Annotated in this window: 55 protein-coding genes (2 of these 55 only partly in view); 7 read left to right on the plus strand and 48 right to left on the minus strand. The window is 47.9% G+C overall.

The features are described 5' to 3' along the window. On the minus strand, positions 1–238 hold the start of the coding sequence (locus AC3WQ3_RS07595; RefSeq protein WP_492471902.1) for a polysaccharide deacetylase family protein. It extends 1193 nt beyond the left edge of the window; only the first 238 of its 1431 coding nucleotides appear in the window; it begins with the start codon at positions 236–238; the stop codon falls past the left edge of the window. Between the two features lie 171 nt (positions 239–409). Here AC3WQ3_RS07595 and AC3WQ3_RS07600 point away from each other — a divergent pair, with 171 nt between their 5' ends. After that, on the plus strand, positions 410–1606 hold the full coding sequence (locus tag AC3WQ3_RS07600; RefSeq protein ID WP_492471927.1) for an AI-2E family transporter: 1197 nt from the start codon (positions 410–412) through the stop codon (positions 1604–1606). Here AC3WQ3_RS07600 and AC3WQ3_RS07605 read toward each other — a convergent pair. The 17 genes from AC3WQ3_RS07605 to AC3WQ3_RS07685 all read right to left on the minus strand — a co-directional run bounded on the left by AC3WQ3_RS07605 (position 1585) and on the right by AC3WQ3_RS07685 (position 18122). After that, entirely contained in the window at positions 1585–3393 is a 1809-nt protein-coding gene (locus AC3WQ3_RS07605) for a peptidoglycan D,D-transpeptidase FtsI family protein (protein ID WP_492471903.1), read from the minus strand. The genes AC3WQ3_RS07600 and AC3WQ3_RS07605 overlap by 22 nt on opposite strands. Positions 3394–3524: 131 nt before the next feature. Continuing rightward, the gene (locus AC3WQ3_RS07610; RefSeq protein ID WP_492471904.1) at positions 3525–5498 is read right to left on the minus strand and encodes a methyl-accepting chemotaxis protein; all 1974 of its coding nucleotides are present in this window, start codon (positions 5496–5498) and stop codon (positions 3525–3527) included. A gap of 121 nt (positions 5499–5619) precedes the next feature. Next, positions 5620–5769, minus strand: coding sequence for a hypothetical protein (locus AC3WQ3_RS07615; protein WP_492471905.1), 150 nt, complete (start codon positions 5767–5769; stop codon positions 5620–5622). Positions 5770–5994: 225 nt separating this feature from the next. Then, positions 5995–7323 carry a peptidase U32 family protein gene (locus AC3WQ3_RS07620; RefSeq protein ID WP_095289526.1) on the minus strand — a complete coding sequence of 443 codons (1329 nt, stop codon included), beginning with the start codon at positions 7321–7323 and terminating at the stop codon, positions 5995–5997. 17 nt (positions 7324–7340) lie between these two features. Beyond that, positions 7341–8270, minus strand: a complete 930-nt coding sequence (locus AC3WQ3_RS07625) for a U32 family peptidase (protein ID WP_154896072.1) — start codon at positions 8268–8270, stop codon at positions 7341–7343. A gap of 15 nt (positions 8271–8285) precedes the next feature. Next, positions 8286–9326: an endolytic transglycosylase MltG gene (gene mltG, locus AC3WQ3_RS07630; RefSeq protein WP_336780279.1), complete on the minus strand. Its 1041-nt coding sequence runs from the start codon at positions 9324–9326 to the stop codon at positions 8286–8288. A gap of 75 nt (positions 9327–9401) precedes the next feature. Further along, complete coding sequence (locus AC3WQ3_RS07635) at positions 9402–9716, minus strand: DUF1292 domain-containing protein (protein ID WP_127538642.1); 315 nt, start codon at positions 9714–9716, stop codon at positions 9402–9404. After that, positions 9717–10016: a DUF1292 domain-containing protein gene (locus AC3WQ3_RS07640; RefSeq protein WP_127538641.1), complete on the minus strand. Its 300-nt coding sequence runs from the start codon at positions 10014–10016 to the stop codon at positions 9717–9719. 12 nt (positions 10017–10028) lie between these two features. Further along, positions 10029–10445: a Holliday junction resolvase RuvX gene (gene ruvX / locus AC3WQ3_RS07645; RefSeq protein ID WP_095289522.1), complete on the minus strand. Its 417-nt coding sequence runs from the start codon at positions 10443–10445 to the stop codon at positions 10029–10031. A gap of 126 nt (positions 10446–10571) precedes the next feature. After that, entirely contained in the window at positions 10572–10832 is a 261-nt protein-coding gene (locus AC3WQ3_RS07650) for an IreB family regulatory phosphoprotein (protein WP_024633073.1), read from the minus strand. 129 nt (positions 10833–10961) lie between these two features. Then, on the minus strand, positions 10962–13583 hold the full coding sequence (gene alaS / locus AC3WQ3_RS07655) for an alanine--tRNA ligase (RefSeq protein ID WP_492471906.1): 2622 nt from the start codon (positions 13581–13583) through the stop codon (positions 10962–10964). Between the two features lie 431 nt (positions 13584–14014). Next, a complete protein-coding gene (locus AC3WQ3_RS07660; protein WP_095289520.1) occupies positions 14015–15082 on the minus strand; it encodes an AI-2E family transporter in 1068 nt (355 codons plus the stop codon). Positions 15083–15357: 275 nt separating this feature from the next. Beyond that, entirely contained in the window at positions 15358–15567 is a 210-nt protein-coding gene (locus tag AC3WQ3_RS07665) for a YrzR-like zinc ribbon domain (RefSeq protein WP_095289519.1), read from the minus strand. 10 nt (positions 15568–15577) lie between these two features. Continuing rightward, positions 15578–16099, minus strand: a complete 522-nt coding sequence (locus AC3WQ3_RS07670) for a PRC-barrel domain-containing protein (protein ID WP_095289518.1) — start codon at positions 16097–16099, stop codon at positions 15578–15580. Positions 16100–16264: 165 nt separating this feature from the next. Further along, positions 16265–17416, minus strand: coding sequence for a cysteine desulfurase family protein (locus tag AC3WQ3_RS07675; protein WP_336780275.1), 1152 nt, complete (start codon positions 17414–17416; stop codon positions 16265–16267). A gap of 124 nt (positions 17417–17540) precedes the next feature. Next, positions 17541–17960 (minus strand): cysteine metabolism transcriptional regulator CymR, encoded by a 420-nt coding sequence (gene cymR, locus AC3WQ3_RS07680; RefSeq protein ID WP_127538637.1) that lies wholly within the window; start codon positions 17958–17960, stop codon positions 17541–17543. Positions 17961–17993: 33 nt separating this feature from the next. Beyond that, positions 17994–18122, minus strand: coding sequence for a hypothetical protein (locus tag AC3WQ3_RS07685; RefSeq protein WP_492471907.1), 129 nt, complete (start codon positions 18120–18122; stop codon positions 17994–17996). Between the two features lie 154 nt (positions 18123–18276). Here AC3WQ3_RS07685 and mnmA point away from each other — a divergent pair, with 154 nt between their 5' ends. Continuing rightward, entirely contained in the window at positions 18277–19401 is a 1125-nt protein-coding gene (gene mnmA / locus AC3WQ3_RS07690) for a tRNA 2-thiouridine(34) synthase MnmA (RefSeq protein WP_141236692.1), read from the plus strand. A gap of 134 nt (positions 19402–19535) precedes the next feature. Here mnmA and crcB (AC3WQ3_RS07695) read toward each other — a convergent pair whose 3' ends face one another. Genes crcB (AC3WQ3_RS07695) through AC3WQ3_RS07710 form a run of 4 tightly spaced genes read right to left on the minus strand, consistent with a single transcriptional unit; the run spans position 19536 to position 22556 of the window. Further along, complete coding sequence (gene crcB, locus AC3WQ3_RS07695) at positions 19536–19895, minus strand: fluoride efflux transporter CrcB (protein WP_492471908.1); 360 nt, start codon at positions 19893–19895, stop codon at positions 19536–19538. Continuing rightward, positions 19892–20290 (minus strand): fluoride efflux transporter CrcB, encoded by a 399-nt coding sequence (crcB, locus tag AC3WQ3_RS07700; protein WP_492471909.1) that lies wholly within the window; start codon positions 20288–20290, stop codon positions 19892–19894. Before crcB (AC3WQ3_RS07700) ends, crcB (AC3WQ3_RS07695) begins: the two co-directional genes overlap by 4 nt. Before the next feature lie 28 nt (positions 20291–20318). Continuing rightward, entirely contained in the window at positions 20319–21626 is a 1308-nt protein-coding gene (locus AC3WQ3_RS07705; protein WP_492471910.1) for a replication-associated recombination protein A, read from the minus strand. Between the two features lie 51 nt (positions 21627–21677). Then, on the minus strand, positions 21678–22556 hold the full coding sequence (locus AC3WQ3_RS07710; protein WP_492471928.1) for a LysR family transcriptional regulator: 879 nt from the start codon (positions 22554–22556) through the stop codon (positions 21678–21680). Positions 22557–22695: 139 nt separating this feature from the next. On the opposite strand from AC3WQ3_RS07710, the gene AC3WQ3_RS07715 reads away from it, so the two are divergent. Next, positions 22696–23439, plus strand: a complete 744-nt coding sequence (locus AC3WQ3_RS07715; protein ID WP_492471911.1) for an SDR family NAD(P)-dependent oxidoreductase — start codon at positions 22696–22698, stop codon at positions 23437–23439. A gap of 38 nt (positions 23440–23477) precedes the next feature. Continuing rightward, positions 23478–24374 (plus strand): DMT family transporter, encoded by an 897-nt coding sequence (locus AC3WQ3_RS07720; RefSeq protein ID WP_492471929.1) that lies wholly within the window; start codon positions 23478–23480, stop codon positions 24372–24374. Between the two features lie 98 nt (positions 24375–24472). Here AC3WQ3_RS07720 and AC3WQ3_RS07725 read toward each other — a convergent pair whose 3' ends face one another. The 12 genes from AC3WQ3_RS07725 to AC3WQ3_RS07780 form a co-directional block, all read right to left on the minus strand. Beyond that, positions 24473–26659: a HelD family protein gene (locus AC3WQ3_RS07725; RefSeq protein ID WP_492471912.1), complete on the minus strand. Its 2187-nt coding sequence runs from the start codon at positions 26657–26659 to the stop codon at positions 24473–24475. A gap of 174 nt (positions 26660–26833) precedes the next feature. After that, complete coding sequence (locus AC3WQ3_RS07730; RefSeq protein ID WP_336780267.1) at positions 26834–28642, minus strand: ABC transporter ATP-binding protein; 1809 nt, start codon at positions 28640–28642, stop codon at positions 26834–26836. 55 nt (positions 28643–28697) lie between these two features. Continuing rightward, a complete protein-coding gene (locus AC3WQ3_RS07735) occupies positions 28698–29996 on the minus strand; it encodes an NCS2 family permease (protein ID WP_127538628.1) in 1299 nt (432 codons plus the stop codon). Positions 29997–30163: 167 nt separating this feature from the next. Further along, positions 30164–30922: a tRNA threonylcarbamoyladenosine dehydratase gene (locus AC3WQ3_RS07740; protein ID WP_095289508.1), complete on the minus strand. Its 759-nt coding sequence runs from the start codon at positions 30920–30922 to the stop codon at positions 30164–30166. A gap of 18 nt (positions 30923–30940) precedes the next feature. Continuing rightward, the gene (gene aspS / locus AC3WQ3_RS07745) at positions 30941–32719 is read right to left on the minus strand and encodes an aspartate--tRNA ligase (protein ID WP_095289507.1); all 1779 of its coding nucleotides are present in this window, start codon (positions 32717–32719) and stop codon (positions 30941–30943) included. Positions 32720–32777: 58 nt separating this feature from the next. After that, entirely contained in the window at positions 32778–32903 is a 126-nt protein-coding gene (locus AC3WQ3_RS07750) for a hypothetical protein (protein ID WP_492471913.1), read from the minus strand. A gap of 34 nt (positions 32904–32937) precedes the next feature. Further along, positions 32938–34191 carry a histidine--tRNA ligase gene (gene hisS / locus AC3WQ3_RS07755; RefSeq protein ID WP_492471914.1) on the minus strand — a complete coding sequence of 418 codons (1254 nt, stop codon included), beginning with the start codon at positions 34189–34191 and terminating at the stop codon, positions 32938–32940. A 723-nt stretch (positions 34192–34914) separates the two neighbouring features. Next, complete coding sequence (locus AC3WQ3_RS07760) at positions 34915–35367, minus strand: hypothetical protein (protein ID WP_193724626.1); 453 nt, start codon at positions 35365–35367, stop codon at positions 34915–34917. Positions 35368–35453: 86 nt separating this feature from the next. After that, positions 35454–35960 carry a type 1 glutamine amidotransferase domain-containing protein gene (locus AC3WQ3_RS07765; protein ID WP_127538624.1) on the minus strand — a complete coding sequence of 169 codons (507 nt, stop codon included), beginning with the start codon at positions 35958–35960 and terminating at the stop codon, positions 35454–35456. Positions 35961–36284: 324 nt separating this feature from the next. Continuing rightward, positions 36285–36452, minus strand: a complete 168-nt coding sequence (locus tag AC3WQ3_RS07770; RefSeq protein ID WP_153979744.1) for a hypothetical protein — start codon at positions 36450–36452, stop codon at positions 36285–36287. A gap of 74 nt (positions 36453–36526) precedes the next feature. Next, positions 36527–36988, minus strand: a complete 462-nt coding sequence (gene dtd / locus AC3WQ3_RS07775) for a D-aminoacyl-tRNA deacylase (protein ID WP_492471915.1) — start codon at positions 36986–36988, stop codon at positions 36527–36529. Between the two features lie 12 nt (positions 36989–37000). Then, a complete protein-coding gene (locus AC3WQ3_RS07780) occupies positions 37001–39178 on the minus strand; it encodes a RelA/SpoT family protein (RefSeq protein WP_127538623.1) in 2178 nt (725 codons plus the stop codon). 373 nt (positions 39179–39551) lie between these two features. On the opposite strand from AC3WQ3_RS07780, the gene uraA reads away from it, so the two are divergent. Next, positions 39552–40868 (plus strand): uracil permease, encoded by a 1317-nt coding sequence (gene uraA, locus AC3WQ3_RS07785; protein ID WP_154896059.1) that lies wholly within the window; start codon positions 39552–39554, stop codon positions 40866–40868. A gap of 186 nt (positions 40869–41054) precedes the next feature. Here the strand turns inward: uraA and AC3WQ3_RS07790 are convergent, their stop codons facing one another. The 6 genes from AC3WQ3_RS07790 to AC3WQ3_RS07815 all read right to left on the minus strand — a co-directional run bounded on the left by AC3WQ3_RS07790 (position 41055) and on the right by AC3WQ3_RS07815 (position 47571). Beyond that, complete coding sequence (locus AC3WQ3_RS07790; RefSeq protein WP_095289483.1) at positions 41055–41567, minus strand: adenine phosphoribosyltransferase; 513 nt, start codon at positions 41565–41567, stop codon at positions 41055–41057. A 36-nt stretch (positions 41568–41603) separates the two neighbouring features. After that, complete coding sequence (gene recJ / locus AC3WQ3_RS07795) at positions 41604–44012, minus strand: single-stranded-DNA-specific exonuclease RecJ (RefSeq protein ID WP_492471916.1); 2409 nt, start codon at positions 44010–44012, stop codon at positions 41604–41606. A gap of 40 nt (positions 44013–44052) precedes the next feature. Continuing rightward, positions 44053–45018, minus strand: coding sequence for a cation diffusion facilitator family transporter (locus tag AC3WQ3_RS07800; protein ID WP_095289481.1), 966 nt, complete (start codon positions 45016–45018; stop codon positions 44053–44055). Between the two features lie 73 nt (positions 45019–45091). Further along, complete coding sequence (gene secF, locus AC3WQ3_RS07805; protein WP_492471917.1) at positions 45092–46000, minus strand: protein translocase subunit SecF; 909 nt, start codon at positions 45998–46000, stop codon at positions 45092–45094. After that, positions 45990–47240 carry a protein translocase subunit SecD gene (gene secD / locus AC3WQ3_RS07810; protein ID WP_154896057.1) on the minus strand — a complete coding sequence of 417 codons (1251 nt, stop codon included), beginning with the start codon at positions 47238–47240 and terminating at the stop codon, positions 45990–45992. Before secD ends, secF begins: the two co-directional genes overlap by 11 nt. A 91-nt stretch (positions 47241–47331) precedes the next feature. Continuing rightward, positions 47332–47571, minus strand: a complete 240-nt coding sequence (locus AC3WQ3_RS07815; protein WP_095289489.1) for a post-transcriptional regulator — start codon at positions 47569–47571, stop codon at positions 47332–47334. 227 nt (positions 47572–47798) lie between these two features. On the opposite strand from AC3WQ3_RS07815, the gene spoVB reads away from it, so the two are divergent. Next, positions 47799–49409, plus strand: a complete 1611-nt coding sequence (spoVB, locus tag AC3WQ3_RS07820; RefSeq protein ID WP_492471918.1) for a stage V sporulation protein B — start codon at positions 47799–47801, stop codon at positions 49407–49409. Between the two features lie 11 nt (positions 49410–49420). Here the strand turns inward: spoVB and AC3WQ3_RS07825 are convergent, their stop codons facing one another. Next, positions 49421–50161 (minus strand): YetF domain-containing protein, encoded by a 741-nt coding sequence (locus tag AC3WQ3_RS07825; RefSeq protein ID WP_336780261.1) that lies wholly within the window; start codon positions 50159–50161, stop codon positions 49421–49423. A 183-nt stretch (positions 50162–50344) separates the two neighbouring features. On the opposite strand from AC3WQ3_RS07825, the gene AC3WQ3_RS07830 reads away from it, so the two are divergent. Next, a complete protein-coding gene (locus AC3WQ3_RS07830; protein WP_095359806.1) occupies positions 50345–50737 on the plus strand; it encodes a TIGR04086 family membrane protein in 393 nt (130 codons plus the stop codon). A gap of 90 nt (positions 50738–50827) precedes the next feature. Here AC3WQ3_RS07830 and yajC read toward each other — a convergent pair whose 3' ends face one another. The 7 genes from yajC to ruvC all read right to left on the minus strand — a co-directional run. Next, entirely contained in the window at positions 50828–51142 is a 315-nt protein-coding gene (gene yajC / locus AC3WQ3_RS07835; protein WP_095289475.1) for a preprotein translocase subunit YajC, read from the minus strand. Between the two features lie 66 nt (positions 51143–51208). Then, complete coding sequence (gene tgt / locus AC3WQ3_RS07840) at positions 51209–52345, minus strand: tRNA guanosine(34) transglycosylase Tgt (RefSeq protein ID WP_095289474.1); 1137 nt, start codon at positions 52343–52345, stop codon at positions 51209–51211. Between the two features lie 53 nt (positions 52346–52398). Beyond that, the gene (queA, locus tag AC3WQ3_RS07845; protein WP_336780259.1) at positions 52399–53427 is read right to left on the minus strand and encodes a tRNA preQ1(34) S-adenosylmethionine ribosyltransferase-isomerase QueA; all 1029 of its coding nucleotides are present in this window, start codon (positions 53425–53427) and stop codon (positions 52399–52401) included. A 7-nt stretch (positions 53428–53434) separates the two neighbouring features. After that, a complete protein-coding gene (locus AC3WQ3_RS07850; protein WP_492471919.1) occupies positions 53435–55519 on the minus strand; it encodes a SpoIID/LytB domain-containing protein in 2085 nt (694 codons plus the stop codon). 93 nt (positions 55520–55612) lie between these two features. After that, positions 55613–56623, minus strand: a complete 1011-nt coding sequence (gene ruvB / locus AC3WQ3_RS07855) for a Holliday junction branch migration DNA helicase RuvB (RefSeq protein ID WP_095289471.1) — start codon at positions 56621–56623, stop codon at positions 55613–55615. A 54-nt stretch (positions 56624–56677) separates the two neighbouring features. Next, entirely contained in the window at positions 56678–57292 is a 615-nt protein-coding gene (gene ruvA / locus AC3WQ3_RS07860) for a Holliday junction branch migration protein RuvA (protein WP_095289470.1), read from the minus strand. After that, on the minus strand, positions 57289–57671 hold the 3' portion of the coding sequence (gene ruvC / locus AC3WQ3_RS07865) for a crossover junction endodeoxyribonuclease RuvC (RefSeq protein WP_056701196.1). It continues 121 nt past the right edge of the window; 383 of the gene's 504 nt are visible here — the last part of the coding sequence; the start codon falls outside the window, past its right edge — the gene reads right to left on this strand; its stop codon occupies positions 57289–57291. Before ruvC ends, ruvA begins: the two co-directional genes overlap by 4 nt.

The raw sequence follows: 57671 nt of genomic DNA on the forward strand, positions 1-57671 counted from the left end.
CATGCTCCCCAACCACAAAAAAAGTCGCCTTGGCATCGTATTGCTTCAGCAATCGGAGCAACCTTGGCGTATATATTGGATCGGGACCATCATCGAAAGTTAACGCAAACTGTGTATCGCTTTTCCCACGCCTGAACACGCGCAACCCAAAGAGTCTGCTGATCAAACTAGGAATAAAGGCGTAAAAAGATGAAATGTACAATGCCCATAAAAATAGGCTCTGAAGTAAATTTGTCATGCTCTGATTCCCCACTTCTCTTGCTGAATGACTGCTCCCATCCAAGTACTATGGAAAATAAATCGCCTTTAATTTTATCATAATTTAAACTTTTCTTGAATCCTGTTTTCCAAAAAACAAGTCAATCGTGTACAATAAATGGAATGAATGACGGATGAAGGAGCCCTGCCCATGTTACCCCTCTATAGAAAATATGGACGTACTGTTTTTGACATCGCTTTACTTGTGTTAACTGTATATTTGGTCATGTATGGCTTTAGCCGATTGTATCAAATAGCTGCACCTGTGTTTCTTTCATTTATCGTATACTGGATGATTGAACCACTGGCCCGTTTTTTGCATCGCCGAGGACTGCCCAAAACACTGGGAGCGGCGATATCCGTTTTGCTATTTCTTGCACTGATTGTTGCTGCCTTTTTTGGCGTGGGTCTGATTATCATTTCTCAAATATCCAATCTGCAGGATAATTTCCCTCGATACGTGGAGCTGCTGCAGAGCGAGTTCACCAATCTCGCCTACTTTCTTCAGGACAAGTGGAACGCACTTCCTCCGGGTATTATTGAGAAAATAAATGATTATTTTGCAACACTTACCGGTTTCCTATCCAGCTGGGTGACCAGTGGCGCACAATTCATTATTGGATTTCTCAGTTCATTCTCATCATTTATCACAAACTTTGGGATTGCAATTATTCTTGCCTTCTTTCTCAGTATCGAGATTGAATCCTGGCGCAAGTTTGCCCGTGCCAAGACACCGAAAACATTGAAGCTCGCTATGGCATTTATGCGCAACCATGTCTTCAAAACCATTCGTTCGTACTTGAAGGCACAGATGATCATGATGCTGATTACCTTTGTATTGATCTATGTCGGACTGCTCATTCTTGGAACCAATAATGCCTTTACGATCGCTGCAGTCTGTGCGGTATTTGATCTCGTGCCTCTTCTGGGGGTTCCGGTTATATTTATCCCATGGATTGTCTATCTGATTATCATAGGGAACAGCAGCTTGGCCATTGGTCTAGTCGTCGTTCTCGTGATTACAATGCTGACACGCCAGCTGCTTGAACCGAAAATATCCGGCAATTCGATCGGAGTGTCTTCCGCATACCTGATGCTTTCATTTATGCTGATCTCACTCTCCATATTCGGCATTGCCGGAGTTGTACTATCTCCAGTACTGCTGATTTTGCTAAAGGAACTGCTGCAGCAGGGCTATTTACAGCGGTGGATTCATCTGCCCAAGGATGAATTCGATTCTTCTCCATTAGTCATGGATACACCTGTGGGTGAATCCGCGGGCGTGAACACGGAAGCATCTGCCGAACCTTCAACACAGACTGCAGATCAGGAAGATTCGGCCAAGTAATCCATCACCCGGCGAAAGAGTTCTGTAGCCTGGTGGTGTCCGCCTGGTGCTACATTCTGGACCAAAACAGCAACTGCATATCGAGGCTGTTCTACCGGGCCATACCCGATAAACCATTGATGATTGAGTTTCCGTTCTTTCTGCTCCACCTGGGCGGTACCTGACTTCCCTGCAACGTGCCACCGTGCATGCTGCAGGGTTTTTCCGGTTCCATCCGTTACAACCTTACGCATCCATCTCAGAAGCTGATGAGAGGTTGCGGGAGAGATCTGACCGGCTTCCGAAGGCGAGTACTGCGTGGGCATTTCAAGCATCCCATCACCATCAGCATATCGGATATTCTGAACAAGCCGCGGCGCGTGAACACGGCCATCATGAAGCAGGGTCACAATCAGATTCGCCGCCTGTAACGGAGATACGCGGGTATCTCGCTGACCAATGGCTGTCTGTACCCGGGCTCCTTCATCCTCTGAGGAGACTGTTGTTGTACGTACACGCCCTGCATCTTCGTGATCAAAATGACGCAGCACCGGCATTCCGGCCACATCCTTCTTCTCCCAGCCGATCGTCCGTGCCAAGCCCAAAGCATCGGCAGTTCGCTCCAACTGCTCCATACTGAGACGGCGGGCTGTTTCGGCAAAAACAATATTACAGGACTCAGCGAAGCCCTGTTCCAGCTTCAGATCACCATGTCCATGTTCTTTCCAGCAGGATAACCCATACTTTCCCCATTCTCCGCCACAATGAAAGGTTTCTTTGGTTGAAACAGCTTGTGATTCCAGAGCTGCTGCCGCCGTAACCATTTTGAATATCGATCCAGGTACAGCACTCTGCACAGCCCGATTCGCCCAGGAGGAGTTGGCCGGATCCACATGCAGCGGATCGTAAAATGGAACTGAGACCATTGCGCGTACATCTGCATTTGCCGTATCCAATACAACGATCGCCCCCTCTTCCATACCCGCTTCCTCTGCAATCTGTTCTACTCCTTGCTGTATGTCCGAGTCGACTGTGGTCTCTACCTTTAGAGGATAGTGACTATTTCTCGGGGCGATCACCCTTGGTTCAAATTCGGGAATAACCTCTCCTGTGCCAGTAACCATTCGAGTCAGCAGGGTTGGCCCCACGCCCATCAATAGGGGATCCAGTGTCCTTTCCAGTCCAGCTGCACCCGACTTTAGCGCAAAAGGTTGTTTCACTTCATCTGTATGATGATCTCTCACGCTCAGAACTTCAGGTTGTTCAGCCAGGTAACCTAACCATTGCCTTCCTGTACGTCTCTCGTCATAACGTGACATCACGGGGTATACGCTGGCTCCATCTCCTTCGAATTCCTGAAGTTTTGCCAATTGGGCCTTGTCCAATACCATGGGTTGATGCGTGCCTGCTGTCCAGAAATGAGGAGCATCTCCCTGCTCCCACTCTTTCATTAGGTGTGTTGTATCCGTATGCAGTATGGCTGCCAGCCGCTTCAATCTGACGTTTGTTGTATTCATCAGGGATTGGACATGCCTATGTCCAGAGTGCGGAAAAAGCACAACTCCCCACTGCAGGCTTCCTGTCAGTGATTTTCCCTTACGGTCTGTGATTTGTCCTCGGCCTGAATCAAGCATAACGCCCCGTTCACGCTGCAAAACAGACATCTCACGAACCGTTCGCTGGAATCCCGGCATGATTCGATTCACCTGAACCATCTGAACCCACCCGAGACGAAGGATAAGGATTGCAAAAATGACGGTCAGGAAGACACAACCAATATATATTCTTCTTTCTAGTTGTACACGCATGCTTCCTTATCCCCTTCTTCTTTTTTCTGCATAGTATGCTTCTTCCTAGCTGGAATTATCCGGAAAACAGAAACAAACCTGCTCCAGAAAAGGAACAGGTTTGTTGAAGATTTCACGTTTTTTGTATTTGATTATACCGTAAAGCGTGACAGTGTATTTTTCAGTTCAGTGGATACATTCTCCAGCTTATCGGACAAGTTCACCAACTGGTTGCTGATATTCTGCTGCTCGCTGCTCAAGGAAGCCACTTCTTCAGAGGTTGCAGAGGATTCCTCGGCGACTGCGCTTACATTACTCATCGCCTCAGACAATGTACCTTGAGACTTGCTCAGATCCCCGATGGAGTCCGTCACCATGCCCAGCTTCTCTACAAATGCCCCCATCTGCTCTTGAACCGAAGCAAAGATCACATTGGTGTCTTTAACGGCATCCATTTGCTCCCGGAATAAAGGATTGACATTGGACAATGCGGTCACCGTTTCGTTCATCTCATGCATGATTTTATCGGTAATCTCGCCCACCATGTCAATGGACTGTCTGGATTGCTCGGCGAGTTGACGAACCTCACCAGCAACAACCATGAATCCGCGTCCGGCTGCACCAGCACGTGCCGCTTCAATGGTGGCATTCAGTGACAGAATATTCGTCTGTTTCGTAATATTTTGGAGCACATCCAGAACCTTCAGAACGGAAGATGTACTCTCTTTCAGGGAGTCCACCTTGTTCACCAGAGCACCGATCATCTCTTCGGTCTTCTGTGTCTTCGTCATTAACTGATTCAAGTGCTGCGTTCCTGTCTCACTGGACTGCTCGACATGACGGGCGGATTGCCCCATCTCCTCGTTCGCGGCAACAACACTCTGCATCTGACGTGAGATATTATCGGTTAACTCATTACCACGCTCGGCTTCCGTAGCCAGGCTGCTTGCACCACCTGCAATCTCTTCCGTGGCTACTGCGATCTCCGATGCAGAAATAGCTGTCTTCTTGGATGCATTGCTTAGCTCGGAAGCGGTATCCAGCACCTCCTGTGCAGAACGATTCGTTTGCTCAACCAACTTCGTGATCTGTTCCATCATCAGATTGAAGGCTGCTGACAATTGACCAATTTCATCTTTGGAGGTAAACGGTGTACGCACCTTCAGATTTCCTTTGGCCCCTTCCTGCATGAGGTCTTTCAATCTGCCCAGCGGACGGGCAATCATGCGAACCATCCATACGCCAATCAATACTGCAATGGCTGCATCGACCAATGCCATCCATAAGGTTAGCGTCAAAATGCCTTTGGCATCCTTAACCAGCATTGAGGTAGGTACCATTCCAATCAACTTCCAATCCGACGTTTCCATCGTGCTGTAAACGACAAGCATATCGGTAGATTTGCCATCAACCGCATACTCTGCATTGGTACTGCCTGTCTGTTCAGTCAACTCACCATAAAAAGCGAGTTCTGTCTCCTTACCTGTGCGGTCAGCAATCGTAGAGGCTACAACCTTTTTATCCGGAGCAATGAGCTGAATTACAGCTCCCTCTCCCAGATTAAGCGATTTCAACTGTTCCTCCAAAACTTCCAGTTTCAACTCAATCACCAAGACATATGATTGGTTTGTGCCCTGCAGGTTTTTCATGGAACGGGCAATTCGGAACGTTGGCGCACTTCCGTCTTCTTTAATTTCTGTTGGAAGCCAGCGATATCCGCCGGACTGTACAATCTCGTTATACCAAGCCTCGCTGCGAATATTACCCATTGAAGCACTGCTGCTGCCCGTTCCCATGGTAGACTTGTTTTCATCCGTGGGTACCAGATAAATCGCTTCCATAGATTTATTTGTAAAAGCAACGTTTGATAGCTGTTTATTGATGGAGCTTGAATTGATAAACATATCATACGCTGTCAGATCCTTATTAGACATGTTTTGCAACAAGGATTGCATTTCCGGATCAAAGAAGATCTGGGTTGACGTATCCACAAAACGCTCCAGAATGATATCCATTTTTTCTTTGGTTTGATCGATCGTTTCCTGGTTTGCCCGGGAGGCATTTTCCTCAATGGTGTTTTTGGCTTTCGAGTAGGATAATAGACCCAAACTAATAACAAAAATCATAATCCCCGCAAAAAAGATTAAGAATAGTTTGACTCCTACCGATTTAACCGGGTTTGCCTTCCTGATCTGAGTTAACGTTGTCCCTCCCATCTTATTCCACTGGATCTTTTTCCAATCCAGCTTAAATGGCTTCTTGTTCGATGGTTTTTCCGTCTTGCTTTTGAAGAAGCTCAATTTCTGAAACTTTTGCTCTCTCGGTTTTTTTTCCTTCACTGGTTTCTTCACCTTTTCCCCACTGTCCTTCTGCTTCTTTTGAACCAATCCCATTCACCTGCCATTTTGCTAGTTGTTTTTCTTTCTCTCCCCTATAATTATGTAATATTCGACAGTTTTCCCCTTTCCCCTTTTGTTTTTAAAAAATATTTTGCAACTTTTTTCCTATTTTTCTATAAAAAAAAGCCCCCCATATACCGATATACGGAGGGCTAAATCGTTAGATTCATAACAACATATTGTTAATTCATAACACAATTTTGTTGTTGATAGGCCATTTAACCTATTTCTTTTTTCTCATCATATCAAAATAAGATACAGGCTGGTCTACTTTCATTTTGATCAACTGCAATGGGTGTCTTGCTGCGTCCAGTACATTGCCTTCTTCATCCTGAATTTCACCTACAACCTGTTTGAAAAAGGTGCCGTTTGGACCGAAAAATTCGATCTCTTGTCCAGGCTTGAAATGATTCCGCTGCTGAATGGTGGCCATTCCTGTAGCTGCATCATAGTCCATAACCAATCCGGCGAAGTCATAAGGAACTGCTTTTTCTTCCGGCTCGTAAATGTGATCCTCATGGTCCGGTGTATCGTAGAAAAATCCGGTGTTTAACGGACGGTTGGCAGCCTTATTCATCTCTTCGACCCATTCCGGCTTCAACACATAGTTTTCCGGATCAGCCATGTAAGCATCGATCGCTTGACGATATACGTTCACGACAGTAGCCACATAGTGAATGGACTTCATACGACCCTCAATTTTAAAGCTGTCCACACCCACATCAATCAACTCGGGGATATGGCCGATCATGCACAGATCTTTCGATCCCATGGAGAACGAATTATCCTGTTCCTGGAACAGGGGCAGCTGGTTCTCACCCAGCTTGAAAGGTGCCGGGGCCTGCATCTGCATTTCTTCTTCGCTTACCCACACCGCGTCTTCTCTGGCATCCTCAAACAAATCATACTTCCAGCGGCAGGATTGGCAGCAGCCCCCCCGGTTGGAATCCCGATCTGTAAAGTGATTGGAGAGTACACAGCGTCCCGAATAGGAGGAACACATTGCCCCATGAATGAACGCTTCAATCTCGATATCGACATTTGCCTTGATCTCTTCGATCTCCTCGAAGCTGGTTTCACGCCCCAGAACCACACGCGGGAGCCCCTCGTCTTTCCAGAACTTCACGGCTTGCCAGTTCAGTGTAGATTGCTGCGTACTTAGGTGTACCTCAAGGCCGGGTACAGCACGCTGAGCGACTTCAATAATCGCCGGGTCCGCCACGATCACGGCTGCGATGCCCGCATTGTACAGGTTTTGCAAATACGCCTCAATGCCTTCAATGTCTTCATTGTGTGCATAGATATTGGTAGCCACAAATACTTTGGCACCGTATTTACTCGCAAATTCCACACCTTCACGCATTTCCTCAAAGCTGAAGTTGTCTGCATTGGAACGAAGTCCATAGGCCTGTCCGCCAATATACACAGCGTCTGCCCCATAATGAATTGCAAATTTGAGTTTTTCCAGATTACCCGCCGGAGCTAGAAGCTCCGGTTTGTCCAGACGGTTACGTTTACCCGAGAACTTCCGCTGTACCGCCACTGTTTCCATTTCGTTCACCTCGTCTATTAATACACCTGTTCTTTGTAGAAAAAGCCAAATGACAGCTCCCGTTCAGGATCCTGCAGTTGGCGGACCTCATCCAGCCACTCATCCGAAAAAGCATATGCATCCGCATCTGCTGCATAACAATCAATAGCCCTCCGGTATGCCCGGACAACAGCCTCATTGTAAACCAGCGGTTTGAGAATACCTTCAATCTTGAAGCTATGAACACCTGCCTCCATCAACAGATGAAGATCCTCCAAAATGCAAATATCTTCAGAGCTCATGATGTGCGTACCGTTAACATCTTCATAAATCGGGAATTTCTCATCTCGGCGTTCTGCCTCAATCAGAAATAGCCCGCGCTCTTTACCAAGGTGCCCCTCTACCGGGCGCCCCTGATGAGCCATATAACTTTGGACCAGACTGCGTTTGGAATGATAAATATTCGTCATGCCATGCACCTGGACCTGAGCTTCAACTTTTAGAAAAGGAACCATCTCTGTCAGCTCATCCATATTCAGCTCTCTGGCGAGTACAACACGACTGGCACCTTTGTTGCCCCAATAGTTGGCCGTTGCGTAGTTCGTTGAAGTCATCTCCGCATTCCAGTGCAGCTGAATATGGGGAGCATACTCCTTAATCGCAGCCAGCACGGATGGATCGTTAAATTCCACGGCATGAACCCCAATGCTGCCCAGAGCCTGAACATACTCAGGGAGCTCCTTCAACAGCTCGTTGGACATCAAGTTATTCATGGATACATAGACACGAGCCTGATGTTTGGCAGCAAGGGCAACCACTTCGGCTGTCTCTTCCACAGTGAAACTGCCGGGTAAACGCATGCCGAAGCGATCATCCCCAATTAACAAGGCATCTGCTCCGGCCTGGAGCAGTACTTCTGCTTCATTTACATTCGCTGCCGTAACTAGCAGTTCATGTTTCTTACTCATATACATCCCCTCCGCTTATTGCGCAGCCTTACTTTTGGCTATATTTTGCTGATGTTCCTTATACGTTTTGGCAAACAGGTGCTCGGATGAACCATCCTTCTTCGTAACATAGAACAGGTAGTCTGAAGCTTCCGGTGCCAGAGCGGCCTCAATGGATTCCAAACTCGGGCTTGCAATTGGCCCTGGCGGCAGTCCCTTGTTGAGATACGAGTTGTATGGACTCTGAACCTTCAAGTCTTTGAACAATAATCGTGCCTTGGGCTTGTCCAGCAAATATTGAACGGTCGCATCGATCTCCAGCTTCATGTCCTGCTTGATCCGGTTATCAATCACGCCTGCAACCAGAGCACGTTCCTCATCCACCACAACTTCTCGCTCCACAAGGGAAGCGATCGTAAGCAGCTCATGCAAAGAGAGATTGCGGGCTTTCAGTTTGGAATCCAGATCCGGTATGGTATTGATTTTGGTCTGAAATTCTTCAAGCATTCGCTGCATGACGTCATGGGTGGAGCTGTCCTTTTTGAGCTCATAGGTTTCAGGGAACAAGTATCCCTCCAAGGCGTAACGAAGTTCTTCATCCACCGGAATATCCTTAATGATATCGACATCGAAGGAAGACGGATCATTCGCCAGCTTGATGAATTCTTCACGATCTACGACACCTTCTGCAGACAATTTATCCGCCATTTGCAGCACGGTATATCCTTCAGGAATCGTAAATTTCACCATTTCTTCGGGTACTACTTCACCGCTGTTTAACTTGCTAATAATCTCATCGTATGACACGCCAGGATTCATCGAATATGTACCTGCCATAAAACTCGATCCTTGGTTCTTCCACTTCAAATACCCTTTAAAAGCTAGACCACTTCGAATCAGTCCCTCTTGCTCAAGCTGATCCGCAATTTGTGATGTTCCAGATCCGCTTTTGATCTCGAATACAACCGGTTCTGCTGAATCCGAAACAGGTCGCATCATGTTCCAGACTGCAGCACCTGCCCCTCCGACCACAATTACAAGGATAAGCAGAATGACTAATATGACTTTCCCTTTCAAAAAAGACACAACTCCTTTACACAACCAAAAAGAGCGGACTTCTCCGCCCTTCCGGTTTCTTCAATTTGAAGCTGGTTAATCTTCGTCAATCGGGAGGGTACATTCATCGTACAGTTCCGAGATGTTCTCCCATTCTTCGTCATCATCAATCGTAACTAACTCAGGCATGATCTGGTCTTCGCTTCCCGGCAATACCCGCAGAAGTTCAACCTCGTCATAAGGACGCAATGAACTGCGGAGTACCGCGTACTGTTGACCATGGACTTCAAACTCAGCCAACAAGTCATACGGTTGCGATTTACCGTTCTCTTCCTCGAGCTCAACATGAGCACCGAATGCCAGACGCAGTGAATCTGTCCATTTCAGGTCTTTGCGGCTATATTCCGTCATTTAGTTCGCTTCCTCTTCATCTTCAGCTAAAAATGTATTAAACGTCTCCTCGACAATATCCCATTCGGCATCATCTTGGATGACGAAAAGTTTAATATCGTCGCCATCTTCTTCGTAACGGAATGCATATACATCCGTTTCGCCATCTTCAGGTTCAACCGGAGCAACCATCATATACTTGGCCTCCGACCCATCTACTTCAAACTTCATGATGACTTCGAATTCTTCTTCATTGCCCTCGTCATCCGCGATGTAAATAATCTCCGATTCTTCTTCCATACCCAGTTGATCTTCAGCCATTGTTGATCCCCCTCACCTTTTACTGTTCGCATCCAAATAATTTTGCAAAATCAAGCTTGCGGCCATTTTGTCCACAACCTGCTTGCGTTTTTTTCGACTGACATCCGCTTCAATCAGCGTTCGTTCTGCTGCCATGGTTGTCAGCCGTTCATCCCAAAGGTGAACAGGTAAATTCAGTTCGCCCCGAAGGCGTTCGGCAAAAGCAATGCAAATTTCACCACGCGGCCCTACGGTGCCGTTCATGTTTTTGGGGAGTCCGACAACGATCTCGCTGATTTCGTGCTCACGCACTAGTTCAGCAATGCGACCGAACTCACCTTCATCCCGGCGGCGTTCAAGCACTTCTAATCCCTGGGCAGTCCAACCGAAGGCGTCACTAACGGCAACTCCGATTCTTCGGTCCCCATAGTCCAAACCTAATATTTTCATCCATGCTCTCCCATCCTCAAGCCCGCGCGGGAAGATAGGATTCTTCCCTTCTCAAGCTTCAGGCTGTCTTCTGTCGGTTCATTTCCCACTGCATGCATGGCTGCATCACAGTGGAAGCGGTATACATTACCGGTGATTGGCCAGATAAGAACGTACAAGCTCTTCAATCAGCTCGTCGCGCTCCTTCTTCCGGACCAGACTGCGTGCGTTGTTATGACGAGGAATGTATGCAGGGTCTCCCGAAATCAGATACCCGACAATCTGGTTGATTGGATTGTACTCCTTATCCACCAGTGCATCATACACCGTGAGAAGAATCTCTTTGGAGGATGCTTCCTGCTCGTCAGCTTTCACATTAAATTTAACCGTCTTATCCATGGAGTCCATTGATGACACCTCGCTCCTGCATGAACATGGGGACCATGTCCTGCCGAATTGATTTCTGCTTATATAATAACATATTCTGACTGCCACGAGTAAACAAAGGAGAATGCAATTGTGTTTTTTGCTTGTCCGTTATTGTGCGATGAGTGAAACGGCCAGTTTCAGCGCTTCATCCAGCTTGGACGCATCCTTGCCTCCGGCTTGTGCCATGTCTGGACGTCCGCCACCACCACCGCCGCATACTGCTGCGACTTCCTTGACGATTTTACCGGCATGAAGACCTTGCTTCACTTTCTCAGCAGGAACAGCAACCACGAAGTTTACTTTGCCATCTGCAGGAGCACCCAGAACGAGCACAGCATCAGGCAGCTTCACTTTCAATTCGTCGGCAACGGTACGCAGCGCATCCATGTTCGGTGCGTCCACGCGGGCTGCGAGCACTTGTGTATCTCCTGCCTGTACCACTTGATCCGTCAACGAGCCTGCTTCCATGGCACTCAGCTTGCTTTGCAGCGATTCCGTTTCTCTCGCAGCTTCTTTCAGCTGTTGGTTCAGACCTTCGATCCGTTTAGGCACATCCGCAACATTGGCTTTTAGCAGGGCTGCCGATTGTTTGAGCAGCTCCAGCTGACTTTCAACGAAGAGGTACGCACCACGACCGGTTACAGCCTCAATCCGGCGTACACCGGAACCAATGCCGCTCTCGCTGACAAGCTTGAACATGCCAATCTCCGATGTATTGTTTACGTGACAGCCGCCACAAAGTTCCAAACTGTAGTCACCGATTTGTACGACACGTACAATATCTCCATATTTTTCACCGAACAATGCCATAGCGCCCATTTCTTTGGCTTCATCAATGGCCTTCAATTCAATGTTCACATTCAGGCGATTCCAGATCTGCTCATTCACCTGACGTTCAATCTCTGTCAATTCTTCCGGTGTAATGCTGCCGAAGTGAGAGAAGTCAAACCGCAGGCGCTGCGGCTCCACAAGGGAACCTGCCTGATTGACATGCGTACCCAGCACATCCTTAAGTGCTTTGTGCAGCAAATGGGTAGCTGTATGGTTTTTGATAATATCTCCACGCTTGGACGCATCCACTTCCGCTTGAATCATATCACCTACACGCAATTCACCCGACTCTACGCTTACCATGTGTACGTGCTGTCCTTGCGGAGCTTTGAACAGCCCTTGTACTTTGGCAGTAACGCCTGCTCCGCGCAGCAAGCCCTGATCGCTGACTTGTCCTCCGCTCTCTGCATAGAACGGAGTTTTATCGAGGATCACCTGACAGGTTTGTCCCTCGCTTACTGAATTGACAAGGGCATCGCCTGCAACGATGGCAACCACTTTTGCTTCCGTCAACAGGTCAGTATAACCAACAAACTCGCTTTTAACCTCCAGATCAGCAAGTGGTCCACCTTGGACCTTCATGCTTTCGCTTTCCTGACGGCCTGCACGTGCACGATCACGTTGTTCCTGCATGGATGCATCGAAACCTTCACGATCAACAGTCAAGCCATGCTCTGCTGCGTAATCTTCAGTAAGGTCAAACGGGAAGCCATATGTGTCATACAATTTGAATGCTTCCGGACCACTGATTACCGTACGACCTTCGGATTTGGCTGCAGCACTGATGTCTGCCAGAATCGCCAATCCGTCACTAAGTGTTTCGTGGAACCGTTCTTCTTCGGTTTTGATGACCTTCGCGATAAATTCTTGCTTGTCTACCACCTCTGGGTAGTATACGCCCATGACTTCACCGACTGTTGTTGTCAGTTCATAGAGGAATGGACGGTCCAATCCGAGAACCTTTCCGTAGCGTACAGCACGGCGCAGCAGGCGGCGGATAACGTATCCACGTCCTTCATTACTTGGCAGAACGCCATCGCCTACTGCAAAAGCAACGGTACGGATATGGTCAGCAATAACTTTCAGCGCTACATCAATCTCAACACTGTCGTTGTATTTCACACCGGCAAGTGCCGCTGTTCTTTGAATCATCGGTTGGAACAGGTCTGTGTCAAAGTTGGAATCCACGTTCTGCAGAATGGAAGCAAAACGCTCCAAACCTGCACCTGTATCAATGTTTTTGTTAGGAAGCGGCGTATAGCTGCCATCCTTGTTGTGATTAAACTGGGAGAATACCAGGTTCCATACTTCAAGGTAACGCTCGTTTTCCCCGCCCGGGTACATTTCCGGATCGTTCATGTCATTGCCGTAAGCTTCACCGCGGTCATAGAATATTTCGGTACATGGACCGCATGGGCCTTCACCGATATCCCAGAAGTTCTCATCCAGTTTGATGATACGTTCTGCCGGCAATCCCACTTTTTCGTTCCACAGTTTGAAAGCTTCTTCGTCTTCTGGATAAACCGTTACCGACAGACGCTCTGGATCGAATCCGATCCATTCCTTGCTCGTCAGGAATTCCCATGCCCAAGTAATGGTTTCTTCTTTGAAATAATCTCCGATGGAGAAGTTACCCAGCATTTCGAAGAACGTATGGTGACGGCGTGTTTTGCCGACATTCTCGATATCGTTGGTACGAATACATTTCTGGGAGTTCGCGAGACGCGGATTCTCCGGTTTCTCACGTCCGTCAAAATACGGCTTAAGCGGCGCCATTCCCGCATTGATCCACAAAAGGGAAGGATCGTTGTGAGGTACGAGCGATGCGCTTGGCTCAATTTTGTGACCTTTACTTGCAAAAAACTCTATCCATTTGGAACGGATTTCACTGGCTTTCATACGGACTGCCCCCAATTAATTATAATGGTCCGGAGCTATTTGCCCCGGTTGGTAAACATTGCTTTTGTAAAAACAAACACAAAAAACGCCCCTGAAATATCAGGGACGATGTTATCGCGGTACCACCCTGGTTATTGCTGCCTGTCCCTCATTTCGGACCAATCAGCAATCTCCTCGTTGATGCGAATAACGGTCGCGCCCGGCAGGGTTGTCCTGCACTCCGAAATCAGCTTTCCGCCGCTTCAACTTTCAAGACTCTTCCAGCCATCGGTCAGATCTGAATCTGATCCGAAGAAGTCTATTCTCTGAGGAAAGGAACCCCCGGCGTACTTCATTTCATCATCGATTTCATTTTTGAAACATGTGACTTCATTATATCGGTAGGCCATGCGAGTGTCAATGTACCCCCAAGACGCCTCATGCTCGAGCACTTAATCCGTCCTTCGCTTGATGTAGTAGGCAAAAAAGTGCTGCACGATGACTTTAAGAACGGCAAAAACAGGCACCGCCAGAATAAGACCTACAATCCCTGCCAGTTCTCCACCTACAAGCAGCGCAAAAATAATCGACAATGGATGCAGATGCAGCGTCCGCCCTACAACCTGCGGGGAGATGACGTTGCTCTCCAGCACCTGGCATAGCGTGTTTACGATGACCACCAGCAGGACCATTTTAACAGATACGGTTGAAGCCATAACTACAGCTGGCGCCGCACCCAGGAAAGGCCCCAGGTATGGCACAATATTAAATACGGCCACAATGCTTGCCAGCAGCAGCGCGTAAGGCATATCAATAATCACGTAACCGATATAGGCGAAGATGCCAACAATGACACAGACGATGAACTGTCCCCGAATATAATTGCCGAGTGCCGTATCAATCTCCTTCATGACCGAAACGATGGCTTTGCGGCGAGAACGCGGCAGATACGCAACGACCGTGCGTTCGAACACCTCAAAGTCTTTTAACATATAGAAAATGAGAAACGGCACAATAAATACGTTAAACAGCACATTGATCGTGGCTCCGATGTTGTCCATCAGCATCGTTATGCCTTGGGTAAGACGGTCTTCCATCTGGAAGAACCAGCTGTTCATGCCTGTGCGTACACTTGGTGGCATCAATTTATGATCCATGCTGTTCATGAGACTCTGTGCGCGCATCGACAATTCAGGCATATGCTCGTTCAGTTCTTCGAGCTGCTCAATCAGCACTGGAATGACATTCATGAGTATGACGCCGATACAGGTGAGAAAAAAAGCATAGATCAGCAAAACAGCGATGGAGCGTGGCACCTTCCGTCCGCCCAACATACTTACAATGGGATTAAGCACATAGGAAATAATAAGGGCCACGATAAACGGTGCAAGTACGGTTTTCAGGAATCCGTATATATGAAGCAGCAAGGGCCTTAACAGCCATATAAAATACAGAATGATCAAGCCGAGCAGCAGCCAGATGGCATAACGGAACAGCTTGTTTTTGGTTAATTGCTCCACTTGCATCTCTCCCCTTTGGACTGGCTCTGAGAGTCAGTATATGTAGGAAAGGGAATATTTATTAACCCCGCACAGATGTGGAAAAGAAGAAAACAAAAAAGCGCCCCCTTCACTAAGGAAGAAGACGCATGTTGAGGCCTGCCCCAGCATACATTAATGCAGGCTGGACAGACTGCTATGTAACTGTCATCTATACACATCTGTCGTCGCTTTGCGACATGGTTCGTGACATTCATTGTCACAAAACCGCATATAGAGGAAGTTTCACTCGCATTTTAAGAAGATGCATGCAGATGCGGGAAGTCCTGTGGCAGCTCTTCCCCGAAGAATAGATCGTCAAGCGAGCTGAGCGTTCCATCTTCTTCAACTTGATATACAGACATTTTCTCACCGTTTACGTTCAGTTCAATAAAGCAACCCCAGCAATAGAACTGGTGGGAACCAATTTTCCCAATATCTTTGGAACTACAATTTGGACATTTCATATACATTCACCTATCCATTAACAGAATGAATGGCATTTTCCAAGCGCTGTTCACTCAGTGGAGGCACCATAATGGCACTTTCCCCGATAGACATATCGCTTGTACATGGCAGCCATTTACGGCCCTCGATCAGATCGGACACAAAACCGTCCGTAATTTCAATCCCTATTATTGTATTTCCCAACTCTTGGTCAAAATAAACATCGGAGACTCGTCCAAGCAGCAAACCTTCCTCGGTCAGCACGGACATCTCTTTCAATTTAGATTGGCCAAGAAGATACGTGTGTTTTATGTCGTCGGCTCCCGTCTTGCGGACAGCCTGTTGATTACGGATCATGACGGCATCTTCGCCGTAGGCAACAATGTCTTGCCACTGCACGATTTTGACATGATTGGTAAACAGGCCTTTGTTCTCAAGTTCAATGCCTTCAATTTTCCAATCGTCACTAACAATGAAATCCTGGATCTTACCGACCTGTTTCCCGTCCTCGACATCAAAAACGGCTAGTCCGATCATTTCCTGAAGCTTCATCGCAGGGTCCTCCTCATCTTCTTATCATTAAATAGGCGCGGCGCTATTGCTAGGTATGCCCAAAGTTGATGAGTGGCAATCAGACGCCGATCATCAAAACCGCTTCTATCTAACCGATGAAATGGAACTTCTTCCCTCCTTTTGTTCCATGTGCAAAAGAGCCCCTTAGGGTCTATTACGCAATCGTTCAAGAATGGTTCCAATTTTTTCGGCGGTTTTCATGATTTCTTCCGTAGTATTACCCAATCCCCAGCTAAAACGAATCGCTGAATGCAAAAATGCCTCCGGCAGCATCATTGCTTTGAGTACATGAGATACTTCGAGAGAGCCTGATGTACATGCAGAACCGCTCGCAACCGCGATGCCTTCCATATCCAGGTTCATTAACATGGTTTCTGTGGATACCTCAGGAAAACTGATATTCAGAATGTTGGGCAGCGTATATTCGGGATGACCGTTCACGTGAAAATGGGCTTTGCCCACATGGATTTCCAGCTGTGTTAACAAAAGCTTCCGTAATTCCAGATCCTGCTGACGATGTGTCTCTGCTTGCGCTGTCGCAATGTTGAGTGCCTCTGCAAATCCGGCAATTCCTGCTATATTCTCCGTACCTGCTCGGCGCTGACGCTCTTGCAGTCCTCCATGGGATTTGGCTTCCAGTACAATGCCACGACGCACATAAAGTGCCCCTACACCTTGGGGCCCATTAATTTTATGCGCAGAGAAACTGATCAAGTCAACCGGTAGATCTTTACAAGAGATGTTTTGGGTGCCCAGAGCCTGTACTGCATCGGTATGAAATAAAATCTGATGCTTCCGTGCCAGCTCCCCTATTTCGCGGATGGGCTGAATCGTTCCTACCTCGTTATTGGCAAACATCATCGTAATCAGCACCGTATCCGGCCGAATTGCCTCCTGAAGCTCATCCAAACTTATTCTTCCATGCTCGTCGACAGGCAGATAGGTAACTTCATAACCTTGACGTTCAAGCTCTTGACAGCTGTGAAGAACCGCGTGATGTTCGATCACCGTTGTAATCACGTGTTTCCCCTGCTCTTTTCGTGCAGAAACTGCACCAAAGATTGCCAGATTATCACTTTCCGTGCCACCACTCGTAAATACGAGTTCATCCGGGAAACAGTCCAAGGAAGCCGCAATACTGTCCCTTGCTCCGCTAACCGTCCGCTTCGCATCCCGTCCAAAAGAGTGTATGCTCGAAGCATTGCCATATTGGCCTGTCATGACTTTCATCATCGCTTCCGCCACCAGCGGGTGCATGGGCGTGGATGCTGCGTGGTCCAAATAAATTCTGTTCATTGAATTCACCCCGTTATATGTTGAAATTCCATTTGATTTATGGGTATAAAATGTTGCTTTGCATGGCTAAAGCCCCCATAATGGGGGCTTTAGTGTATGGCTGAACGTTCCGTATCCACCTTGATTAGATATAGAACATGTAGCTGTCTTTTTGTTCCTGATCCTGGAACGAAATCAGGTCTTTGAGCGTTGTGGAATCCAGCACCTCTGCAATGCTGTCACGAATGCGCAGCCACAGGTCCCGTTTGGCCGGGTCATCTTCCTCGGTGAAGTCCACTGGGGAGATTGGCCCCTCCAGTACACGAATCACGTCTCCTGCAGTCACTGTCGCTGGATCTCCTGCCAAGATATATCCCCCGTATGCTCCACGGATACTCTTCACGAGTCCGGCATTACGCAGCGGAGCGATCAGCTGCTCCAGATAATGTTCCGAGAGCTGATTGCGCTCCGCAATGCTTTTAAGGGATGTAGGGCCTTCGCCAGTTCTGGCTGCCAGCTCCATCATGATAGTTAGCCCATAACGGCCTTTTGTCGATATTTTCAAAGGAGTCACCTCTTTCAATTTTCAGAAAAACAATTACAATATATACTTGGCGTGATGCAAGACCGTATTTTTCATCATCCGCCACAGCGGGATATGAATAATACAGATCTCATCCACGTAATCCTCCGTATTCCGATCATAACCCTCAGCTAATGTTAACATATCTGCAGGCTTTATGGAAAAGAAAGATTGACGATATTCCAAATTGTGCGCCTGGAGTGGACACTACCCAAAATTGGCCGGGTGTATCGTAACTTGAGTCCGGTTATGCTAGAATAGAAACGAAACACATTTATATATAGAAATGGTGATAACGATGTCCAAAACAATTGAGAACACTCGGGTCGTCGTTGGCATGTCCGGAGGTGTCGATTCTTCCGTTACCGCCTTGCTGCTGAAGGAGCAGGGATACGATGTCATCGGCATTTTCATGAAAAACTGGGATGACACGGACGAATTCGGCCACTGTACCGCTGAAGAAGATTCAGAGGACGTTCGCCGGGTTTGTGAACAGATCGGCATTCCTTATTACACTGTCAACTTCGAGAAAGAGTACTTTGATAAAGTATTTACCTATTTCCTTGATGAATATAAGTCAGGTCGGACACCAAATCCAGATGTCATGTGCAATCGCGAGATCAAATTTGGCGAATTCCTGAACAAGGCGCTTGATTTGGGCGCTGACTACGTTGCCACAGGGCACTATGCTCGCCTTATCGAAGAAGACGGCACGTTCAAACTGCTGCGTGGCGTAGATAGCAACAAGGACCAGACCTACTTCCTTAATGCACTAAGCCAGAACCAGCTGTCCAAAGCGATGTTCCCGATCGGCCATCTTCCTAAACCGGAAGTACGGAAAATTGCTGAAGCAGCAGGCCTGTACACGGCTAAGAAAAAAGACAGCACAGGTGTATGCTTTATCGGCGAGCGCAACTTCAAGGAATTCCTGAGCAACTACCTTCCTGCCAAAGGCGGAGACATGGTTGATATTGTAACGGGTGAAGTAAAAGGCCGTCATGACGGACTGATGTACTACACCCTCGGACAGCGCCAAGGTTTGGGTATTGGCGGTTCCGGCAATGGTGAACCTTGGTTCGTGGCCGATAAGGATCTGGAGAAAAATCAGCTGCTTGTGGTTCAAGGCGATGCGCACGCGAGCCTGTACTCAACAGGTTTGACGGCTACTGGCGTTAACTGGATTGCTGGTGCTGACCAAGTGCCTAACGTACCTTTCCGCTGCACCGCCAAATTCCGTTACCGTCAGCCGGATCAAGGTGTCACTCTGACTTGGCAGGAAGACGGAAGCGTGGATGTACAGTTCGATCAACAACAAAAAGCGATTACCCCGGGACAAGCCGTTGTATTCTATGATGGTGATGTTTGTCTCGGCGGTGGCACGATTGATCAGGTTCAAAAAGTACCTGTACCAGCAATGCAATAATTAGGAAAGCCTTCAATATGTATAGATGATGTGGAATACCCTGTATTCCCATCATAAAAGCCATCTTTCATGTATACCATGAAGGATGGCTTTTTTCCTGCTTTTTCCTGAAAAAAACATTTAAAATTTTTTAGTTATGCCGTGAACCAAACACCAGCAAAGCAGGCAGCTACACCCAGTAAAACGGAACTTACTACATATAGAATAGCTGATGGATACCGTTTCATGGTGAGCAATTGAATCGTTTCATACCCGAAGGTCGAGAACGTTGTATAAGCTCCGCAAAATCCGGTGCCCCACACAACCCAAAGTCCATCCGAGATCATCTCCGATTGATGCCATCCATATAACAAGCCCAGCAGCAGAGAACCACTGGTATTAATGATCCAGGTCCCCCATGGAACAGCTGTGCCCAATTTTCCTGAGATCCATCGCCCCAGACTGTAACGAAGTATGGCCCCCAAAGTACCTGCCAGTCCAATCCAGATCATCATGCTGCACCACCCTGTGACGATTTACCCCGCATGAGCTGTCCAAGCTGGATTCCCAACGCGCAGAGCAGCAAACCCGCGAGCAAACTCGCCACGATATAAATTACGGCCTTCGTCCACATGCCGTTCTCGAATAGGCGGACAATATCCAGCGTAAACGTAGAAAATGTAGTAAATGCACCTGTAAATCCGGTACCTATCGCAAGACGAAGTTGTGGTGTTACTTTGTCTGGGACGGCTATGGTAAAGAACCAGCCCAAAAACAGGCTGCCAAGCGCGTTAATCAGCAGGACTGCCCAAGGAAAGCCTACATTGGCTGATGGAATCCCCAATTGAATGGCATATCGGGTCAGTGTACCCAAAAATCCGCCAGCGCCTATATACAGAAGCTCTTTCATGTTGTATGCATCCCCCGGGTCATCAATCTTACAGTTCTTTTCTCCGCTGTTGGTTCAGCCTGATTTTCGACTCATTGCCTTGCTCTGTTGCTTCATAGAATACTCTTCGCGAGAGCTGTTTGGGCAGATATTCCTGCTTCACATAGTGCCCCGGATAATTATGGGGGTATTGATAACCTTCATGTCCCAGCTTCACTGCTCCCGAGTAATGGGTATCCCTTAAATGGAGCGGTACCTCAGCCGACTTCACCTCATCGATGGCGCTCATCGCCTTCGAAATGGCCGTGTATACCGCATTCGACTTCGGACTCTCCACTGCGAATAAAATGGCCTGTGCAATATTCAGCTTCGCTTCGGGCCATCCGTTGTTACGGTAGGCATCCAGTGCACCTATAGCTTGGGTCATCGCTTGTGGATTCGCCAGACCGATATCTTCGCTGCTCGCGGCAATCAGACGCCTGATAAATGTCATCGGGTCCATGCCAAGCTTCTCTACTGCGTACAAAAACCAGAACAATGCAGCATCACTGGAACCGCGAATACTCTTGTGAAAAGCAGACAGCACATCATATTGCGTGGACTCATCCGCCTTCACAATCGGACGACGAATCGACTCCTCTGCCACGGCAAGCGTAATATGAATGGACCCATCCTTCTCAGGCGGCGTGGTCAGCGCAGCCAGTTCCAGCGCATTTAGAGCACGCCGAATGTCTCCATTGGCCATGGTGGCAATATGATCCAGAGCTTCGTCATCTGCCTGCAGTTCCATGAATCCAAGCCCTTTATCGGAATCCGCCAGCGCACGGCGCATGGCAACAAGCGAATGTGCCTTGTTCAGCGACTCGAGCTGAAAGAGGGTTGAACGGCTCATCAAGGCTCCATTCACATAGTGAAATGGATTCTCTGTCGTAGCACCGATAAATATGATGGTGCCCTTCTCCACTGCTGGCAGCAATGCATCCTGACGAGAACTGTTAAAGCGGTGAACCTCATCCAGGAACAATATGGTTTTGGTTCCGTACAGCTGCTTGTTTGTCTGTGCCTGCTCGATAACTTCACGAACGTCCTTCACCGAGGCGTCTACTGCGTTCAGACGAACAAACTCTCCCTGTGTATGCTTGGAGATGATATGGGCAAGCGTCGTCTTCCCGCAGCCGGGAGGGCCGTATAACAAGATGGACGAGATCTGGTCCGCTTCAATCGCGCGCCGCAGCAGCTTACCTGGTCCAATAATACGTTCTTGTCCAATATATTCATCAAGATGCTCTGGTCGCATGCGATCAGCAAGCAGTCTTGCCTGGGGCTTGGAGTCCTGTTGAAACGAAAATAAATCCACTGCTCATCACTTCCTTAACGGATTACCTATCCTAGATTGGATCTAAACACCTCAATATTCTCTACTCTCTATCTTATCATAATCCCGTGGCAGCATAGCCATAAATGCACCGAGCGCACTGCTGACAAACGCATCCTTGCGTGTAATAAAACGAGTCATCATCCGGCTAATGCCCGCGGGAAGCGAATGCTTGCGAAGTATACCGCTATTCATCTGCTGACGAATAACAATCTCCGGTAACAATGAGATGCCCATCCCCGATGCTACGCCACTGATAATGGCTTCCAATGTGCCAAATTCCATGATTATAGGGCGATTTACCCCGCAGGATAGCAACCACTCCTCTAACGTCTGGCGGTAGGAACATCCCATGCTGTAAACAAGGATCGGTTTACGAGTAAGCTCATTTTCTGGCATTACACCAGATGAAACCACAAACAGTTCTTCATCAAATACATCCAGAGACGCGATCTCGGGATGATCGCAGGCACAACCAATAAATGCACCTTCCAATTCATACCCGATAACTTGGTCTATAAGCTCTTGCGAATTCCCAGTAGTCAGTGACAAGGAAACATCGGGATATTGCCTATAATATTCTGCAAAAAGTTCGGGCAATCGCACCGCGGCTGCAGTCTGCGTAGAGCCTATTCGCAATGGACCCGATGGCGCACTTGTTGCCTGAAGCGCTTTGGAAGCATCGTTCAGCAGACCAATGATTTTATCTGCATAACTCATTAGCATCTCTCCCGCTGGAGATAACGTCATTCCCCGGTTGTGACGAATGAACAGCTTGGTGCCCACCTCCGCTTCCAGATGTCTGATCCGGGCCGTGACGTTGGATTGCACATATCCCAGCTTCGAAGCAGCTTTCGTCAAGTTTCCTTCCTGTGCCACACATTGAAATATTCGAAGATCCCCGCTCTCCATCTTATCCCCCACTTCTGACATCATTCAAAATGATGGCCAGTTCACTAACAATCATTATACTCCATGCGCAAACAGGACTACAATTCATGTAGATTCCAAACCAGTTCACCCAGCTGGATGATGATAAGGAGTGTTCAACATGACATACTGGAACAACAGAGTAGCCTTAATTACAGGCGGCGGAACAGGCATTGGACGTGCGGTGAGTCTGCTGCTGGCCCAAAAGGGAGCACGGGTCGCTGTCAACTACTCCCGGTCGCGGAATGCGGCAGAAGAAACGGTTCAACAGATCGTAGATGAAGGAGGTCAGGCATTCGCTGTTCAAGCCAACGTTGCTAGTGATATGGAAGTCCGGAAGATGGTGGCTACAGTTACCGAAACGTATGGCCCCATAACTGCCCTTGTTAACAATGCCGGAATCACCCGGCACATTCCTCTGCAGGATCTGGAATCCGTTACGGAGGATGTTTGGAATGAACTGTATGATGTCAACGTGAAGGGCATGTTTCATTGCGCTCGTGCAGTGGCGGAAGGAATGCAGAAAGCGGGCAGCGGCTCCATTGTGAACCTGGGAAGTATTGCGGGCAGCACAGGTTCCGGCTCCTCTCTCCCTTATGCGGTATCCAAAGCGGCAGTTCACGGCCTGACCTTATCTCTTGCCCACGCACTCTCACCGCTCATTCGGGTGAATGCCATCGTCCCTGGCGCCGTTGCAACCCGTTGGTGGGCCGGAAACGAGGAACGAATGAATCGTCTCGGTGGCTCGTTGTTATTACAGAGAATTTCTTCGCCTGAGGATATTGCGCACATGATATGTGCTGCGCTTGAACAGCCATCCATGACCGGACAGCTGATTACCGTAGATGGCGGTCAGACGTTATGAGCCCCGGTACTCAAGCTGTCAGCAGCACGATGAACTCAATGAAATATACAATATGGATCTTGTTAACGACATTCATTATGGGCACTTCTTTTCCAGTTGGCAAAATCGGCATGTTGTATGCTCCACCGTTCCTGCTCATGGGCATGCGTTACGTACTGGCAGGGGGCCTGATGGCCTGGTTTCTGCGGAAACGCCCTCTACCTGCAGGATGGCAAGCCTGGCTAAGAATCATTTTAATTGGCCTGTTCCAATCTGCTGGAGTGATGGGATGCGCATATTACAGCATGAACTGGATTACATCCGGTGAATCTGCCATTCTTACCTTTACCAATCCGTTGCTGGTCATTATCATCAGTGCTTTATTGTATCGGTTAACGTATCGCTTCAGCCAGTGGATGGGTGTAATCCTCGGCCTCGCCGGCGTCCTATTAACCTTTGGCTCGCAAATGAGTTTTAGCCCCGGAACCTGGATTGGAATTGGTGGTGCGGTTTCCTTCGCAGTCTCCACATTACTTATTAAACGCTGGGGTGATCGTTACGATACCTTTGTGCTTACCGCGTACCAGATGCTCGCTGGAGGCGCAGTGCTGTTTCTGCTTAGCACATGGACTGAACAGCCTTATTTTATGGTGAACCCCACCTCGGTTGCAGTGCTGCTCTGGTTGACGCTTGTATGCTCCATAATCCAGTTCTCACTCTGGTTCTATTTGCTGCAGCATAGTGACCCCGCCCAAACCAGTTCCTATCTGTTTCTGACCCCGTTCTTTGGAGTGTTGTCGAGCTGGATTTTACTGCAGGAACAGGTCCAGTGGTTCGTTGGTGCTGGCGGCATACTCATAGGCGTAGGTATTTTTCTGGTTAATCGTCGTTCATCTGCACAGAAAAGGAAAGAACGCTCATCTGAACTCCGCAAGCATTCTTCTCCAGTGAGTTGAGATTGTCATACACCAGCAGAAAAAGGCATGCGCTTATGGGATTTTCCCATGAACGACATGCCTTTTATATTCTTGATATTACATTGCTCTACCCATATTTATTCGGTATCACTGTCCGGCCAACCCTGAATGGTTACCGGTTCACCTTCCGGATGATGTGTTGCAGCCGCATAGAACGGCAGTTCACCGTCATGGAACAGCCATAACTCGTGCAAGGCCCTCGTACAGCCCACGTACAGCAGCTTGGCATCCCCCGCATTAGACAGATAATGCTGCTCATCCGCATCTGCCACAATAACCGCATCAAACTCTAGTCCCTTGGATAGATAGACAGGTAAAACGGAATGTCCGCCTGTATATTGCTTCTTGCCGCTATCGATCAGGTTCAGGTCCCAGCCCGCATCCAGAAGTTCACGATGAAGCTCAACCGCTTCATGCAGGGTACGCGTCAGAATGGATACTGTACGGTAGTCTTTCACCGTTAACAGCTTCAAAGCCCGTTCAAGACTCTTCGTTCTTCCTTCACCCTCATAGGCTAATGTTCGAACCGGATCTCCGCTCCGGAAGACAGGAATCGCCGTAATTCCGCTTTTGACCCCACGTTCCAGTATCGTATTGGCATAATCAATAATTTCCATGGTGGAACGATAGCTCCGGGTCAAGGCAAAATATGCATTCTGCTCGTCGGGAAACAGGGTGCTCATCTCTTCCCATGCATGAACCCCGCGATACTCATGAATACCTTGGGACAAGTCACCCAGTATGGTGAAGGAATGTCCTTTGACAAACAGATCCAGCAGAGCGACGTGAAATGGCGAGAAATCCTGCGCTTCATCAATCACGACATGATCGAATCGTTCCGCTCCTTCAATATCATGAATAAGTGTGTGAATATACACGAGCGCAGGCAGATCCTCTTCACGAATAACATCCTGCTTCAGATCTGCTGTCGTCTGCTTCATCACACCTTTGGGAATAAGACTGCTTAGTGAAGCAGGCACTGAGCCACCCTTAGCAGCCTTGAACAGCTGTTTATACAGCGTAAGCGGTTCATATTGGGGCCACTTTTTGGCGTATGCTTTTTCACGTGTCGCTGCTTTCTTTTTGCGTTCTTTACGCACGCTCTCGGGACAAGGCTTCTTGAGCTCCATTTCGATCCAGCGGTGGATACGCGCCATTACGCGCTCCTTACGTTTAGCCAGCGGGTAGTGCTTATATTCTTCGCTAAACCAGCTTTCGATCTCTGCCTTGCTAAGTACCGCACCGTCCCAGGGACTGAAGTCCAGATCGGGTACCGATTCCTCCTCCATGCCTGACAGCCATTCCTGAATGAGTTTCATGAAGCGTATCGAGCCCTTATAACGCCCAGGTACGTCATCATTCAATTCGGGACGTGCTTCCGGCGTTTCAAACCAGGTATTCAGTGTCTCCGACGTATCTGCCAGAGGCATTTCCAATCCCAGCAGATTCATCGCCCAATCCGGGAACGTGCGCTGCTGAATATCTCCAACGCCGAGTTCCGGAAGTACATCCGAGATGTAATCGAGGAACATGTGGTTGGGTGCGAAGATAACCATCTTCTCCGCAGATACCTGCTCTTTGTACTGATACAGCAAAAAGGCTAGCCTGTGCAGGGCAACGGTTGTTTTTCCCGAACCCGCCACACCCTGGATGATCAATGCCGTATTCCTTGCGGCACGAATGATCTGATCCTGTTCCGCCTGAATGGTGGATACGATGTCACGAAGCTTGTTATCCTTGTTCTCTCCCAGCCGATAGACGAGAAACTCATCCGATACGGCCGGCTGATCGCTATCCCGGTTGTATGTATCCGCAACGCGCTCCAATATCCGCTGCCGGATAACCACGTTTCGTTTCAGATAAACCAGGCCTTCAATCAGGCCTTCCGGTGCTTCGTAGGTTGCGGAGGCTTCCCCTCCGGTAAATGAGTAAAACAGGCTCGCGACAGGAGCGCGCCAGTCGATGACGAGCGGATGCTCTCCCACCTCTTCGCGGTCTACGCCGACTTTGCCAATATACAGCGGCTTCCGTGCACCGCTGCCCTGTTCTTCGAAATCCAAGCGTCCGAAATAGGGTTGCTGCGCGCTCTTGGACAAGGCGGTGCGGCGCTCTTCGCGTCCGGCTTCCAGCACTTGTTCGGTGAAATCGTGGCCAGTATAAACCGGTATATTCTTCAGCCGTTCCAGCTGACGATCCACTTCCTCCATCGTTCGCTCTAACCTGTACTCTTCTTCTTGATAGGCACTTTGAAAGCTGTCTGACATGTTTCAGTTACCTCCTAAGAATATGTTTTTTTGCATAGCCAATCTGACGACACAAAAGGATACCCACTATATCATATTGAATGGCAAAAAGCTACAGCTAACAGGACGAAAAGACAAATGAACCGCTGTTCCTGTCCCTTTAAGACATGGAGCAACGGTTCACATCGTTATCAATTAATACTCCTCGGGCTCTGGCTTCCCATCTTGTGCAACAAATTGTTTCTGAGCCAGTTCACGATATACCGGGTGAGTGCTGATTAGCTCTGCATGTGTACCCGTCCCGGTGACATGGCCCTGCTCCAGTACAACAATCTGATCCGAATCCACGACGGTGGACAAACGATGCGCAATTACAACGGTTGTCCGCCCCTCCATCAAATTCGAAAGGGCTTGCTGCACCTCATGTTCCGAAGTACTGTCCAGACTGGACGTTGCCTCATCAAGCATGAGGATATCCGGACTGCGTAGCAGTGCCCTAGCTATGGCAATGCGCTGACGCTGACCGCCCGAAAGCTTGATTCCGCGTTCCCCCACCTCGGTCTCGTAACCCTGGGGCAAATTATCAATAAATACGGACGAGTATGCCATGTCTGCGGCGTGCCGAATCTCGTCCATACTTGCTTCTCGTCCAAGCCCATAGGTAATGTTGTCCTTGATGGTACCTGCCATTAGCGGACTCTCCTGTGAAACATAACCGATCTTGCTGCGCCAGGAGGCGAGCGAATAATCCCTTATGTCTTGTCCTCCGTAGGTTATGTTGCCTGAACCTGGAAGGTAAAACTGCTCAAGCAGTGAGAATAAGGTTGATTTGCCGCTGCCGCTGGGACCGACGATCGCCGTCACTTTACGCGCTGGAACGGTTAAATGGATTCCGTGCAGCACTTCTTCTCCTGTGACATAGGCGAAATGCAGGTTGTTGAATGCAATGGTCTCGTTGCCTTTTGGAGCTAATTTCACACTGTGCCTTGGTTCTTCTTCATGTGCAAGAATAGCCTGAATGCGTTCAGTTGCCCCGACCACTTTTTGCAAACGCGAATACAGTGTCGTGAACTGCCCCATCGGCATAATCACCTGGAACAGAAGCAGGATAAAGGCCACCAGTTCCCCGGGTGATAACATTCCAGATGCTACCCGCATACCGCCAACCCCCAGAATAACAACTAAAACAGCGGTCATGACAAAGGTAAAGAGCGGTCCGATCAGCGCCAGGATTCTTGCCTCCTGCAAGCCAAATGCAAACATTTTGCCAATGCGGGAATGTCCCGCTTCCGCCTCCTGTTTTTCGGTGCCATACGCTTTAACCAATCGGATCTCACTAATGACCTGGCTCAGCACGGAAGTGAGGCCAGCCATCTCATCCTGCTGCTTTTTGGAGATTTTGTACATTTTACGTCCAACCGGCAGCAGAATCAGCAGCGTTAACGGTACCAAGCTCAAGATAATGAGCGACATGACCCAATCCAGATAAAATAGCAGAGCTACCCCGCCCACCACCGCAACGATATTGGATACAAAGGAGACCAGATAATCGGCAATCAGTGTCATGATCTGGCTTGTATCATTGGTGATGCGGCTCATTGTATCCCCTGTACGATTACGATCAAAATAGGGCATTGGCAGGGATAACACTTTGTTCCACAGCTTCGTTCGCAGTGTTGCAACCACGCGTTGTCCTGCATAATTCAACATATAGATGCTGATGCCCGAAGCAATCGCCTGAATGACAAAAGCGCCAAGCAGGAGAAAAATGACGGATTTATTGAGTGCAGACATCGTTAGTCCATCAATGAGGCCCTTGGTCATCAGTGGAACAATTAACCCGGCCGTAGTCTGAATGAGGGTTAGAATCAATGCGACGATCAAAATGAGTTTGGGAGGTTCTGTGGAAGCAATCAGCTTCACGAAATCTTTGAATCCTTTTTTTCCCAGCTTCGGTTCAACCCGGTCCGTCTGTTCCTTCTCTTCCATTCCCCGTTCCTCCATTCTCCACCTGTTCACTAGACATTACACGAATAATTTGTCCTTACGTCCCAACTGATTACAATACGCCATGCAGTACAAAGTTGGCCAGAAACAGAATGGCAATGCCGTACATGACCACAGGCACCTGTTTCCCCTGACCTGCGGCCAGCTTCGCCAGTGGATAGGCAATGAAACCAAACGCCATGCCGTCCACAATGCTATACGTAAAGGGAATCATGACCATAATCAGAAATGCCGGGAAGGCCTCTGTAAAGTCACCAAAATCCATATCCTTCACACCTTGCACCATCAAACCGCCAATGATGATCAAAATGGGGGCTATTGCACTGTCCGGAATATACCCGAGCAGCGGAATGAAGAAAAAAGTCGCCCCGAACAGCACGGCTGTAACGAGTGGTGTCAAGCCCGTGCGTCCGCCTGCTGCAATCCCGGCCGTAGTCTCTGCCGCAGCTACAGGAGGGCTGCTCCCGAATATACCTGCCAATACCGTACTGATCGACAGTGCGCGCAGGCTGCCTTTGAAACGCTGCGGGCGATCAATCATTTGCGTCTGAGCCGTAATCAATCCGATATTTTCGAATACAACAATCAGCAGCAGCAAAAAGACAGCAATCCAGAACGCAACATCAGCCAGCTTCATCAGGGACAATTCGCCAAACAACCCGCCGTATTGACGCAGCGCCTCCATCGCGGACACGGGTTCACCCGGATTCACTGCACCTAGCACATAGGCAAGTCCAGTCCCGATCAGAATACTGATGAGAAGTCCGCCCTGAATATTACGTATGAATAGAATCACAGCAAGCACCAATGTTACGCAGGCCGTAATGACATTAGGATCATTGAAATGCCCAATTGCTACGAACGTGGTCTGGTGAGCAATAACTATTCCGCTTTTCTGCAAACCAATAAAGGTCAAAAATAGGCCAATTCCCACCGTAATCCCATGCTGCAGGTTTTTCGGTATGGCTTCGCTGATCAATTTATATAGGGATGTAAATGCAACGATTGCAAAAAGTATACCTGTAACGGCCACCACGGCCAGTGCTTCCTGCCAGCTCAGCTTCATGGAATGTACGAGTGTGTACGTAAAAAATGCATTAATCCCCATTCCGGGTACAACCACAATAGGTGACTTACCGCCGAATGCCATCAGCAAGCAACCCGCAATAGACGTCAGCAGTGTGCCTACCATCGCTGCCTGTAAAGGCATGCCGGCATCTGCCAAAATTGTAGCATTGACCATCACGATATAAACGACAGCAAAATAGGAGATGGCTCCCGCCACAATCTCCTTTTTCCACTGGTCCCCCGGCTCCACACCGAGACGTCTGGTCATCCAACCTTGTTTCATCCGTTCTGTTCCCCTCTCTCTATGTACACTGCCATTTCTATATATATTTATCATCATTTCGCGCAGCACCACATATCATACACGGTTTTGGGATTGAAGTACATCACGCGATGACTATAAAAAAAGCGCAGGCGCCTTGTAGGCACCTACGCTTTTCGCTCAACAGGTTACTGTTGTTTTTTCGCTGCATTTTCAATCAATTCCTTGACTGCCACACTGACCATGATCAGTCCGGCTACCGGAGGAACAAACGCGTTACTCGCTGGTGGCTGTTTCGCCTTGCGAATTTCCGGTGCGTTCTCAGGAACGATCTTTTGAGTAACATCTTCACGCGGCTTTAATGGCTCCTCCGTAGAGAAGACCACTTTGACCCCTTTTTTGATGCCTTCTTTGCGCAGTTTTGTGCGAACTACACGGGCAATCGGGTCCATGGACGTTTTGGAAATATCCGCAACCTGGAATTTCGTAGGATCCATTTTGTTCGCTGCACCCATGCTGGAAATCACGGGAATCTTACGTTTGAGGCATTCCTTGATGAGATGGATTTTGTAGATGATCGTGTCGGATGCATCCAGGACATAATCCAGTTCATATTTAAACAATTCCTCATACGTTTCTTCCGTGTAAAACATGTTCAAGGCGATGGCATCAATCTCAGGGTTAATGAGCTTTACCCGGTCCACCATCAGATCCGCTTTTTTCTGACCAACGGTCGTGGTCAACGCGTGAATCTGGCGGTTAACGTTGGTGATGTCCACCACATCCTTATCAATCAGGATGATGCGTCCAACCCCGCTGCGAGCAAGGGCTTCAACGGCTATACCGCCCACGCCCCCAATACCAAGCACGGCAACTGTACTATTTTTCAAAGCATCCAGACCTTCAGGTCCGATTGCCAGCTCTGTTCTTGAAAATTGATGGAGCATTGAGAATCGATGCCTCCTTTATTTCTTTTCCGCCACCGGTTTACGGGCTACACGGATATGAAGTTGTTCCAACTGGGCTCCGTCCACTTCAGAAGGTGCGTTCATGAGCAGATCGGTTGCACTTGCCGTTTTCGGGAAGGCAATGGTTTCACGCAGGTTTGTACGGCCTGCCAGCAGCATAACGAGACGGTCAAGACCAAAGGCGATACCGCCATGTGGTGGAGTTCCGTATTCGAATGCTTCAAGCAGATAACCGAATTTTTCATTGGATACTTCTGGAGAAAGCCCAAGGGCAGCAAACATTTTCTCCTGTACGTCACGTTTGTAGATACGCATTGAACCGCCACCTACTTCATAACCATTCAGAACAAGGTCATAAGCTTGAGCACGAATCGCACCCGGGTCTGTATCGAACAGAGCCACATCTTCGTCTTTTGGACGAGTGAACGGATGATGTTCTGCCACGTAACGTTTTGCATCTTCATCATATCCAAGGAGTGGGAAGTCCACAACCCAAGCAAATTTGAATTTGCTGTCATCAATCAGACCAAGTTGACGGCCAATTTTCAAACGCAATGCACCCAGAACGTCTGCAACCACTTTTTTGTTGTCGGCAGAGAAGAGCAGCAAGTCGCCTTCTTCAGCGCCAGTGCGTTCTTTCACCGCTTCAATCTCTTCCGGTGTAAAGAATTTCACGATTGGGCCTTTGAATTCGCCGTCTTTCACTTGAATCCACGCCAGACCTTTGGCACCATAACGTGCTGCGAATGGTCCGAGATCGTCGATCTCTTTGCGGCTCCACGTGCCACAGCCTTTGGCATTCAGTACTTTCACTTCTCCACCTTTTTCGATGACAGAAGCAAAGACTTTCACACCACTGTTCGCTACGATATCGTTCATTTCCACCAGTTCCATGCCAAAGCGCAGATCCGGCTTGTCTGAACCGTATTTACCCATCGCATCTGCATACGTAATCCGCTGGAATGGCAGCTCAAGCTCGATGCCTTTCGTTTCACGCAGCAATTTGGCCATCAGCTCTTCCATCATCGGCAGCAGGTCATCCTGTTCCAGGAAGGAAGTCTCGATGTCGACTTGTGTGAACTCAGGTTGACGGTCTGCACGCAGATCCTCATCCCGGAAGCAGCGGGCGATTTGATAATAACGCTCAAGTCCGCCGACCATCAGCAATTGTTTGTAGATTTGCGGAGATTGCGGCAAAGCGAAGAATTCACCTTCATGCACACGGCTTGGTACGAGGTAGTCACGCGCACCTTCCGGGGAGCTCTTCGTAAGAATCGGTGTTTCCACTTCAACGAACTCTTCTCCATCCAGGTAGTCACGGAATACTTTGGACGCTTTGGAACGTAATTTCAGTGTTTCGTACATTTCCGGACGACGCAGATCCAGATAACGATATTTCAAGCGAAGGGACTCATCGACTTCCACACCATCTTCAATGAAGAATGGCGGCGTTTTTGCCGCGTTCAGCACTTCGATTTCCGTAATCTGAACTTCAATTTCACCTGTAGGCAGGTTTTTGTTCACGGTCTCTTCATCCCGTTTAACCACTTTACCCGATACGGCGATAACATACTCACTACGTACCCGATCAGCAATTTGCAGAGCTTCGCCGGAGTAAGCCGGGTTAAATACCACTTGTACAATACCGCTGCGGTCACGCAAATCGATAAACAGTACGCCCCCCAGGTCACGGCGGGTCTGTACCCAGCCGTTCAATGTTACGGTTTCGCCGATGTGTGCGGTCGTTAATGCGCCGCAATGATGACTTCTTTTCATAACCAAACTCCTCATTATGTGAATTTCCGTTCTGTGCAAGTAGGCCAAGACCATTACTTTAACAGCGCGGTTGCGTGAAGACGATGTATTGAAAGGCGTTGTACTTACGGGAGCTGTAACCTTCTTGGACAAAATCCACATTGAATGGCTTCCAGGCCCCGTAAGGCTGCCGAATCATTTTCATAACTAAACTTACTTTAACGCAGGCTTGTACGAGCTTATCTGGCTCCCTGAATCGTTGTGATCAGCTCTTCCAGTTTCACGGTTTGCTGTTCACCTGTATCCATCGATTTGAGTGCAATCTCTCCACGTTCCAGCTCATCATCACCAAGAATCGCCGTATAACGGGCTTTGTAACGATCTGCTGATTTCATTTGAGCCTTCATCTTGCGCCCCAGATAATCACGTTCACCCGAAAGACCGGACTGACGAAGTTTGAACAACAGACGGTTTACTTCCCGATCTGCAGCTTCTCCAAGAGCAACAAAGTACACATCAAGTGGAGTGAGGGCACTTACATTAATGTTTTGGTGTTCCAGTATCAGTTGGATACGTTCCAGACCAATACCAAAACCGATGCCCGGTTGATCTGGTCCGCCGATGTCTCCAACGAGGCCGTTATATCTGCCGCCGCCACCTACGGTATCAATGGCACCAATCCCCTGGGCCTTCAATTCAAATGCTGTCATGGTGTAATAATCCAGTCCGCGCACAAGACGCGTATTCACTGCATAGTCCACGCCGAAATCATCCAGGAAACCTTGAACTTTGGCAAAGTGGTTTGTTGCTTCCTCGTCCAGGCTATCCAGAATGGAAGGTGCACCGACAAATTTGTCCTGATCTACCTTACAATCAAGGACGCGAAGCGGATTGCGTTCCATGCGATTTTGGCAATCCTTGCACAAGGTGTCCTTCATCGGTCTCAGGAAGCCCAGCAGCTCTTCACGATAGGCAGCACGGCTTGCCGCATTACCCACCGAGTTCACTTCAACTTTGACATCCTTCAACCCCAGCTCAACACAGAACTGATAACCAAGTGCGATAACCTCTGCATCAATTGCCGGATCTATTGCTCCGAATGCCTCTACCCCGAACTGGTGGAACTGACGCTGGCGTCCAGCTTGCGGACGCTCATAGCGGAACATGGGACCTACATAATAAAGCTTCGTTACATCTGGCTCCCCATAGAGCTTATTTTCTACAAAAGCACGTACAACACCAGCAGTTCCTTCCGGACGAAGTGTCATGCTGCGATCGCCCTTATCCTTGAACGTGTACATTTCTTTTTCAACGATGTCAGTTGTTTCGCCTACCCCTCGCTCAAACAGTGAAGTCTGTTCAAAAATGGGTGTACGGATCTCCCGGTAATTAAAACGGCGACACAGATCCTTAATTTTCTCTTCGACAAACTGCCACTTCTCTACTACGCCCGGCAGCAAATCCTGTGTTCCCGTTGGTTTCTGAAAAGCCATCTTCATCCCTCCAGCCTCTATTTTCTCTATATAACAAAAAATCCCTCGCCCTGTCGCTGCATACAGCAAACAAAGGGACGAGAGATTGTGTATATACATTCACCCGTGGTACCACCCACATTCCGGAACTCCTGACACTTTCGCCGTTCAGGGGATCATCTGATCGTAAAGGACTGCCTTGCAAAAATCCGATCAGACCATCGTTCCGCTCTACGTGTAACGCACGTCCTGCGCAGGCCGGCTAATGGCTATCAGAATCAGCTCTGATGTGTTCGCCGTCTGTTCTCGGGGAAGTCATTCGTCCGCTCATCAAGAGAATCCTTACAGCCAAGGGATTCCTCTCTGTTCATGTGGGCACGGAGTACTTGGTCCCGTCATCAAATCAGTAATATAATTCAAGAAAACGACTGATATTGACTATAGTCAACATATTATTTTCTGATTGTAATGAACCGCAGTACTAAAGTCAAGGGCTAACATCAAAAGACAGCAAAAAAAAGCCTGCACACGGTGTGCAGGCTCAAAGGATATATAAAAAAAGGGGGTCATGCTTGTTATTATAAACGCCCTATGTTAAAGCCTTATGTAACTAATATTACAGTAATATTACAAAAATGATAGCGCTTTATATTTATAAAAGTAAACTTATACAGAAGAGCCCTTGTGATCGCGCTGACACGAAATGATGTCAGGCGTCACAGGGGCTCTTCCATAATCTATACGTTAATTCAATTCCTCCACATAGGCATTGTTGGACCGAAGCTTATGAATAATTTCATCATAATCCTCGTCTTGGACTTTGGCAGACAAAACATAATGCAGATCATCATAATCGTCCGAGGAGACGTCTGCTGCTCTGAGCAGGTCACCGTCCGCATTCACATTGTCGTGTACATCCCGGTCCCGGTCAGCATTACGATCCACATTACTAACCACTGGAACTACATTCTCACTTGCTGGAACTCCAGGTGCTGTACCGACACCCATGGCTCCATTTGTACCTGCGCCACCCGCCGTATTATAAGGCACCAGCGGCAGCAAGATGCGTTTGTCCCTGCCAATCGCACTGTCCAGCTGTCCTACCTCCAAATGCTCGGTCCGAAACGTCTGCAGTGAAGTTCTAGCACCCTCCGCCTCATCTTCGGTTCGAAAATATGCCTGAATATGCTTTGCCATGTCAAACCCTCCTTTGTCGGATTGAATTACATCATGTATTGTGAGATTAACTTGATAAACAAGTTAAATCGTTTACCCGTGACCGATTATATGACTTTCAACAGTTCACGAACAAATGCAGGCTCATCGGCTGGTGTTCTCGATGTAATGTAATTGCCGTCCACTACAGCCTCATGATCCTTAAATTCAGCACCTGCATTGACCATATCATCCTTAAGTGGAGGATAGGACGTAATGGTTCGCCCTTTGAGCAGGTCAGCGCTAGCCAGAATTTGCGGGCCATGGCAGATTGCTGCGATTGGCTTCTTCGCACTGTTAATCTCCGTTACAAACTTCAGGATGTTAGCATCCGTGCGCAGATTTTCAGGAGAAGATCCCCCTGGAATGACTACAGCGTCATAATCTGAAGCCGACACTTCTGCAATCGCCTTGTCTGAAGTATAGGAAGCCTTACCACCTTTACCTTTAAGCGTTTCTCCTGCCTTCAAACCGATGATTTCCACTTCGTGTCCGGCTTTTTTCACCTCATCATATGGAACCTGCATTTCCGAATCTTCAAAATCGTTCGCCAATAAAAAAGCAACTTTACTCATAACGTACGTTCTCCTTTCCGTGTTCGAAAAATCTTTTCGTATTCGGGTTTTGCAGAATTTAGTAATCTACAAATTCAGTAAATCCATGTACAAACCCTGAACCTCGGCACGATCCAGTGCCTCGTGTTGTTATTACCCTAACTGCAGCTGTTTATAACAGCTTAAGCAATCGATCATTGAGTTTCTTTCCAATACGGAAACAAAAACATCACATAAAAAAGCCCTGATTCAAGTATCGAATCAAGGCTTTCGGCTCTGCTGCTATACGACTAAGCTTTCAACATATAAAATGACTGCTTGCTCACAGCTTTATTTTTATCATAACTAGGCACGCGGCAGGTGACTCTGTTCTCCCTTGTCCGAATCCTGGGTCGACCAGATCGTAGCCACGCATTCAGAAGCTGCGCGAGCCAACTTTAGCGACTCATACAGATTCCCGGGAATAAGCAGTGGTTCCATACGTGAACGTGTTATCTTGGCAGATTGACGCATAGTGAGAGATACTCCTTTGATCAGCTTATGCTAGCACTAGAACTATCCCTCATTATGGCCTGATCCCGGGTGAATTATGCACGTGCTTCCTGACGGAGCGGGCTCTCCAGCATTAAAGTCACGGGCCCCCAGTTGGTGAAGGACACATCCATCATGGCTCCGAATCTCCCTGTTTCCACCTGAATGCCTTTATCCCTCAATAGTTGATTAAAGGTCCCGTATAACACCTCGGCCGCTTCTGGCCGGGCTGCAGCCGCAAAACTCGGGCGTTTCCCTTTGCGACAGTCACCATATAGTGTAAATTGCGAGACCGAAAGGACTGCGCCACCCATATCCATCAGGCTAAGATTCATCTTTTCCTGATCATCCTCGAAAATGCGAAGTCCTGCCACCTTGTCTGCAAGATACACCGCATCTTTCTCCGTGTCTTCATGAGTAATACCTACGAGCAGCATGACCCCGGATTCAATCCGTCCCGTTATTTCGTCACCAACTGTAACCTGAGCCTCTTTGCAACGTTGTACAAGCACTCTCATCTGACAGGCTCCTTACTGCATAATCCGATGCACGGAATAGACATCTTTTACCCGTTTGATCCGTTCGACGACAGAATGCAGATGCTCTGTATTGCGGATCAGGATTGTAACGTGCACCAATGCTAATTTATTTTTGTCTGTCCGTCCGGTGACGGCAGATATATTGGTTTTACTTTCGGAAACGGCCTGAAGCACTTCATTGAGCAGTCCATTGCGATCATGTCCGGTAATCTCAATATCGACACTGTAGTTGGCCTCGATATTTTCTTCCCATTCCACCTCAATGACGCGTGCTGCTTCCTCTCCATCCCCGCTTGAAGGAATGTTCGGACAGTCGCTGCGGTGCACGGATACCCCACGTCCGCGCGTAACGTAACCGATAATGTCATCACCCGGGACAGGATTACAACAGCGTGCAAAGCGAACGAGCAAGTTATCGATGCCTTTGACACGTATGCCGTTGGTAGGACGATTCTTGCGCTCAGGTGCAGGCTTCAGCTCCCGCATTTCGGAATTCAATTCGAGCAAGCTCGACTCTTCCTGTTCCTTGCGCAATTTCTCGGTCGCTTTGGTTACGATCTGCGCAGCGGTAATTCCACCGAATCCAACCGCTGCAAGCATGTCATCAATATCGTTAAATGCATATTTTTTGCATGCTTCCATCAATTTGTCATCCGTCATCCACGCAGAAGGATCAAGCCCCATACGTTTCAGCTCGCGCTCACAGCTTTCGCGGCCTTTTTCAACGTTTTCTTCACGGCGTTCCTTCTTGAACCACTGCTTGATCTTGGCTCTCGCATGAGATGATTTCGCAATTTTGAGCCAATCCTGACTTGGACCATATGAATGTTTGGACGTCAAAATCTCAATGATATCTCCAGTCTTCAGATGGTAATCAAGTGGAACGATACGACCGTTAACTTTGGCTCCAATTGTACGGTTACCCACTTCGGTATGAATTCTGTACGCAAAATCCAGCGGCACGGAACCTGTAGGCAGCTCAATGACTTCACCTTTTGGCGTAAATACAAATACCAAATCAGAGAAGAAATCCATCTTAAGGGATTCGACAAATTCAGATGCATCCTGTGCTTCATTTTGAAGCTCAAGAATTTCCCGGAAGAACGTAATTTTATCTTCAAAATTATTTCCGGTTGCTGCACCTTCCTTATAGGCCCAGTGGGCCGCAATCCCGAATTCGGCAGTACGGTGCATATCCCATGTCCGAATCTGAACTTCAGTCGGCTCCCCATTCGGGCCAACCACCGTTGTATGGAGCGATTGGTACATGTTAGCCTTAGGCATGGCAATATAATCCTTGAAACGCCCAGGCATCGGTTTCCATAATGTGTGTATAATGCCGAGGGTAGCATAACAATCTTTGATATTATCCACAATAATACGAATCGCAAGCAGATCGTAGATTTCGTTAAACTGCTTGTTCTTCGTTGTCATTTTTTTGAACACACTGTAAATATGTTTCGGACGACCAGACAGATCTGCCTGAATTCCCATCTCATCAAGCTTGGTCGTGATTCCATCCATCACCGTATCGATGTACTGCTCACGTTCTGCACGCTTCTTGTGCATCAGATTTGCAATACGGTAGTATTGCTGCGGATTCAAATAACGGAGAGCAATGTCCTCCATTTCCCATTTGATCGCAGATATACCCAAACGGTTGGCAATGGGACAGAAAATCTCCAGTGTCTCATAAGAAATCCTGCGCTGGCTTTCTTCCGATTGAAATTTGAGTGTCCGCATATTGTGCAGGCGGTCAGCCAATTTGATAACGATGACACGGATGTCCTGCGCCATGGCGATGAACATTTTACGATAGTTTTCGTTCTGCTGCTCTTCCTTGGAGCGGAACTGAATACGTTCCAGCTTCGTCAAGCCGTCAACAAGCATGGCACACGTATTGCCGAAATGAGTGCGGATTTCCTCAAGCGATACCGTAGTGTCTTCTACAACATCATGAAGAAGCGCTGCTATTATGGAGATGGTGTCCATCTGCATGTTCACAACAATGTCGGCAACCGCAAGCGGATGCAGAATATACGGTTCTCCCGATTTTCGCGTCTGTCCATGGTGGGCCTGATCAGCAAATTCGTAGGCTTCACGTATGCGCACCAGATCGGGTTCTTTGATATAAGCTCCGGCCTTCTCGAGTAATTGCTCTATGCCCATTCTGATCTGTTCCGTGTCCTTTCTATACAAAATGGAACCCGTGACAAATGCATCAACACAGGTTCCCCGTAAAAGTAATTTCCTATAATTATGACGCTTCGCCCGTTTCCCGTCAACTGCTGACGAATAAGAGCATATATCCAATTTTTTTAAAAGAATTTATGACTGGCCCATCCATGTCTCCATAATCCGCTTAACCGGATTGAACCGTGCCATTATCTTAAATATTATGGCCATTTATATACGAAATAGAATCAATATTTGCTAAAAAACGTACATTCGAAGCCGAATCGCAAAAAATGTTATTGCTTAATTAAGAGAAACTCTGTAATCTATTGAAGATTTGTGTTTCGGAAAAGGAGATGAATGTTCATTGCAACGCGAAATTCAGGTTAATCAGAAGATGCCACTAGGATCTGGCTCCCTGCTCAGTCTGCAGCATTTGTTTGCCATGTTTGGCAGCACCGTGCTTGTACCCAACCTGTTCGGGGTTGATCCAAGCATGATCCTGTTGATGAACGGTATCGGAACATTGCTTTACATATTAATGTGCAAAGGCAAAATACCAGCATACCTGGGTTCCAGCTTTGCTTTTATCGCGCCCGTTACAGTTGTTATAGAATCGCATCCGGGTAACGGCTACTCCATGGCCCTCGGAGCATTTATTATAACAGGCATTGTATTCTGTCTTGTCGCTCTTATTATCAAATATGCCGGGACAGGCTGGATTAATGTTGTGTTCCCTCCGGCAGTCATGGGAGCCATCGTAGCCCTGATCGGTCTGGAACTTGTGCCTGTTGCAGCAGGCATGGCTGGGCTGATCAACTCTGACCCTGTGAACAACCCCAACTGGGTTCCTCAGGCCAAGCCCATTATTTTATCCATGGTAACTCTCGGTATCACTGTAATCGGAGCCGTAACCTTCCGCGGATTCCCTAAAATCATTCACATTCTGATCGGAATTGTATCCGGATATGTACTTGGGTACTTTATGGATGCAGTTGAAACGGAAAAGATTGCAAGTGCTGATTTGATTTCCATGCCAACGGTCACCACACCAACGTTTGACTGGTCCGTTATCTTCACTATTTTGCCCGTAGCTCTCGTAGTTATTGTAGAGCACATCGGACATTTGCTCGTAACGAGCAGCATTGTGGGCAAGGATCTCTCCAAAGACCCTGGTCTCCATCGTTCCCTGCTCGGAAACGGAGTTTCCACTATCCTGTCCGGTTTTGTTGGATCCACGCCGAATACAACGTATGGTGAAAATATCGGTGTTATGGCACTTACAAGAGTTTATTCCACTTACGTTATTGGTGGCGCAGCCATCATAGCGATCGTGCTCTCGTTTTCAGGAACATTCTCGGCGCTTGTTGCCAACATTCCGGTTCCGGTCATGGGTGGTGTATCCCTGCTTCTGTTCGGTGTCATTGCCGCATCCGGTCTGCGTATCCTGGTCGAGCAAAAAGTAGACTTTGCCAAACCAACGAACCTCTTGCTGACAACGCTTGTACTTGTGATCGGACTCAGCGGAACTCAGGTATCCATTTATGGAGTACAATTGAAAGGCATGGCACTGGCTACAATTGTAGGTATCCTGCTGAGCCTGTTGTTCAAATTGTTTGAAGTACTCGGATGGTCTAATGACCAGTCGGAAAAACAGCCGCTGACAGAGAAAACCCCAGACTAATGTCCTTGGTCGGATCATAATCATCCGCGTTCGGGTTACCTACAAACATAGATACCAAAAAGCCTGCTCTCTCAATTCATAGGAAATGAGAAAGCAGGCTTTTTAATAATCATTAATGCTGTATATTATTTCCCGGGAAACGGGAGATGCACTTTAAAGTGATAAGACAGCACGCTTGCAGGGATCTTAGTAGTTCATCAGCGTAAATACATCGATCTCCGGCAATTTGGCACGTCCATTCAGGTCAGACAGCTCAATCAGGAATGCCGCACCTACAACTTTTCCTCCCAATTGTTCAATCAGGTTAACGGAAGTTGCAATCGTTCCACCCGTTGCTAGCAAATCGTCAGCAATCAGGACGTTTTGTCCTTTTTCAATTGCATCGGTATGCATCGCAAGTGTATCCTTGCCATATTCGAGATCATAACCTACTTCAATCGTCTCTCCAGGCAGTTTTCCACTTTTGCGAATCGGAGCAAAGCCGACACCAAGAGCGTATGCCAGAGGGGCGCCCACAACGAAACCACGTGCTTCAGGTCCAGCAATGACATCAATTTTGAGATCAGAAACCATTACTTTCAGCTCATTGATTGCCTTGCGGTACATTTCTCCATCCTTCAACAATGTCGTAATGTCCTTGAAGCTGATTCCCGGTTGTGGAAAGTCAGGAATGACACGAATATACTCTTTAAAATCCAAAATAATCTCCTCCTAAAATAAATACACAACTTCCATCTAAGATACGCCCTTCATCCGGGATATCATCCATTGTGTCAGCTGCGGTGTAGATGCATCCAGCAGTACCTGTTCTGTCTCGGCCATATTTTCCAGCGCCTGATAATGACGGGACGAGGCCAGATCGCGTTTGGGCGGGTTATCCACAAACGATATTTTGCCATCCTTGCGGGTGATGAACGATAACTCTTCAAACACATCCAGCATCATGGTAATCATACGCGGCGAACATCCACACTGACGACTGAGCACAGGAGTAATCTCTTGTTCCTCTACCGGTTCAGCTCTCCATTTCGACACCAGCATATAAATACGCTTGAAGAGGTCTCTGGAAGGCATCTGAAGGCGATCTCGGCGGTTGCCTGATCCGTGCAGAAGGATGATATTCTCGGCTCCGCTGAACATGGCCAGCATGGCATCAAGTTGTTCCGGGGTTTCCGGCGTATCAAACACAAATAACGTCCGGACCTGTTCCTGTCCATAATGCTGCGCAGCAGCATTATACGGAAACAACCCGACCTTTCTATCATATACCCAAAGGCACGGTTCATACAATGAATTTCCCTCAGAAACATGGATATCCTTCCGGACAATCGCACCTATTGAGCCAGATGTATACCTTAGATGTACTTCAAGTGAATCAAGGAACTGCTTCATCGTGTTAAGTGGATCGGCATTCCCACGCAAATCGAAGACTTGAGCATGTGGAACATGAATGTCCTGAAGCATCAATTGCGGTTTGCGCATCCCGTTCCATTCATTGATGGACAATTCGCCCATTACATCAATAAGAGTACCCACAGGTAAAAATTCGGCTAAAGCTCCCTTGCCAAAGGCAACCGTTTCGAGCTGCTGCCCGTCTTGTTCGAGAACCAGTTTCAGATGTCGTTTCTCCCGGCCCATCGTTCGTGTTTCTTTTACCATGACATTCCTCAAAACAAAACGAGGCGAAGGATTGCTCATGCCGAAAGGTTGAAGTCTGTCAATTTCCTGAATGACTTTCAGCGGCACGTCACTAATTCTACACTCGTCATCTGCCAGTCGCTCAGGCATAAAATCCGCTTCCGTCAGAACGGCGGCTGCAAACTCATTCAACCCCGATTCCAGCTCTTCCAGCTGATCCCGATGAAGAGTCATGCCTGCAGCTGCCGGATGTCCACCGTAGTGGTCCATTGTATGTTTACAAGCGGTAAGTGCCTCATAGATATCCAGGCCATCAATGGAGCGGGCAGAGCCTTTGCATACACCCGTCTGAGGGTCTATTCCCAAGATGAGTGTCGGACGATAATAGCGTTCCAGTATTTTGGAAGCCACGATGCCCACAACCCCCACATTCCAGCCTTCTCCCGCAAGAACGATCACATCGGGAACTTTGCCGGACCGCAGCTGAATTTTTTGTTCCAACTGCACGCTGGCTTCCTGGACAATGCCCTCGACGACCTGCTGGCGTTCCCGATTCAACAGATCGAGTTGGCCTGCAAGCATATGAGCCTCATCCAGATTCTCGGTTGTAAGAAGCGAAACAGCTCTGCCTGCATGATCCAAACGACCACTGGCATTAATACGGGGAGCCATCGCAAAGGCAATGTTCACCGATGTTACCTGGCTTTGATCCACGCCGCTAATCTCAAGCAGCGCACTTATGCCTGGCAGACGTGATCCCCGCATGGACTCAACGCCATAACTGACAATAACCCGATTCTCTCCTTCAAGCGGCATGAGATCGGCGACGGTGCCAATGGCAGCAATCTCCATCCATTCGCCGGGCACCTCACCGATCAGGGCTTGGGCCAGTTTCAAGGCTACTCCCGCGCCGGCCAAGCCTTTGAAAGGATAGGGACAATCGGGAAGTTTGGGATTAATCAAAGCAAACGCTTCTGGAAGAGTCTCAGGCGGTTCATGATGGTCTGTTACGATGACTTCCATTCCAAGTGTTGCCGCATATGCAATTTGATCTACAGCACTAATTCCTGTATCAACCGTAATAATTAGACTAACCCCTTGCTGATGGGCCCAGTCCAGCGCATGATTGTGCAATCCATAGCCTTCATTGGACCGATGAGGGATGTAGATATCATAGGATGCCCCAAGATGCCGCATTAAATGGATCATCAGCGAAGTACTGGACACACCATCTGCATCGTAATCTCCATAAATTAAAATATGTTCACCACGCTCGAGCGCAAGCCGGATGCGGGGTACAGCTTCCTTCATGCCCCGAAGCAGATAAGGATCATGCATCTGCCCCAGATCGGGATGAAGAAACCGCTCTGCCTCAGTTTCATTATGGACTCCCCGGCTAACCAGCAAACGGCCAACAAGTGGTGAAACGGAAAGCGCCTGCGAGAGTCCCGCAGCCGCCTCCAAATCGATATTCGGTGTGTTCCACCGGTATTGCGAATAAAGCAATGATAACGCTCCTTTCCTGATCTACGGGACCCGCGCTTCATTACTGAATTAATGTCGCTTCATGATCGGGCAGTTCATGATTGGATTTGTAAGGATATCCCGGATCATAAGGGATAGCCTGGATTTGTACTTCTTTTACATGACTAAACCGGGTTAATAGCAAGGTCTTGGCACGATTGGCAATTTCCTGTGCTTCCAGCACCGAAATTCTCGGATTCACACTAATGACCAGTTCAACGGTTACAGCATGTTCCTGTTCCCGGGCAGTCAGATGTTCAATCGTAATAACACCATAAACCCGTTGTACCGTTTCCTTGAAATCCATGGCCTCTTCCTGTTCCAGTTCCTGAACGAGCGAGCCATAGACGGTATCTACAATCATACGGTAACCCTTATGAAGGACGAAGCAGGAAGCAATAAGTGCAGCCGCTGGGTCCATATACAGCAGAACATGAATCCCCATCGTTTCACCAGCCATTGAACCTGCAATGCCTACGAGTACGGTGAGAGAACAATAGAGCGCACGGCGATGTTCCTGAGCATAGGACAGTGCCTGCGACTGATTGCGCCTGCGGTAATATCGATATTGAAATTGGAAAATAGCTTCTTTCACAGCAAGTGCAGCAAAAGCTGCGATAAGTGCATGATCGTATTTTGCCGATTCGCCAGGCTCATCCCCGGTCAATCCGGTCAGAGCAGAGATTGCAATCTGGAGGCCTCCCATAAGGATCAAGACGGACAGCAGCACCGTAATCCCGGGCCTCGCCATGCGCGAATGCTCTCTGGCCTTCTCCCTGCGAGCTTTATTCCTATCCTGTACAGACTTCGAGGGGAAGAGACCTGCCAGTGAGGAAGCAGCTTCCGAGGCAGAATACAGACCATCGGCAAGCAGCGATTTGCTGTTCGCCATATAACCGACGCCAGCCTTAATCACTGCAAGTGTCATATTCCCGGCAATACCACTCCACGTTGCCGCTTGAGCAGCTGGAATACGTTCTCTGGTCATGAAAATTCCCCCTTAATCCTGTACGTAAAGTTGCAAAACCGCGCCTGACAGACGCGGCTTGCAAATAAGATGTTTAGTTGGATGCTTTGGCTGCCGTTTTCGGCTTGTCCACTTGTTTTCCTTTGAGAGCCAGCCACAGTGGTGCTGCGATGAAGATGGATGAATATGCACCGAACAGTGTCCCGATTACCATCGCAAGCGAGAACATGCGAATGGACTCTCCACCGAAGATAAACAAACAGATGGATGCCGCAAACACTGTAAATGTTGTGTTCAATGAGCGTGTCATCGTTTGAGCCAAACTGCGGTTTACCACTTCACGCAAGTCGGCTTTTGTTGTTTTCTTGGCGAAACGCAGGTTCTCCCGAATACGGTCAAAAATAACAATGGTATCGTTAATGGAGAAACCGACAATCGTCAATACAGCGGTAATAAAGGTCAGATCCACTTCCAAACGGAAGATGGAGAACACACTAATGACTACAAATGCATCATGGAAGAGCGCAATAACGGCTGCCAGTCCAAAACGCCACTCGAAACGGATCGCAACATAGATCATGATCCCGACACTTGCGATAAGGACCGCATAGATAGCGTTACGTTCGAGTTCCTTGGCCATTTCCGGGTCAACGGTATTGACTTCATAAGAAGCCTCCGGGTCCAGCTTGGTGAACTCCTCTTTGAACTTGCTCTCTTGTGTCTCATCCAATACGTTAGAGAAACGAACGTTAACTCGGTCGGCACCTGGCGTAATATTTACATCGCCTTCATTGACACCAATGTCTTCGATAATCGGAGTAATTTGTTCTGAAGTAATTGCCTTGGAAACGGTAATGTCCACATTCGAACCTGAGCGGAAATCAACCGCATAATTTAATCCAAGGGAGAACAAACTGATAATTCCTGCCAAAGTCAAAATAATGGAGAACGTATAGGCAATTTTACTGCCTTTAATATAATCATAGTTCCAATTAAAGCGCACGAATTTCACTCTCCTTCACTCCGAAGTACTTAGGCTTCTTCAACACGTTAGCCCGCACAAGCAGGGTCAACAGGAAGCGGGAGAAGAAAATATTCGTGATAATGCTGGTGACGATGTCAAAAATCAGCACGAGCGCGAAACCTTTGACTGCGCCTGTACCCAGGAAAAACATAACGGCCGCAGCAATGATGGTTGTGATATTGGAGTCGATAATGGTACGGAAGGAATGCTTGCTTCCCGCCTTAACTGACGACAGAATCGATTTACCACTCCGCATTTCTTCCTTAATCCGCTCGTACGTAATGATGTTGGCGTCAACCGCCATCCCTATACCCAGGATAAATGCTGCAATACCCGGAAGGGTAAGCACAAATTCTCCCATATAGAAGATCGCAAGTACCAGCCACGTATGTGTAATCAAGGCAAAGCTTGCGATGATTCCCGGTATGCGGTACAGACCAATCATGAACACTAAAATAATAACGGAACCGATCAAGCCCGCTTTAATCGTTTGGTCGAGAGACAATTTACCCAGCGTTGCTCCAACGCTTTGCGAGTACTTCTCTGTAAGTTTCAGAGGAAGTGCACCCAGGTTAATGGTATCACGCAGCTGGTTTGCTTCCTCACGCGTGTAACTGCCTGTGATTTGCGCCGAACCGTCCGTCAATTGCTGCTGTACGGTTGGGGCAGAGAGAAGCTGATCATCCAGATAGATGGCAAGAGGTTGTCCGATGAGACGTTTGGTAATTTCCGAGAACTTCGCTTTATCTTTGACCTGGATATCGATCATTGGTTCATTCAGCTGATTGAAAGTCACTTTTGCGCCGTTCTCAACAAATTCGTTTCCTCGAAGCTCAATCTTCGTATACTCGCCTTCCTTGTCATTCTCTCCTTTACTACGGAAAGTCAGGACGGCAGGTTCTTTCATTTTGGCTCTAACTTCTTCCTCGTCTGTAACACCAGCCAATTTCAAACGAATCCGGTTGGTTCCTTCTGTGGTTACTTCCGGCTCGCTTGTTCCGAGCGCATTGGCACGGCTCTCCAGACTTCTTGCAGTTTGTACCAAAGAGGCTTTGGTAACTTGCTGCCCTTGTTCCAGCGGCTCTGCTTCATATAAGATCTCGTAGCCTCCCTTTAAATCGAGGCCCAAGCGAATATTTTTGAGCAGGCCCGGACTTGTGCCCAACATGACTCCTGTGGTCACAAGCACGACCAGAATGAAACTGACAATTCTCTTCATGCCGTTCCTAGATCCCCCTTCATTCTCAATATTCCTATTATAGCGATGCCGTAAAAAGCAGTCAATTTCCAACACAAAAAGATCCCTTTCGTTAGAAAGAGGACCCCCGGTATGCAGAAACGGTCATAAAGTTCATAAAGCTTGTTGCTTTCAGTGACAAAATGTCGTTCACCAATTGGTGAAGCGGTGGAATGCCCTGTTTTTCATATTTATGACTAACGCAATTCCAGACATCTTTGCTGGTCACATATTCGTACCCGACAAGCCTTAATTCCTCCGCCTTGCTGCGACATAACATTTCAATGGATTCTTCCAGCTCCATATCGTTCATTTCTTCCAAGCGGGGAGCGCCTCCCTTCTTACGCACAAGCCTTTATGCGGCATCAATATTACATAATTCGACTTCATACATTCAGATTCCTGCTTGCCCGATCTGGATCTTTTTGTTAATGGAGTCCAAGTTGTCATGAGAAGACAGTGGACTGGCATAGGATGAAGAACAACGGCTTTGTCCCGTTTACGAGACCTGTTACTTTCAACCGGGAAAGAGGGGTAGTTTTGAAGAAACAGACATTTATCCAGGGAGCCATGATCCTGCTTGCTGCAGGCATTATTAATCGTATTCTCGGTTTTATCCCCCGTATTGCGCTGCCTCGCGTAATCGGAGCAGAAGGGGTTGGTTTGTATCAGCTGAGCTATCCTTTCTTTATCGTACTTGTGACATTGATTACCGGAGGCATACCGCTCGCCGTAGCCAAACTCGTTGCCGAAGCAGATACAGGGGCCAACCGCTATTCTCCCCAGCGCATATTACAGATTAGTCTAAGCTTCACCTTGACCTTGGGCGTTGTTTTCATGTTTCTGTGCATTGTCTTTGCCCCGTGGGTTACACGTTATGTTCTAACGGATGAGAGGGTGTATCATACGTTTGTAAGCATGAGTCCGATGATTGCGATTATAGCCGTATCCGCGGTGTATCGCGGGTATTTTCAGGGCAAGCAGAATATGATTCCTACTGCCGCTTCCTCCATTACGGAAACCATTGTACGCATTATTTGCGTGATCTGGTTCTCCTGGCTGCTTCTCCCACAAGGTATTGCCCAGGCTGCAGCAGGGGCCATGCTCGGAGCACTCGTCGGTGAATTTGTAGGCATGCTTGTACTGCTATGGAATTATAACAGACATAAAAAGGATCCTGAACGCTCCAATCATCTGATCCCACCAAATGCAAATGTGCCTTCATCCGCACTACCCGTTGATTCAAATGCATCACAAACAGGATTGATCAGACGCCTCCTGGCCATCTCTGTACCTGTAACAGCAGGCAGACTTGTAGGCTCACTTTCCTACCTTGCTGAAACCATAGTCACCGCTCAGAGTCTGGCTCTTGCAGGCATATCCCGTGGACTGGCCACCGCTCAATATGGTGCGTTACAAGGCATGATCATTCCGCTGCTGCTTCTGCCGGGTGCACTCACTTCATCACTTGCCACATCACTTGTTCCCTCCCTGTCTGAAGCATCCGCACAGGGGGATCGGGCGCTCATCCATAAACGAATGCACCAGGCACTGCGGCTTGCCCTCGTCACAGGTGCCCCTTTTTCTGTTTTTATGTATGTGCTTGCCGAACCGATGTGTTTAGTACTGTATAATGATGCATCGATTGGAAGCATGCTTAAACTTATGGCTCCTTTTGCTCTGTTTATCTACATCCAGGCACCTCTTCAAGCTGCTCTGCAGGCACTCGATCGTCCAGGAAAAGCTCTTCTCAATACATTTATCGGTGCGGTCATTAAAATCACTTTGATTTTGCTGCTTGCATCAAAACCTGAATACGGCATTTTTGGTGCAGTAATTGCGATCTGTGTCAACTCAACTGTGGTTACTCTTTTACATGCCAGAAGTGTGCGCAATTTGCTTCAGTTCCGGTTCAAATGGATGGATTGGGTCAAAACAGCAACCGGCATGGTTATCATGGGAGCAGCAACCCTTTTGGTTTATGAACATACGGCCATTTTGTTGCCCTTCTGGCTGAGAATGATCCTTGCCCCTTTTGCTGGTCTCATTGTTTATTTTATTGTGATGGGCATGACCCGCATGATTGACTTTCACGATCTCTCCCGGATGCCGATTATTGGTTCCTGGTTCCAAAGACGTTCTCGGAAATAAGAAGACTATCGCTATTTTTTATCATCCTTCAAGCTTACGAATACTTTGCCATTATGGTCGATGGAGCATATAAATACATCCTTGAAATCGAGCACGCCCTTCTGTTGAATCTGATTCTTCAGCCAAAAACGTGTTTTCTGGATCAGCTCCAAATTTTGGTCTTGGACTTTACCATCCATAATTAACGGCAGGGGGAGACCCTCATATTTAATATTTTGAAAGCCATCGATCTTTTCCTGCCTAGGCTTTTTCATATTATTTTGCGATGAACTGTATCCTTGGCCTGAAGAAGAGTTATTCATGGGGATAACGGTTAATTTCCCGGTCGTTTCCAAAATGGCAAATTCGACTTCACCAATACTATCGATATTCTGTTCACGCAACTGCAGCAGAAGGTCATCCAAATTATACCGCTGTTTGCGCATTTCATCGCGATGCAGTGTACCTTTGGAGATGAGTACCGTCGGTTTGCCATCAATCATGAGTCGTAAACGACGGCTCTTGAGACTTAGAAAAGCCATGCCAATCTGAACAACAAGTACAGTCACCATGGGCACAATGCCGTGAGACAACGGCTTATCCGTATCCTCAATGACAAATGCTGCTATCTCGGCAAGCATAATGGACACAACCAGATCAAACATGGACAGCTTGCCTATTTCCCTTTTACCCATAACTCGAATGGCTCCATAGACGATAAAATACATGAGAATCGTTCGAAAAATATGTGCTCCTATATCCGAAAAACTCATAACATGCTCCCTCCTTCACATCTGGTTTACAAACAGATACCTGAAGCGTAATCCCTATTTTGACCGGAACCAGATATGCTCATGCGAGTCTTGATTGTTCATTTAATGGAAAATTCAGTTCATAACTACAGAGGCTTGACCATACAATGTAATAATTTCAAACTTGTACAAGGGGGTTGCTTCATGCAGCTGATTCGCCGAGTGATTTCGTTTCGAATGTCCAACCCGATTTTGTCGGGCCTCTGCCATGCTTTTGTATGGATGTTACTGGGAGCGTTAATCCTCTCCCTCTTTCTCTGGATGAGCAGCATGCGGGAGCAAGAACTTTCGCTTTACACGTATGTCGTTCATGGCTTGTCTTTGCTGGTTGGAGGATTTGTAGCGGGAAAACGGTCTGGCGAAAAAGGCTGGTACCATGGAGGGCTAACCGGTATCATTTATGGATTGATCGTATTGCTTATTGGTTTCCTCGCTTTGGATGCTTCATTCAATTGGAAAGACAGTCTGCAGCTTGCAAGCGCATTTCTGATTTCGGCACTCGGAGGAATTTTCGGGGTGAATACACACAGATCGTAGAAAGTTTGAATCTTACGACCTTACAGAGAAAAAGAAAAAGAGAACCGGACCTCCTAAGAGATCCGGTTCTCTGCAACAAACTAGAATAATCTATTCAACAGCGGTTTCACGACTCACTGCACTGCTGATCGCATTACGGTCGAATGTAAGCTTAGTTACATCGTTTACACGAAGTACAACCACATCATCCGTAATTTCAGCGATTGTACCGTGAAGGCCACCGATCGTTACAATTTTATCGCCCTTTTTCAACTGGTTCAGCATCGCATTACGCTGCTTTTGCTTTTTGTTCTGTGGACGAATCATCAAGAAGTAGAAAATCGCAACCATGAGTACCAAAGGTACAATCAAAGATACAATTCCACCGCCCGCATTGGCCGCTTGTAAAGGCATTACCTGAAACATTCAAAACTCCCCCTTATCGACTATACTTACAGTTACTGCTTGTTTCTCCGGTTCTGCAAAACCTGATCAGAAACCTTTGTCGTTGTCATGAAGACCATATTGATCGAAAAATTCATCACGGAAATCAAGCAAACGATCTTCCATTATGGCTTTGCGCACATTGCGCATCAAATTCTGCAAGAAATGAAGATTATGAATGGTCGTCAAACGCAAGCCAAATGTTTCATCCGCTTTGATCAAATGACGCAGGTAAGCTCTGGAGTAGTTACGACAAGTGTAGCAATCGCATTCAGGATCCAGTGGACCAAAATCGGTTGCAAACTTGGCGTTACGAACAACGAGTCGTCCCTGACTTGTCATTGTTGTTCCGTTACGGGCAATCCGGGTAGGCAGGACACAGTCGAACATGTCCACTCCACGAATCGATCCCTCAATCAATGCATCGGGCGAACCTACTCCCATCAAATAACGTGGTTTATTGGAAGGTAACAGCGGTACTGTGTAATCCAATACGCCATACATCAAATGTTTCGGCTCTCCAACACTCAGTCCACCAATAGCATACCCCGGGAAATCCATGGAAGTCAAATCTGCGGCGCTCTGACGGCGCAAATCCTCGTGCATGCCTCCCTGTACGATGGCAAACAGGCCTTGATCATGCGGACGAGCATGACTTTCGAGGCAGCGTTCCGCCCAGCGGCTCGTTCTTTCGAGTGATTTTTTTACATATTCATATTCAGCCGGATACGGAGGACATTCATCGAATGCCATCATAATATCGGAGCCGAGCGCGTTCTGAACTTCCATGGCCACCTCAGGTGAAAGAAACTTTTTGTCTCCATTCAGGTGGGAACGGAAGTGAACGCCTTCTTCTGTAATTTTGCGCATCTCACTGAGGGAGAATACCTGAAAACCGCCGCTGTCCGTCAGAATCGGCCGATCCCAGTTCATGAACTTGTGCAGACCACCAGCCTGGCGAACAATCTCATGTCCTGGTCTGAGGAACAGGTGATAGGTATTGCTCAGAATAATCTGCGCATCCATCTCCTTCAACTCTTCAGGACTCATCGTTTTTACAGTCGCCTGTGTACCAACAGGCATAAAGGTTGGTGTCTCGATAATGCCATGCGGTGTATGTACACGTCCCAGACGCGCACCGGATTGTTTACATGTTTTGATATGTTCATACGTAATTGCTGCCATTGGTTTTAATCATCCTCTAAAATTAATCGTTAGCTTCAGTATGCCTTTGTGAATCAATAGATTAACATGGCATCGCCAAAACTGAAAAAGCGGTATTTCTCTTGAATCGCCTGCTCATATGCATGCATGATATGTTCTCTGCCTGCTAGTGCACTAACTAACATAACAAGAGTCGATTTCGGCAAATGAAAGTTTGTAAGCATGCCATCTATAACTTTGAAGGTGTAACCTGGGTAGATAAAGATTTTGGTCCAGCCGCTGCTCTCCTGAAGAACCCCATCTTCGAACTTGCTGCCTACCGTTTCAAGCGTTCGACAGCTCGTCGTTCCTACTGCAAATACACGGTTACCACGTTTCTTCGTTTCGTTAATCAGGTCCGCCGTTTCTTGAGACATCGAGTAATACTCTTCGTGCATCTCATGCTCTTCCACAACATCAACAGACATTGGGCGGAATGTTCCGAGACCAACATGAAGCGTAATGAAAGTAACATTGACGCCTTTGGCACGGATCTGATCCAGCAGCTCATCCGTAAAATGCAGCCCAGCTGTTGGAGCCGCTGCTGATCCTTCGTGCTTTGCATACACCGTCTGGTATCTTTCACGATCATCCAGAGTCTCTTTAATATAAGGAGGCAGTGGCATCTCGCCCAAACGATCCAGGATCTCCTGGAAGATTCCATTATAGGAGAATGTAAGCGTCCGTGCACCCATTTCGCCTTCTTCATCAATTACAGCCTTAAGCTCATCACCGAATACAATAACTGAACCGGCTTTCAGCCTCTTCCCTGGTTTGACAAGAGCTTCCCAGCGGTCACCTTCCACATTTTTCAGCAAAAGCACCTCTGCTTTGGCTCCGGTATCTTCTTTTGTACCGAACAGTCTCGCTGGCAATACCCGCGTGTCATTCAATACCAAAGTGTCTCCAGGCTCTAGAAAATTGATGATATCCGGGAACGAGCGATGGTTAACCTCACCGTTCTTCTTGTTCAATGTCAGCAGCCGCGATGCCGTACGATCAAGCAAAGGCGTCTGTGCAATCAACTGCTCTGGTAATTCAAAATCATATAAGTTCACATTCATTTTCAATTCATTCCTTAACAATAGTCGCATTTTGATAATAGTGTTTCAATATTGTCTGGTAATCATACCCTTCATCTGCCATCCCTTTGGCACCCCATTGAGACAAGCCCAATCCGTGACCATTACCTTGGCCGATAAACATGAAGGTTTGACCCTGAGTTACTGCTCTGGCTTGACCATCACCGCTCATAACGACAAGAGCATTACCGGATGATGTTCCCGTTCCGGAAGCGGACAACACAGCAGCACCTTTTGATCCGGTTTTGCTTGAGGTTTGCCCGTCAGCGCCTAATACAGTATAACTTCCGGTCCCTGCAATATCAAATAAAGTACTCGGCAACCCTCCAAGTGCAGAACGATATGTATCTGCATATTTGACTGTCAAAGGTTGTCCATTCGCACTCACTTCAAGAGCTCTTCCTGAAGGTCCACGCTTGGTGATTTCCAAGGTAGAGATGGATGCCGGAACTGTGGTCGTTGTTTTTCCTTGTAACGCTTTAACCAACGCTGCAGAGGTAAATGGTCCTCTTACCCACGCGTAATCATTGGATTGAGCCACTTTCGCCAAAACAACAGCCTCGGTGCCCGGGTTCATTTTGGCCACAGGTTCAACCGTGGATTGAATCAGTGGAATGGGGCGTACGTTGGTATTTTGGGCAGTGACTGTGACTTTAAACAATCCTGCTTCTGTTTTAGTCGTCAATTCTTTTACATTATCCTCACGGATGTATCCACTAACCCCTGAGCTTAGCAGTACATGGTACCATGTGTGTAAACCTGCCTGAGCCGACGCATCTCCAGGGCTGTCCACATTACTGAATACGCCTGCTCCCCCGTTCCATACTTCGGATGGGTGAGCCGTTTGGCCCCCAGCATTGGAAGAGAACACAGCTTCAACGATTTTACCGCCGCTTTTGATGACTTCACCTGCTGTTGCATCTACTGCACTGGTTACTTTATCGTTCTCCGAGCCTATTCCGTTATACGCTTGGCTGAGTGTCGTATCCACAACATTGGCGATTTTGAATCGCTCTCCCTGTTGAAGAGCATAAGACCGAGCTGCGACGGCCTGAACTTTCAGAGCCTCTGCCGGCCAGGATGAATATACTTCAGCTCCTACAACCGAGTATAGATACTGCTCAAGCGGGACAACGTTGACCAAAGCCAAATCTCCGCCAACGATACTAACTTCCATGTCCCCGCGGTATGTCCGTGCGGAACGCTCCAACACTTTAATCCCACTTCCATCACCCTGCACATAAGCTTTTGCTTCACTGCCTGCAATTGTGTAATGTGGAGCAGTTTTCAGTGTATCTGTGCTGAGTCCCGCATCCTGTCGGATCATGAGCACATTGCTGTCAGATACTGGCGTCAAGCTCACGCCCGGCACCTTGACTTCCACCGTTTTTTTCAATGCTGCAAGTTCGGCCTCCGTTACCGCTTCCCCGACCCATACTGAATATCCTTGAGCCCCGCCACTGAGCTGCAATACGGTAATAGCATTGACTCCAGCGGCTAAGAGCGATCCCTGTGCAGCCTCCGCTTCCTGAAGCGAACTGTAGCTCCCTGCAGACAAGTGTTTGTTTCCAGTTACCACTGGTTTTTGACCGCCGAGCCCGGCTGCTGCCACCTTTTGCACTCGTGCAACGGCTTGTGTAGCCAAAGCCTCTGTCGCATAATTTCCTGTGTATAGTTGATACGTGGCCTTACCGCTCAGCGTCGTTGTGAACAGCAATGGTTTATCACTGGTCGCCTGCAACAATTTTGCTGCGGCTGCAGCAGTCTTGAAGTCCCCGGTTTCCAGCACTTTCACGCGGAAGCCATCTGCACTGAAGCGAATTTGACCAGCAGGAAGTGTAACTCCTGCCCCACTCTCTGATCCAATGCTCCATTTACCGGTTGATTCAAGTGTAATGAGAGGGGTTGTTGACTTATATGTGCTCCCCAGATTCGCAAACATGGCTACCCGAATCATCTGCCCGTTACTCTCAGCAGCAAAAGCGGGCACTTGCAGACATCCCACTGTTAAGAGAGCAGCAGCCAGTACCTTTAACCGCCGACTCCACTTCTTCTTTTGTAATGCTTTCCCCACGTTCAAACTCCTCTCCATGCTGTTTCTACACGTTATATCGGGAAGTTTTCATAAAAACTTCAATTTGGTTTGTTAAGAACTACAGAGCCTGGTTTACTTTCCGTCCCTCGGTGGTATAGGCAAGCCAAGATGATGATAAGCCAGATCCGTAACAACCCTGCCTCTTGGTGTACGCTGAATCATCCCGATTTGCAAAAGATAAGGCTCATAGACATCCTCAATCGTCTGACTTTCTTCACCAATCGTAGCTGCTATCGTATCCAGTCCAACGGGTCCTCCGCGGAAACTGTTAATCATGGATGTAAGCATCTTGTGATCAATCTCGTCCAAGCCGCGCGGGTCAATCTGAAGTCGTTTCAACGCTTCTTCAGCCAGTGCCTGGGTAATGATTCCATCGCCCCTTACCTGGGCAAAGTCACGTACCCGTTTTAGCAAACGATTGGCAATTCGCGGTGTCCCGCGTGATCGGAGAGCAATCTCTTCTGCAGCATCGCCAACAATTTCGACGCCCAAAATTTCCGTAGATCGTGAGACGATATAAGCGAGCTCATCCACGGTATAAAACTCCAACCGACTGATTACACCAAACCGGTCTCGAAGTGGTGCAGACAGCAATCCAGCGCGTGTTGTAGCCCCAATCAAGGTGAATGGTGGAAGGTCCAATCGCACGGAACGCGCACTTGGACCTTTTCCGATCATAATATCAAGGGCAGAGTCCTCCATGGCTGGGTACATTACTTCTTCAACGGTACGATGCAGACGATGAATTTCGTCAATAAACAGAACATCGCCTTCCTGCAGATTCGTCAGCAGTGCAGCCAGATCACCCGGTCGTTCAATCGCCGGTCCCGATGTGGTACGCAAGTTTACGCCCAATTCGTTGGCAACAATATTGGCAAGTGTCGTTTTACCAAGTCCTGGTGGACCGTAAAGCAGCACATGATCCAATGCTTCATTTCGTAATTTGGCAGCTTCAATATATATTTTCAAATTTTCCTTGACCTTGTTTTGCCCGATATATTCATTCAGATACCGGGGACGGAGACTCAGCTCAACATTCTGATCCTCCATCATCAGGTTAGCGGAAATAATCCGGTCATCCATGTTCATCCCTACCTTTTTTTGTGCGGGCTACTGCCATTATATATGCAAATTCAACTATCCGGTAAACAGCATTTGCAGCGCACGTTTCATCAACACATCAACAGAATCAGCCGATGTAACATCCTTTTTCAATTTCAACCACACTTTATCTAGCTCACTGTCTGTATAACCGAGAGCCTTCAAACCGTCCCGAGCCTCATCCCAGGCCGATCCACTTCCCGCTTCTTCAGAAGGTGGGGCAAACAAGCCTGTAGCATAAGCCGCTGCTCCAAACCCGTCCAGCTTGTCTTTCAGATCCAAAATCATGCGCTGTGCTGTCTTTTTGCCGATACCCGGCAGCTTCGTCAGGAACGTCAGGTTCTCCTGGTAGATCGCTGTAACGACATGGTCTGGCGTACCACCGGCCAGTATACCCAGTGCCACCTTTGGCCCGATACCAGATACTTCAATTAGTTTGCGGAACAAACGCTGTTCTTCCCGTGTAACAAACCCAAATAGCAGCATCGCGTCTTCACGCACATGATGATGAGTATACACCGTGATCTCGCCTTCCTGCTTCGCAAACGCAAACGGATTGGGACAGAATACGCGGTATCCCACGCCATGAACATCCAGCACAATATATTCATTCTCTACATGTACGAACTGTCCTCTTAGAAAATCAATCATTTTCGCAATACCTCATTCAACTTGGAATTTAATGTATATGAGTGCGCGTGACATACAGCCACAGCCAGAGCATCCGCTACGTCATCCGGCTTCGGTATAGCCTGCAAACGCAGAAACATTTTGACCATTTCCTGTACCTGCCGCTTTTCTGCCTTACCATATCCTACAATAGCCTGTTTAATCTGCATTGGAGTATACTCCGCTATAGGCAATCCCTTCTGAGCAGCAGCAAGCACCATGACGCCTCTTGCCTGACTGACAGACATCGCTGTAGTTACATTCCTGTTAAAGAAAAGTTTCTCCAGTGCTACTGCATCCGGTTTATATTTATCGATCAACTGCACCATGCCTTCATACACGTGAAGCAGCCGTTCTTCTT

Source organism: Paenibacillus sp. FW104-T2 (assembly GCF_058789975.1).

Excerpts from the sequence above, each read along its gene's own strand:
- AC3WQ3_RS07600 (WP_492471927.1), top strand. The coding sequence starts at position 410 with ATGTTACCCCTCTATAGAAAATATGGACGTACTGTTTTTGACATCGCT.
- AC3WQ3_RS07605 (WP_492471903.1), bottom strand. The coding sequence starts at position 3,393 with ATGCGTGTACAACTAGAAAGAAGAATATATATTGGTTGTGTCTTCCTG.
- AC3WQ3_RS07610 (WP_492471904.1), bottom strand. The coding sequence starts at position 5,498 with ATGATTTTTGTTATTAGTTTGGGTCTATTATCCTACTCGAAAGCCAAA.
- AC3WQ3_RS07620 (WP_095289526.1), bottom strand. The coding sequence starts at position 7,323 with ATGGAAACAGTGGCGGTACAGCGGAAGTTCTCGGGTAAACGTAACCGT.
- AC3WQ3_RS07625 (WP_154896072.1), bottom strand. The coding sequence starts at position 8,270 with ATGAGTAAGAAACATGAACTGCTAGTTACGGCAGCGAATGTAAATGAA.
- AC3WQ3_RS07635 (WP_127538642.1), bottom strand. The coding sequence starts at position 9,716 with ATGACGGAATATAGCCGCAAAGACCTGAAATGGACAGATTCACTGCGT.
- AC3WQ3_RS07640 (WP_127538641.1), bottom strand. The coding sequence starts at position 10,016 with ATGGCTGAAGATCAACTGGGTATGGAAGAAGAATCGGAGATTATTTAC.
- ruvX (WP_095289522.1), bottom strand. The coding sequence starts at position 10,445 with ATGAAAATATTAGGTTTGGACTATGGGGACCGAAGAATCGGAGTTGCC.
- AC3WQ3_RS07650 (WP_024633073.1), bottom strand. The coding sequence starts at position 10,832 with ATGGACTCCATGGATAAGACGGTTAAATTTAATGTGAAAGCTGACGAG.
- alaS (WP_492471906.1), bottom strand. The coding sequence starts at position 13,583 with ATGAAAGCCAGTGAAATCCGTTCCAAATGGATAGAGTTTTTTGCAAGT.
- AC3WQ3_RS07665 (WP_095289519.1), bottom strand. The coding sequence starts at position 15,567 with ATGAAATGTCCAAATTGTAGTTCCAAAGATATTGGGAAAATTGGTTCC.
- AC3WQ3_RS07670 (WP_095289518.1), bottom strand. The coding sequence starts at position 16,099 with ATGAAGCTTCAGGAAATGATCGGACTAGCCGTTTTTGATGTCGAGGAC.
- AC3WQ3_RS07675 (WP_336780275.1), bottom strand. The coding sequence starts at position 17,416 with ATGAACAGAATTTATTTGGACCACGCAGCATCCACGCCCATGCACCCG.
- AC3WQ3_RS07685 (WP_492471907.1), bottom strand. The coding sequence starts at position 18,122 with ATGTTAACATTAGCTGAGGGTTATGATCGGAATACGGAGGATTACGTG.
- mnmA (WP_141236692.1), top strand. The coding sequence starts at position 18,277 with ATGTCCAAAACAATTGAGAACACTCGGGTCGTCGTTGGCATGTCCGGA.
- crcB (WP_492471908.1), bottom strand. The coding sequence starts at position 19,895 with ATGATGATCTGGATTGGACTGGCAGGTACTTTGGGGGCCATACTTCGT.
- crcB (WP_492471909.1), bottom strand. The coding sequence starts at position 20,290 with ATGAAAGAGCTTCTGTATATAGGCGCTGGCGGATTTTTGGGTACACTG.
- AC3WQ3_RS07710 (WP_492471928.1), bottom strand. The coding sequence starts at position 22,556 with ATGGAGAGCGGGGATCTTCGAATATTTCAATGTGTGGCACAGGAAGGA.
- AC3WQ3_RS07715 (WP_492471911.1), top strand. The coding sequence starts at position 22,696 with ATGACATACTGGAACAACAGAGTAGCCTTAATTACAGGCGGCGGAACA.
- AC3WQ3_RS07720 (WP_492471929.1), top strand. The coding sequence starts at position 23,478 with ATGAAATATACAATATGGATCTTGTTAACGACATTCATTATGGGCACT.
- AC3WQ3_RS07725 (WP_492471912.1), bottom strand. The coding sequence starts at position 26,659 with ATGTCAGACAGCTTTCAAAGTGCCTATCAAGAAGAAGAGTACAGGTTA.
- AC3WQ3_RS07730 (WP_336780267.1), bottom strand. The coding sequence starts at position 28,642 with ATGGAGGAACGGGGAATGGAAGAGAAGGAACAGACGGACCGGGTTGAA.
- AC3WQ3_RS07735 (WP_127538628.1), bottom strand. The coding sequence starts at position 29,996 with ATGAAACAAGGTTGGATGACCAGACGTCTCGGTGTGGAGCCGGGGGAC.
- AC3WQ3_RS07740 (WP_095289508.1), bottom strand. The coding sequence starts at position 30,922 with ATGCTCCATCAATTTTCAAGAACAGAGCTGGCAATCGGACCTGAAGGT.
- aspS (WP_095289507.1), bottom strand. The coding sequence starts at position 32,719 with ATGAAAAGAAGTCATCATTGCGGCGCATTAACGACCGCACACATCGGC.
- AC3WQ3_RS07750 (WP_492471913.1), bottom strand. The coding sequence starts at position 32,903 with ATGAAAATGATTCGGCAGCCTTACGGGGCCTGGAAGCCATTCAATGTG.
- hisS (WP_492471914.1), bottom strand. The coding sequence starts at position 34,191 with ATGGCTTTTCAGAAACCAACGGGAACACAGGATTTGCTGCCGGGCGTA.
- AC3WQ3_RS07760 (WP_193724626.1), bottom strand. The coding sequence starts at position 35,367 with ATGGCAAAGCATATTCAGGCATATTTTCGAACCGAAGATGAGGCGGAG.
- AC3WQ3_RS07765 (WP_127538624.1), bottom strand. The coding sequence starts at position 35,960 with ATGAGTAAAGTTGCTTTTTTATTGGCGAACGATTTTGAAGATTCGGAA.
- AC3WQ3_RS07770 (WP_153979744.1), bottom strand. The coding sequence starts at position 36,452 with ATGCGTCAATCTGCCAAGATAACACGTTCACGTATGGAACCACTGCTT.
- dtd (WP_492471915.1), bottom strand. The coding sequence starts at position 36,988 with ATGAGAGTGCTTGTACAACGTTGCAAAGAGGCTCAGGTTACAGTTGGT.
- AC3WQ3_RS07780 (WP_127538623.1), bottom strand. The coding sequence starts at position 39,178 with ATGGGCATAGAGCAATTACTCGAGAAGGCCGGAGCTTATATCAAAGAA.
- AC3WQ3_RS07800 (WP_095289481.1), bottom strand. The coding sequence starts at position 45,018 with ATGACCAGAGAACGTATTCCAGCTGCTCAAGCGGCAACGTGGAGTGGT.
- secD (WP_154896057.1), bottom strand. The coding sequence starts at position 47,240 with ATGAAGAGAATTGTCAGTTTCATTCTGGTCGTGCTTGTGACCACAGGA.
- AC3WQ3_RS07815 (WP_095289489.1), bottom strand. The coding sequence starts at position 47,571 with ATGAACGATATGGAGCTGGAAGAATCCATTGAAATGTTATGTCGCAGC.
- AC3WQ3_RS07825 (WP_336780261.1), bottom strand. The coding sequence starts at position 50,161 with ATGAGTTTTTCGGATATAGGAGCACATATTTTTCGAACGATTCTCATG.
- AC3WQ3_RS07830 (WP_095359806.1), top strand. The coding sequence starts at position 50,345 with ATGCAGCTGATTCGCCGAGTGATTTCGTTTCGAATGTCCAACCCGATT.
- yajC (WP_095289475.1), bottom strand. The coding sequence starts at position 51,142 with ATGTTTCAGGTAATGCCTTTACAAGCGGCCAATGCGGGCGGTGGAATT.
- tgt (WP_095289474.1), bottom strand. The coding sequence starts at position 52,345 with ATGGCAGCAATTACGTATGAACATATCAAAACATGTAAACAATCCGGT.
- queA (WP_336780259.1), bottom strand. The coding sequence starts at position 53,427 with ATGAATGTGAACTTATATGATTTTGAATTACCAGAGCAGTTGATTGCA.
- ruvB (WP_095289471.1), bottom strand. The coding sequence starts at position 56,623 with ATGGATGACCGGATTATTTCCGCTAACCTGATGATGGAGGATCAGAAT.
- ruvA (WP_095289470.1), bottom strand. The coding sequence starts at position 57,292 with ATGATTGATTTTCTAAGAGGACAGTTCGTACATGTAGAGAATGAATAT.